A 54,199-nucleotide genomic window follows, 5' to 3' on the forward strand; every position below is an offset into this window, starting at 1 on the left:
CGACGACGAGGAGCTGCTCGAGCTGGTCGAGCTCGAGGTTCGCGAGCTGCTTTCGTCCTACGAGTTCCCGGGCGACGACATCCCGATCGTCAAGGGGTCGGCGCTGGCCGCTCTCGAAGACAGTGACAAGAAGATCGGCGAAGACGCGGTGCGCGAGCTGATGGCGGCGGTCGACGCCTACATCCCGACCCCCGAGCGTCCGATCAACATGCCGTTCCTGATGCCGATCGAGGACGTGTTCTCGATCTCGGGCCGCGGCACGGTCGTCACCGGCCGCGTCGAGCGCGGCGTCGTCAAGGTCGGCGAGGAAGTCGAGATCGTCGGCATCCGCGACACCAAGAAGACCACGGTCACCGGCGTCGAGATGTTCCGCAAGCTGCTCGACCAGGGCCAGGCCGGCGACAACATCGGCGCGCTGATCCGCGGTGTGGATCGCGAGGGCGTCGAGCGTGGACAGGTGCTGTGCAAGCCGGGTTCGGTGAAGCCGCACACCAAGTTCAAGGCCGAGGCCTACATCCTGACCAAGGAAGAGGGTGGCCGTCACACGCCGTTCTTCACCAACTACCGCCCGCAGTTCTACTTCCGCACGACGGACGTGACCGGCGTGTGCACGCTGCCCGAGGGCACCGAGATGGTGATGCCCGGCGACAACGTGACCATGGACGTGACGCTGATCGTCCCGATCGCGATGGAAGAGCGCCTGCGCTTCGCCATCCGTGAAGGCGGCCGCACCGTCGGCGCCGGCATCGTCGCGGCGATCGTCGAGTAGGACTGAAGCGTTCAAGGCCGGCGCGTGGTGGTCCATCCTGACCGCGAAGCGCCGGCCGTTTCGTCCCTTTTCTGAGGGGCGGGCGGGAGTTTCCCGCGCACGATTTGGCTGATGAGAAGAATGACAAGCGCTCGGAAAAGGGCTGGCTTGCCGGTCGCTTCCGACAGAGGACAATAGAACATGAACGGCCAGAATATCCGCATCCGTCTGAAGGCGTTCGACCATCGGGTCCTCGACGCTTCGACGCGCGAGATCGTCTCGACGGCCAAGCGCACGGGCGCGAATGTGCGCGGACCGATCCCGCTGCCGACGCGCATCGAGAAGTTCACCGTCAACCGCTCGCCGCACATCGACAAGAAGTCGCGAGAGCAGTTCGAAATGCGCACCCATAAGCGGCTTCTCGACATCGTCGATCCGACGCCGCAGACGGTCGATGCGCTGATGAAGCTCGACCTCGCCGCCGGCGTCGACGTCGAGATCAAGCTCTGATCAGAGCACGGGAAGGATAACGCCCATGCGTTCAGGTGTGATTGCACAGAAGGTCGGCATGACCCGCGTCTATAACGACGCCGGCGAGCATGTTCCGGTCACCGTCCTGAAGGTCGAGAACCTCCAGGTCGTCGCCCAGCGGACCCGCGACAAGAACGGTTACACCGCCGTTCAGCTCGGCGCCGGTCTCGCCAAGGTGAAGAACACGTCGAAGGCCATGCGGGGCGTATTCGCCCAGGCCTCCGTCGAGCCGAAGCGCAAGCTCGTCGAGTTTCGCGTCTCCGAGGACAACATGATCGACATCGGTGCCGAGATCACCGCCGATCATTTCGTCCCCGGCCAGATCGTGGACGTCACGGGCACCTCCATCGGCAAGGGTTTTGCCGGTGCGATGAAGCGCCACAACTTCGGCGGCCTTCGCGCCACCCACGGCGTGTCCGTGTCGCACCGTTCGCACGGTTCGACCGGTCAGCGCCAGGATCCGGGCAAGGTCTTCAAGAACAAGAAGATGGCCGGTCACATGGGCCAGGTCCGGGTGACCACCCAGAATCTCGAGATCGTGCGTACCGATCCCGAGAAGGGCCTGATCCTGGTCCGCGGCGCGGTGCCGGGTTCGAAGGGTGGCTGGATCGAGGTCCGCGACGCCGTCAAGGCGGCGCTGCCGGAGAACGCGCCGAAGCCGGCCGCGATTCGCCAGGCTGCGAACGACGGCGCCAAGGTCGAAGCGACCGAAGCCGAGGGGGCTGAGTAATGGACATCACGATCAAGAGCCTCGACGGTTCCGACGCCGGCCAGGTGACCCTGGCCGACGAGATCTTCGGCCTCGAGCCGCGCGAGGACATCCTCCAGCGCATGGTTCGCTGGCAGCTGGCCAAGCGCCAGCAGGGCACCCACGAGACCCTCGGTCGCGCCGAGATCGCTCGTACCGGCGCCAAGCTGTATCGCCAGAAGGGCACCGGTCGGGCCCGTCACGGCTCGGCCCGCGCGCCGCAGTTCCGCGGCGGCGGCAAGGCCCATGGCCCGACGACGCGCAGCCATGCCCATGATCTTCCCAAGAAGTTCCGGGCGCTGGCGCTGAAGCACGCGCTGTCGGCCAAGGCGAAGTCGGGCGGCATCATCGTCGTCGACGAGCTGAAGTCGGACGAGGCGAAGACCAAGGCGACGGTGAAGCGTTTCGCCGATCTCGGTCTTTCCAACGCGCTGATCATCGGCGGCGCCGAGCTGGACGAGAACTTCTCCCGTTCGGCCCGCAACATTCCGCACATCGACGTCCTGCCGGTTCAGGGCATCAATGTTTACGACATTCTGCGCCGGCAGACGCTGGTTCTGTCGAAGGCCGCAGTCGAGGCTCTCGAGGAGCGGTTCAAATGATCGATCTGCGCCATTACGACCTGATCACCTCGCCGGTGATCACGGAGAAGTCGACGCTCCTGTCGGAATCGAACCAGGTGGTCTTCAACGTTCCGGGCACCGCGACCAAGCCGCAGATCAAGGCGGCCGTCGAGAGCCTGTTCAACGTCAAGGTTTCCGCCGTCAACACCCTCGTCCGCAAGGGCAAGGTCAAGCGCTTCAAGGGCCGCGTCGGCCGTCAGAGCGACCAGAAGAAAGCCGTCGTGACGTTGGCCGAGGGCCACTCGATCGACGTCTCGACCGGACTCTGAGCGGGACCGGAGGAACAGGCAGATGGCACTGAAGAATTTCAAGCCGAACACGCCGAGCCAGCGCCAGCTGGTCATCGTCGACCGTTCGGGGCTCCACAAGGGCAAGCCGGTCAAGCACTTGACCGAAGGCCTCTCCCAGAAGGGCGGGCGCAACAACACCGGTCGCATCACCGCCCGCTACCAGGGCGGCGGACACAAGCGCACCTACCGCGTGGTCGACTTCAAGCGTCGCAAGCTGGACGTCGTCGGCACGGTGGAGCGGCTCGAATATGATCCGAACCGCACGGCCTTCATCGCGCTGATCCGGTATGCGGATGGCGAGCTCGCCTATATCCTGGCACCGCAGCGGCTCTCCGCCGGCGATCAGGTCGTCTCCGGCATGTCCGGCGTCGACGTGAAGCCCGGCAATGCGATGCCGCTGTCGGCCCTGCCGGTCGGCACCATCATCCACAATGTGGAGATGAAGCCGGAGAAGGGTGGCCAGATCGCCCGCTCGGCCGGGGCCTACGCCCAGCTGGTCGGCCGCGACCAGGGCATGGCGATCCTGCGCCTCAATTCGGGCGAGCAGCGGCTGGTGTCGTCCTCGTGCTTTGCGACGGTCGGTGCCGTGTCGAACCCCGACCACGGCAACATCAACCTCGGCAAGGCGGGTCGTTCGCGCTGGCTGGGCAAGCGTCCGCATGTTCGCGGCGTCGCGATGAACCCGGTCGACCATCCGCATGGCGGCGGCGAAGGCCGCACCTCCGGAGGCCGTCATCCGGTCACCCCGTGGGGCAAGCCGACCAAGGGCAAGCGCACGCGCCAGAACAAGGCGACCGACAAGTTCATCATGCGCTCGCGCCATCAGCGCAAGAAGTAAGGGATACTTTCAATGGCACGTTCTGTCTGGAAGGGCCCGTTCGTCGATGGCTTTCTTCTCAAGAAGGCCGACAAGGCCCGTTCGAGCGGTCGTAACGACGTCATCAAGATCTGGACCCGGCGGTCGACGATCCTGCCGCAGTTCGTTGGTCTGACCTTCGGCGTCTACAACGGCTCCAAGCACATTCCGGTCAATGTCAACGAGGACATGATCGGGCACAAGTTCGGCGAGTTCGCACCGACCCGTACCTATTACGGCCACGGCGCCGACAAAAAGGCGAAGAGGAAGTAACATGGGCAAGGCGAAGGCCGAGCGTCGGCTGGCGGAGAACGAGGCGAGGGCGGTAGCCCGCTCGATCCGCGTCAGCCCGCAGAAACTCAATCTCGTGGCTCAGCTGATCCGCGGCAAGAAGGTCGACCGGGCTCTCGCCGATCTCACCTTCTCGCGCAAGCGGATCGCCGAGACGGTCAAGAAGACGCTGGAAAGCGCCATCGCGAACGCCGAGAACAACCACGATCTCGACGTCGACGCCCTCGTCGTCGCCGAGGCCTATGTCGGCAAGTCGATCACGATGAAGCGCTTCCACGCCCGTGGGCGTGGCCGTGCGAGCCGTGTCGAGAAGCCGTTCGCGCATCTGACGATCGTCGTGCGCGAGGTCGAGGAAATCGAGGAGGCCGCATAAGATGGGTCAGAAAATCAATCCGACCGGTTTTCGGCTCGGCATCAACCGCACCTGGGATTCGCGCTGGTTCGCGAACAAGGGCGAGTACGGCCAGCTCCTCCACGAGGATCTGGAGATCCGTCGCTACCTGATGGAAGAGCTGAAGCAGGCGGCGGTCTCCAAGGTCGTCATCGAGCGTCCGCACAAGAAGTGCCGCATCACGATCCACTCGGCGCGTCCGGGCATCGTCATCGGCAAGAAGGGCGCCGACATCGAGAAGCTTCGCAAGAAGCTCTCCTCGATGACCAAGGCCGAGACGCACATCAACATCGTCGAGGTGCGCAAGCCCGAGATCGATGCGGCGCTGGTCGCCCAGTCGATCGCCCAGCAGCTGGAGCGCCGCGTGGCGTTCCGCCGGGCGATGAAGCGGGCCGTCCAGTCGGCGATGCGCCTCGGCGCGGAAGGCATCCGCATCAACTGCGGCGGCCGTCTCGGCGGTGCCGAGATCGCCCGCACGGAGTGGTACCGCGAAGGCCGCGTGCCGCTGCACACGCTGCGTGCGGACATCGACTACGGGACCGCCGAGGCGAAGACGGCCTATGGCATCTGCGGCGTCAAGGTCTGGATCTTCAAGGGCGAGATCCTCGAGCACGATCCGATGGCCGCCGAGCGTCGTCAGATCGAGGGCGATAGCCAGGGCGGCGGCGGTCGTCGCCGCGAGCACGCCTGAGGGCCATTAAGAATTCGGAGTTGGAAGGATGCTGCAGCCAAAGCGTACGAAGTACCGGAAGGCGTTCAAGGGACGCATTCACGGTACCTCCAAGGGCGGAACGGCTCTCAATTTCGGCGCCTATGGTCTGAAGGCCGTGGAGCCGGAGCGGGTCACCGCCCGCCAGATCGAGGCGGCTCGCCGCGCGATCACCCGTCAGATGAAGCGTCAGGGCCGGGTTTGGATCCGGATCTTCCCGGACCTGCCGGTCACGTCGAAGCCGACGGAAGTCCGCATGGGTAAGGGCAAGGGTTCGGTTGACTACTGGGCGGCCCGGGTGCATCCCGGCCGGATCATGTTCGAGATCGACGGCGTTTCCGAGGATATCGCCCGCGAGGCCCTGCGCCTCGGCGCGGCGAAGCTTCCGGTGCGCACGCGCTTCATCCAGCGCATTGCGGAATAAGGAGAGTTTGACGTGAAAGCTTCCGACGTCAGAAGGATGACCCAGGACGAACTCACCGACGAGCTCGCCAAGCTGAAGAAAGAGCAGTTCAACCTGCGTTTCCAGCGGGCCACGGGTCAACTCGAGAACACCGCGCGCGTGCGCCAGGTCCGTCGCGACATCGCCCGGATCAAGACGATCGCACGCGCCAAGGCGGACACCGCCCAGGCCTAAAGGACCAGACAATGCCGAAACGCATCCTGCAGGGGACGGTGGTCTCCGACAAGAACGACAAGACGGTGGTGGTGCTGGTGGAGCGTCGCTTCGCCCATCCGCTGCTGAAGAAGACCGTGCGCCGTTCGAAGAAGTACAAGGCGCATGACGAGGCCAACGCGGCCAAGGTCGGAGACATCGTCTCGATCGAGGAGTCGCGGCCGATCTCGAAGGACAAGAGCTGGATCGTCGTTTCCAGCGCGTCGTCGACGGCGCAAGCAGCAAGTTGAACGAATTCACCGGCGCGCCGCCTGTCGCGGCGTTTCCGGTGCCAAGCTTTTGAAGGCGGTCTGACATGATTCAGATGCAAACAAACCTCGACGTGGCTGACAATTCCGGCGCCCGTCGTGTCATGTGCATCAAAGTGCTGGGCGGCTCGAAGCGGAAGTACGCCTCGGTCGGCGACGTCATCGTCGTGTCCGTCAAGGAGGCGATCCCGCGCGGCCGCGTCAAGAAGGGCGATGTGATGAAGGCCGTGGTGGTTCGTACCGCCAAGGACATCCGCCGCGCCGACGGTTCGGTGATCCGGTTCGATTCGAACGCCGCCGTCCTGATCGACAACAAGAAAGAGCCGATCGGCACCCGTATCTTCGGACCGGTTCCCCGCGAATTGCGCGGCAAGAACCACATGAAGATCGTGTCGCTCGCCCCCGAAGTTCTTTAAGAGGAGAGCGGACGATGCAGAAGATCCGCAAAGGCGACACGGTCGTCGTGCTCGCCGGCAAGGACAAGGGCCGGTCGGGCGAAGTCATCAAGATGATGCCCAAGGACGACAAGGCGTTGGTCCAGGGCGTGAACATGGTCAAGCGCCACCAGCGCCAGACCGCTTCGCAGGAAGCCGGCATCATTTCCAAGGAAGCGCCGATCCACCTGTCGAACCTCGCGGTCGCCGACCCGAAGGACGGCAAGGCGACGAGGATCGGCTTCAAGACTCTCGAGGACGGCACCAAGGTGCGCGTTGCGAAGCGTTCGGGGGAAGAGATCAATGGCTGAAGCCGCCACCTACGAGCCCCGGCTCAAGCGCGTCTATCGCGAAGACATCCGCAAGGCGCTGCACGAGCAGTTCTCCTACGCCAACGACATGCAGGTTCCGCGGCTCGAGAAGGTCGTGATCAACATGGGCGTCGGTGAGGCCACCGGCGATTCCAAGAAGCCGACGGTCGCCGCCGAGGACCTCGCGCGGATCGCCGGCCAGAAGCCGGTGATCACCCGCGCCGGCAAGTCCATCGCGGGCTTCAAGGTCCGCGAGGGCATGCCGATCGGCTGCAAGGTCACGCTGCGCCGCGAGCGCATGTACGAGTTCGTGGATCGCCTGATCCAGATCGCACTGCCCCGGGTCCGCGACTTCCGCGGCCTCAATCCGAAGAGCTTTGACGGCCGTGGCAACTTCGCCATGGGCCTCAAGGAGCACATCGTGTTCCCCGAGATCAACTACGACAAGGTTGATCAGATGTGGGGCATGGACATCATCGTTTGTACGACGGCCTCGACGGACGAGGAAGCACGCGCCCTCCTGAAGGCGCTGAATTTCCCCTTCCGGACGAACTGACGCCTGTAACGGCAGACGAGCAAAGGACGAGACAATGGCCAAGAAGGGCATGATCGAACAGAACAAGCACCGTCAGCAACTGGTGGCGAAATACGCCGCCAAGCGGGCTGCTCTGAAGGCGATCACCAAGAATGCCGACGCTCCCATGGAAGAGCGTTTCAAGGCGCAGCTGGCACTGGCCGAGCTGCCCCGCAACGGTTCGAAGGTCCGCATCCGCAATCGCTGCGAAGTGACCGGTCGGCCCCGCGCCTATTATCGCAAGCTCAAGATGAGCCGTATCGCGCTCCGGGAACTCGGCAACAACGGCCAGATCCCCGGTATCGTCAAGTCGAGCTGGTAAGGAGGGTTCGTCATGTCTTTGTCTGATCCGCTCGGCGATATGCTGACCCGCATCCGCAATGCGGTCATGCGCAACAAGTCCTCGGTCACGACGCCGGCTTCCAAGCTGCGTGGCCGGGTGCTCGACGTCCTCAAGGACGAGGGCTACATCCGAGGCTATACCCTCACCGATTTCGGCAACGGCAAGTCCGAATACGAGATCGAGCTGAAGTACTACGAGGGCCAGGCCGTGATCCGGGAGATTGCCCGGGTTTCCAAGCCGGGTCGTCGCGTGTATGTCTCGGCGAAGACGATCCCGCAGGTCGCCAACGGCCTCGGCATCTCGGTTCTGTCGACGCCGAAGGGCGTGATGGCGGACCACAGTGCCCGCGAACAGAATGTCGGCGGCGAGATTCTCTGCCGGGTCTTCTGACGCGTTAGAATTTATGCCATAGGGCGGGTGTTGCGTCGGCTTTCGCGCCGCGCACCACCCGTCAGCATTTGAAAACGCACGGTATGTCGCCTCGAAAGGGCAGATGGCAGCCGCGCACGAAACGGACAGGGTTTCGAAATGTCCCGCATTGGTAAGAAGCCGGTCTCCGTGCCCGAGGGCGTCACCGCCTCGGTCGAGGGCCAGACCGTCACGGCCAAGGGCCCGAAGGGCGAGCTCGCCTTCGTCGTCAACGACGAAGTGCTGGTGAAGATGGAAGACGGTGCGGTCAAGGTGGACCCGCGCGATCAGTCCAAGGTGGCTCGTTCGAAGTGGGGCATGTCCCGCACGATGATCGAGAACATCTTCGCTGGCGTGAAGACCGGTTTCGAGAAGAAGCTCGAGATCAACGGCGTCGGCTATCGTGCGGCGCTGCAGGGCAAGAACCTGCAGTTGTCGCTGGGATTTTCCCACGAGGTCGTCTATCAGACGCCCGAGGGCATCTCGATTGCCGTGCCGAAGCCGACCGAGATCGTCGTCACCGGCATCGACAAGCAGCGCGTCGGCCAGGTCGCCGCGGAAATCCGCGAGTATCGCGGTCCCGAGCCTTACAAGGGCAAGGGCGTGAAGTACGCGGGCGAGAAGATCGTCCGTAAGGAAGGCAAGAAGAAGTAAGGTCCCGTCATGGCTACTCCTAAGGAATCGCTGCGGCGCCGTGCTTCGCGTATCCGCCGCTCACTCAAGAAGGTCGCGAACGGCCGCCCGCGTCTGTCGGTGCACCGCTCGTCGAAGAACATCTACGCGCAGGTCATCGACGACGAAGCAGGGCGCACGCTCGCCTCTGCCTCGACGCTCGAGCCGACCCTGCGCGGTGATCTGAAGACCGGTGCCGACGTCGCCGCGGCAACCGCCGTCGGCAAGCTCGTCGCCGAGCGCGCCAAGGAAGCGGGCGTCACCGACGTCGTCTTCGATCGCGGCGCGTTCATCTATCACGGCCGGGTCAAGGCCCTCGCCGATTCGGCCCGCGAGGCCGGCCTGAACTTCTGATCGGGCACATCACCCTTTGCGGCGGCGCTCCGGCGCCGCTGCTTCGCCCGGCCGCCTCTTGGCGGCCGTTCCCTTGGACGCCTCCGGAAAAAAACAAGGACTAGGATATGGCGCCTCGTAACGATCGCAATGATCGCCGTGACGATCACGACGACGGATTCGTCGACAAGCTCGTCCACATCAACCGCGTCGCGAAAGTCGTGAAGGGCGGACGCCGCTTCGGCTTCGCCGCACTCGTCGTCGTCGGCGACCTCAAGGGCCGCGTCGGCTTCGGCCACGGCAAGGCCCGCGAAGTGCCGGAAGCCATCCGCAAGGCCACGGAAGCCGCCAAGCGCGAGCTGATCTTCGTGCCGCTGCGCGATGGCCGCACGCTGCATCATGACGCCGCTGGCCGCCACGGCGCCGGCAAGGTCATCCTGCGCACGGCAGACGCCGGTACCGGCATCATCGCCGGTGGCCCGATGCGCGCCGTGTTCGAGGCCGTCGGCATGCACGACGTCGTCGCCAAGTCGCTCGGCTCGTCGAACCCCTACAACATGGTTCGCGCCACCTTCGACGCCCTGAAGAACGCGACCCATCCGAAGGACGTCGCGGCGCGTCGCGGCATCAAGTATTCGACGCTGCAGGCCCGTCGTCAGCATCATGGCGCGGCTCCCGCCGCCGCCGAAGATGCCGCTGCGGCGGAATGACCTGGCTGGCCTGCGTGCCATCGTTTGAAGGAGCCTGAGCATGGCCAATGACAAGACCGCCGGCAAGACGGTGACCGTCGAGCAGTACGGCAGCCCGATCCGCCGCCCGAAGGACCAGCGCCTGACGCTGGCGGGCCTCGGCCTCAACAAGATGAACCGCCGTCGCACCCTGGAAGACACGCCCGCCGTTCGCGGGATGATCGCCAAGGTCGCGCACATGGTCCGGGTCGTCGACGAGGCCTGATCGCCACGCACCGTCGGTCCGCGCGCAAGTCGTGCGGGCCAACCACCCCTTTTGACCGGGCCACCCGTCTGAGCGCTTGTGCGGCTCGATCGGCGGCCGAGGAGAAGAGACATGAAACTCAACGAGCTTTCCGACATCGAAGGCGCCACGCATTCGCGCAAGCGGGTGGGACGCGGCATCGGTTCGGGCAAGGGCAAGACCGGCGGACGCGGCGTCAAGGGCCAGAAGTCCCGTTCGGGCGTTGCCATCAACGCCTTCGAGGGTGGCCAGATGCCGCTCTACCGGCGTCTGCCGAAGCGCGGCTTCGTCAACATCTTTTCGAAGAACTACAACACCGTCTCGGTCGGCCGCCTGCAGCAGGCGGTGGACGCCGGCAAGCTGGATGCCTCGGCGCCGGTCGACGGTGCCGCGCTGATCGCCGCCGGCGTGATCCGTCGTCCCAAGGACGGCGTGCGGCTTCTGGGCGACGGCGAACTGACGGCCAAGCTGACCCTCACGGTCGCGGGCGCCTCGAAGTCGGCGATCGAGAAGGTCGAGAAGGCCGGCGGTTCGGTGACGGCAACGGTGGTGCGCAAGTCTTCCGATGCTGCCGAGGCTGCCTCGGCCTGAGGCTTCCCCACAGGGATGCCCTGAGGCGTCCTGCGGAGAGGCCATAGGCATCCTCGAGAAGCAATGAACTTCGTCGGCCGGTCCTGCCGGCCGACGTCACGAGCGGGCTGGACGCTCATCGCGCAACGTGCCGTTCCCGACGGGGACATTTGGGCGCTTGCGTGGCAGAGCACACCCGCTTATTTGACGGGTCTCGGCAAAGGATCCGTCTCAAGCCCGAGTCCGGTCGGGCGCCAGAAGCGCTGCTCGGCCGTATAGGGGACAACCCGGGGAGCTCCTCGTTATGGCATCGGCAGCGGAACAACTTGCCGCCAACCTGAATTTCTCGGCCTTTTCGAAGGCTGAGGATCTGAAGAAGCGCATCTGGTTCACCCTCGGCGCTCTCCTCGTCTATCGCCTCGGAACCTACATTCCGATGCCCGGCATCGACCCGGCCGCGCTCGCCCAGGCGTTCCAGCAGCAGTCGACCGGCATTCTCGGCCTGTTCAACATGTTTTCCGGCGGCGCCGTCGGCCGCATGGCGATCTTCGCCCTCGGAATCATGCCCTACATCTCGGCATCGATCATCATCCAGCTGATGACGTCGGTCGTCCCCTCGCTCGAGAACCTCAAGAAGGAGGGCGAGCAGGGCCGCAAGGTGATCAACCAGTACACCCGCTACGGCACCGTGCTGCTCGCGACCTTCCAGGCCTATGGCATCGCCGTCGGCCTCGAGACGCAGGCCGGCCTCGTCGTCGATCCGGGCTGGTTCTTCCGCATCTCGGCGGTGATCACGCTGGTCGGCGGCACGATGTTCCTGATGTGGCTCGGCGAGCAGATCACCTCGCGCGGCATCGGCAACGGCATTTCGCTGATCATCTTCGCCGGCATCGTCGCGCATCTTCCGGCCGCCATCGCCAATCTCCTGGAACTCGGCCGCACCGGCGCGCTGTCGACCGCGGTGATCCTCCTGGTGATCGTTGTCGCCATCGCCTGCATCGCCTTCATCGTGTTCTTCGAGCGGGCCCAGCGCCGGCTGCTGATCCAGTATCCGAAGCGACAGGTCGGCAACCGGATGTTCCAGGGCGACACCTCGCACCTGCCGCTGAAGCTCAACACCGCCGGCGTCATCCCGCCGATCTTCGCCTCGTCGCTGCTGCTTCTGCCGGTCACGGTCGCGAACTTCACCGACACCTCGACGCTGCCCGACTGGGCGACGGCGGTGGTCGCGGCGCTCGGCCACGGCCAGTGGCTCTACATGCTGCTCTATGCCGCGCTGATCGCCTTCTTCGCCTTCTTCTACACGGCGGTGGTCTTCAATCCGAAGGACACGGCGGACAATCTGAAGAAGCATGGCGGGTTCATCCCGGGCATTCGGCCGGGCGAGCGGACGGCCGAGTACATCGACTACGTCCTGACCCGCATCACCGTCGTCGGTGCGATCTACCTTGTGCTCATCTGTCTTTTGCCCGAGTTTCTGATTTCCGCCGCGGGCGTTCCGTTCTATCTCGGTGGAACGTCGCTGCTCATCGTCGTCTCCGTGACGATGGACACCGTGGCGCAGATCCAGGGCCACCTCTTGGCCCATCAGTATGAAGGCCTCGTCAAGAAGGCGAAGCTCAGAGGGGGGAGACGCGGAGCACGATGAAGCTGATTTTGCTTGGGCCGCCGGGAGCGGGGAAGGGTACGCAGGCACAGCGTCTGGTCAATCGTCACAACATCCCGCAGCTTTCCACGGGTGACATGCTGCGGGCCGCCGTCGCCGCCGAAACGGAAGTCGGCAAACAGGCGAAGGCGATCATGGACGCGGGCCATCTGGTGCCGGACGAGGTGGTCAACGCCATCGTCGCGGACCGGATCGCCGAGGATGACTGCACCGAGGGCTTCATCCTCGACGGTTATCCGCGCACGCTGAAGCAGGCGGATGCGCTGGAAGCGCTGCTCGAGCGGCGGGGTCAGCACCTCGACCACGTCATCGAGCTGAAGGTCGACGACGACGTCCTCGTCACCCGCGTCTCCGGTCGCTTCTCCTGCGCCAACTGTGGCACCGTCTATCACGACGTGGATCGCCTGCCGAAGGTCGAGGGGACCTGCGACAACTGCGGCTCGACCGAGTTCAAGCGGCGGCCGGACGACAATGCGGAGACCATGCGGTCGCGGTTGCGGACCTACTACAAGGAAACCTCGCCGCTGGTCGGCTACTACCACTGCAAGGGCACGCTGCGCTCCATCGACGGCATGGCGGCGATGGACGAGGTGACCGAAAGCATCGAAGAGATCGTGAAGGGTTGATTCGCGTATTTCGGTGGCCGGGGTGGCAGACCACTCCGGCCGCGACCCTCATGGCCAGTCTTTCCGGCATCATCGTTCCTCCTCGAAGGAACGTCCTCGGATGAAGGGCGAATTCATCACCGTGACGCCGACAACGACCCTCGATCCCGTGAACACCGCCGCGACCAGCGAGGTCGGCAACCGTGAGGCGCTGGAGCCGTCCAGCCCGGTCGCCGTGTTCGGCATGGACGAGCCGCTGCGGCTGGATGCCGGCATCGATCTCGCGCCCGTCCGCATCGCCTACAACACCTACGGCGAACTCAACGCGGACCGCACCAACGCCATCCTCGTCTGCCACGCCTTGACCGGCGATCACTATGCGGCCAGCCGCTCGCCGGTGACCGGCAAGCCCGGCTGGTGGTCGTCGATCATCGGCCCCGGCAAGCCGATCGACACCGACAAGTACTTCGTCATCTGTTCCAACGTCATCGGCGGCTGCCTCGGCTCGACCGGGCCGGCCTCGATCGACCCGGAGACCGGCGAGCCCTACGGCTTGTCGCTCCCGGTGATCACCATTCGTGACATGGTGCGGGCGCAGGCGATGCTGGTCGAACGGCTCGGAATCGAGACGCTGTTCGCGGTCATCGGCGGATCGATGGGCGGCATGCAGGTGCTGCAATGGACGGTGAGCTACCCCGACAAGGTGTTCGCGGCCCTGCCGATCGCCACCGGCGCACGGCACTCGGCCCAGAACATCGCCTTCCATGAGGTCGGCCGCCAGGCGGTGATGGCCGATCCGGACTGGCAGGGCGGGCGGTATTTCATGCAGGGGAAGCGCCCGGTGAAGGGCCTCGCCGTCGCGCGGATGACGGCCCATGTCACCTACCTGTCCGAGATGGCGCTGCAGCGCAAGTTCGGCCGCAACCTGCAGGACAGGGAGGCGTTCGGCTTCGGCTTCGACGCCGACTTCCAGATCGAGAGCTATCTGCGCCACCAGGGGATGACCTTCGTCGACCGGTTCGACGCCAACTCCTATCTCTACATGACCCGGGCGATGGACTATTTCGACATCGCCGCGGATTATGGCGGGTCGCTGGCCAAGGCGTTCCAGGGCTCGCAGACGCGCTTCTGCCTCGTCTCGTTCTCGTCCGACTGGCTGTTCCCGACCGAGGAGAACCGGGCCGTCGTCCATGCCCTCAATGCGGCTGCGGCGTCGGTGTCCTTCGTCGAGATCGACACCGACCGCGGCCACGACGCGTTCCTTCTGGAGGAGCCGAATTTCTTTGCGGCGATCGAGGGCTTCGTTTCCTCGGCGGCGCGGGCGAGGGGGCTCGACCGGTGACGCTCTCCGCCGACACCCATACCAGCGGCCCGACCGCGACGACCGACACGGTGGCCGCCATGCCGGCCGGGATCCGCCTCGACCTCGAGGTCATCGCCGATCTCGTGGCGGAGCGGGCCCGGGTGCTCGACATTGGCTGCGGCGACGGCGCGCTGCTCGAACTTCTGCAGGAGCGCCGCAAGGTCGACGGTCGCGGCGTCGAGCTCAGCCAGGCTGGCGTCAACGAATGCGTTGCCCGCGGCCTCTCGGTGATCCAGGGCGACGCGGACCGCGACCTCGTCCACTATCCGGACGACGCCTTCGACTACGTGATCCTGTCGCAGACGATCCAGGCGACCCGCAATCCCAAGGTCGTCCTGTCGGAACTCCTCAGGATCGGCCAGCGGGCGATCGTCTCCTTCCCGAATTTCGGCCACTGGACGATCCGCTATTCGGTGGCGCTGCGTGGCCGCATGCCGGTGACCCGCAATCTCTCCCATTCCTGGTACGAGACCCCGAACATCCACTTCTGCACGATCCGCGACTTCGTCGCCCTGGCCGACGAGCTCGGGGCGACGGTCGAGACGGCCATCGCCATCAACGCCACCGGCCAGAAGATGGGCATGAAGATGCCCTGGTGGTTCTGGAACCTGTTCGGCCAGCAGGCGGTGTTCGTCCTCAAGCGGTAGCCGAGCGCCGGGCCCGACCCTGGGATCGAGCCCGCGCTGCGCTTGAGCGGCAACCCCTCGGCGCCGGTCGAAGACCCGCCGACGGGATGGCGCGCCGTCCTGCGTTCAGCGCTTGGCGCCGTCCTCGCCGTCGTCCTGGAGGACGCGCCAGCTGGCGCCGTCGAGGTCCTCGTACTGGCCGCTCTTCAGCGCCCAGAAGAAGGCGAACAGCCCCGCAAGACCGAGCAGGAGGGCGATCGGCACGAGGATCAGGAGGACGGTCATGCGGCCAGCTCCACGTCCAGCCCCTGACGATCGGCGCTTCGATGTGGCGTGGGCGCTGCGGCCCGGGCGGGACGTCCCGCCAGTTTGCTGCCGCGGGACAAACGCAGGCTGTTGGCGACGACGACGATCGAGGATGCCGACATGGCGATCGCGGCGACCAGCGGCGTGACGTGGCCGGCGACGGCCAGCGGTACGGCGATGACGTTGTAGAGAATGGCGAGGGCGAAGTTGCCCCGCACCAGCCCGCGGGCCCGGCGGGCGACGGCGACGACGAAGGGCACCGCTTCGAGGCTGTCGCGGGTGAACACGAAGTCCGCGGCGAGCCGCCCCGCGTCGCAGGCCGAGGCGGGCGCCATCGAGACGTCGCCCGCCGCAAGGCTCGGGGCGTCGTTCAGGCCGTCGCCGACCATCAGCACATGGTGACCGGCCGCCTGAAGCTGCCGGATCCGGGCGATCTTGTCGCCGGGCGTCCGCTCGCTGGAGAAGCGGTCGATGCCGAGCGCCGCCGCCGCCCGCGCGACCGGCGCCCTGCCGTCGCCGGACAGGATCTCGACCGGCAGATGCGCCTCTGCGAGCGTGGCGACCGCGTTGGCGGCGCCCTCCCTCAGCTGCTCGTCCAGCGTGAAGCCTGCGATCTGTCCGCCTTCGAAGGCGAAGGCGACGCTGCCGGACGACGTTGCGCTGCCGGCGCCGGCATCCGGCCTTGCGGCGATCTCGGCGACCCAGGCAGGACGCCCGAGGCGTGCGTTGCGTCCGCCGATCCGCGCCTCGACGCCGAAGCCCGGCACCTCGCGCACGGCCTCGAGCAGAGGCTCGGCGCCCCCTGGCAGCCCGTCGCGGATCGCGAGGGATGCCGGATGCGAGGAGCGGGCGGCCAGCGCCCGCGCGGCATCGCTCTCGGCCCCGTCGCGAAGGTCCGTCGCGGCGAGCCGGGGCGTGCCGGTGGTGAGGGTCCCGGTCTTGTCGAACACCACCGTGTCGATCTCCGCGAGCCGCTCCAGGGCCGAGCCGTCCTTCATCAGGATGCCGGCATCGAACAGCCTGGCGGCGCCGACCACGTGGACGACCGGCACCGCCAGCCCGAGGGCGCAGGGGCAGGTGACGATGAGCACCGCGATCGCGATCGTCAGGGCGTGATACCAGTCGCCGCCGCTGGCGATCAGCCAGCCGAGGAAGGCGGCGGCGGCGACGAGATGGACGACCGGCGCATAGAGCCGCGCCGCCCGGTCGGCGACGCGCACATAGGCGCCGCGCCCCTGTTCCGCCGCCTCCATCATCGCCATGATCTCGGCGAGGAAGCTGTCGCCGGCCGCCGACAGCGCCTCCACCTCGAGCGGACCGGACAGGTTGAGGACGCCGGCCTCGACGCGCATGCCGGCGGCCGCGAGCACCGGCTCGCTCTCGCCGGTGACGAGAGAGCGGTCGAGTTCGCTCGACCCTTCCAGAATGCGTGCGTCGACGGGCATGCGATCGCCCGCTGGCACCCGCAGCCGCATGCCGGGCCGCACCTCGTCGATCGGGACGTAGAACTGCTCGGCGCCCTCCACCCGGATCGCGCCCCTGGCCGCCAGCCTTGCGATGCCGAGGACGGCGCTGCGGGCGCGCTCGCGCATCAGCTGGTCGAGATAGCGGCCGACGAGAAGGAAGAAGGTCAGCGTCACCGCCGCGTCGAAATAGGCCTCGGCGCCGCCGGTCAGGCTCTCGGCGAGGCTCATGACCAGGGACAGGGCGAGGGCGAGGGCGATCGGCACGTCCATGTTGAGCTGCCCGGCCCGCAGGGCGGCGAAGGCCGAGCGGAAGAACACCTGGCCGGCGACGGCGACGGCGGGCACGGCGATCAGCGCGGAGATCAGGTGGAAGAGGTCGCGGGTGGCGGCGTCGGCGCCGGACCAGACCGAGACGGAGAGCAGCATGACGTTGGCGGCGGCAAATCCGGCGATCCCCAGCGCCGTCAGGAGCTTTGCCGACTCCTTCTGGCGCGCAAGGTCGCCGAGGTCGCCGAGGTCGACGGGGGTGCCGGGATAGCCGAGGCGCGCGAGCGTCGCAGCGATCGGCAGCGGCGAGACATCGGCCGAGGCCAGGACGACCGTCAGCCGGCGGAGCGTCAGGTTGACGCGCACCGAGACGACCCCGTCAAGCGGTCGGAGTGCGCCTTCGATCGCGGCGATGCAGGCGCCACAATGAACCGACGGTACCGAGAAGACATAGGTGGCGGTGCCGTCCTCGGCGAGACGGCCCGCATGCCTGAGCGCTTCGCCCCTCACGTCGGTGGTGATGGCGCGGTCGTCGCTTTCGGCAAGTTCCAGGGAGGGACTGCAGCAGCTCATCGCCGGATCCTCACTGCACCGAGAAACGGATGTCGCGATGCCAGGCGCCGAGTTCGCCCGCCTCGACGGCGAGCCGCGCCTCCCAGCGGCCGGGCGTCAGATCGGTCTCGCCCTCGTAGCCGTCGCCCGTCGGCGTCAGGGTCAGCGTGCGGTCGAGCGTGGCGTTGACCGGATGGCCGATGGTGACGCGGACCACCGCGCCGGTGACGGGGCGCCCGGAGGCGTCGGCGAGCGCCAGCCGGAACCGGCCCTCCGCATAGCTGGTCTCGGCCGACCAGCCGCGTGCGGCCTCGTTCCTGCGCCGGGCCGTGTCGGCATCGAAGGTCTGGCTGGCGACATAGCTGTTGGGAACGACGAGACCGCTCCAGGTGGTCTTTGCGAAATAGGCCATGGTGAGGTTCACCGTGATGATCGTGCCGAAGAACAGGCCCATCACCAGGGCCATGTGGCGGCCGGTGAATTCGCGCGGGGGAGAGATCTTGGAGGTCATCGGGCTTTCTCCGGGGCTTCGAAGGCGGCGTCGTAGCCGGCCGATTCGGAACTGTTCATGTCGTCGAGGACGAAGCGGAAATCGGTGGTCCCGGGCTTCACGTCCGGGCCGGGCTGGACGACGAAGAACTTCAGCGTCCGCAGCCGGTCGGGATCGACGTTGACGGCGAAGCTGCGCCCCTCCGGCTGGTGCAGGTCCTCCGAGAACATCACCGCGCCGGGCAGCCCCTCGATCGACAGCCGGAACTGGCGCGGCTCGGGGATCATGTTGAGCAGCTTGACGGTGTAGCCGTTGCGGATCGAGCCGTCCGACAGCTTCACGAAGACCGGATTGCGGTCGCGCTGGACGTTCAGCTCCAGCCGTTCGCGCGCCATCAGCGCGACGAGGAGGCCGATGCCGATCGCCGTCCACAGGCCGGCATAGAGCAGCGTGCGCGGCCGCAGGAAGACGTGCCAGTCGAAATGCCGGACGGCGGAGACGAAGCGGCCGTCGGCACCGCGGATCCGGCCCGGCTCAATCGTGTTGGTGACCGGGTCGGTGGCGAGCGCCATGTTGGCGTCGTAGTCCTTCAGCGTCGCATAGGAGATCAGCCCCCGCTCGCGGCCGAGCTTGTCCATGACGCCGTCACAGGCATCGATGCACAGCGCGCAGGTGATGCAGGCCATCTGCTGGCCGTCGCGGATGTCGATGCCCATCGGGCAGACGGCGACGCAGGCGTTGCAGTCGACGCAGTCGCCGACGGCGAGCCCGGCGGCCTTGGCCTTCTTGGCGCCGTGACTGCGCGGCTCGCCGCGCCAGTCGTTGTAGGTGACGACGAGCGATTCCTCGTCGAGCATCGCTGCCTGGATGCGCGGCCAGGGGCACATGTAGATGCAGACCTGCTCGCGCATCAGGCCGCCGAAGACGTAGGTGGTGGCGGTCAGGATGGCGACGGTCGAATAGGCGACGAAGGGGGCGTCGCCCTCGAGAAAGTTCTGCAGGAGCGTCGGCGCGTCGGCGAAGTAGAAGATCCAGGCGCCGCCGGTGGCGACCGCGATGACGATCCACACGACGTGCTTCATCGCCCGCTTGCGGAGCTTCTCGAGGCTCCAGGGCGCCTTGTCGAGCTTGATCCGGGCGTTGCGATCGCCCTCGAAGAACCGCTCGACGACGAGGAAGAGATCGGTCCAGACGGTCTGCGGGCAGGTGTAGCCGCACCAGGCTCTGCCGACGACGGAGGTGACGAGGAACAGCCCGACGCCGGCCATCACCAGGAGCCCCGCGACGAAGATGAATTCCTGCGGCCAGATCTCGATGAAGAAGAAATAGAACCGGCGATGGGCGAGGTCGATCAGCACCGCCTGGTCCGGCGCGAAGGGCCCGCGGTCCCAGCGCAGCCATGGCGTGACGTAGTAGATCGCCAGCGTCACCGCCATGATGATCCACTTGAGCCGGCGGAAGTTGCCCTCGGCGCGCTTGGGGTGGATCTTCTCGCGCTTGGCGTAGAGCGGCTGGCTCTGCTGGCGCGCCGGCGCGTTGACGGGCGCGACGTCGATGCGGTGGATGTCCGGGCTGTCCGGGAGTTGCAGCATGATCGGGTCTCGGCACTGCGCCCGAGGGATCGGGGCGATGGTCGAGGGATTAGGCCGCCGGCGGGCGCGTGTCCTTGATCGAGGTCAAGTGGATCCGGCGTCCGGCTCGGTCACGGCAGCCCTGCCCGCAGTCGCAGCGCCACCGTGATGACTGCCGTGCTCATGCAGGGGAGAGCTTGCTCGCTCCTTGACAGAATGCGTCAGTCACGCAGTCAGGAGAGCGGATGCCGGTATTCCTCATCACCGTCTTCTCGAAGGGGGAGCGGGCCAATCTCACGGCGAAAGAGCGGAACGCGCTCAAGGCAATGTCCGCATCATTGATCGAGGAATACGGCAAACGCTTCGGCGGGACAGGTCGACTGAAATGAGCAAAAAGGCCTTCGACAAGATCGCGCAGGGTCTCAGTGAGGCGATCGCGATCACCAAGGGCGAGATGAAGCCGGCGAAACTTCACCTTCCCGACGAGATCGACGTCCGAAGCTTGCGCAGGCGCCTCGGCATGACGCAGGACGAGTTCGCCTCGGCGTTCGGTTTCACGATCAACCAGATCCGCGAATGGGAACAGGCCCGGGCGCGTCCTTTGGGCGGCTTGCGGGCCTATCTGCTTCTGATCGACAAAGCGCCGGAGAGTGTGCTCGCGCTGCTTCAGGAGAAGATCCCGCGCGAAGCCGCATGATCACACGATGTGGCTCTCGCACTTTTGCGCCAGAGCCACATCCGCTTCAAACCTGTGGTGCCTACTCCCCACCCCCCAGGCTGTGCACATAGACGGTCAGTTCCTTCACCGTCGTCTCGCCGAGCCGAGTGCCCCAGGCGGGCATGACGCCGTGGCGCGGCGTCGTCACCTGGCGGACGATGTCGTCCTTGGCGCCGCCGAACAGCCAGATCGCGTCGTTCAGCGCCGGCGCGCCGACTTCCCGCATGCCTTCGCCGCCGTCGCCGTGGCAGGCGGCGCAGTTCTCGGCATAGACCACCGCGCCCCGTTCGGCCGCAGCCGGATCGGCGGCCGTCCCGCCGAGCGTCAGGACGTAGTCGGCGACATCGCCGATCTGCGCCCGGTCGAGGATGCCGTCGCGGCCGAAGGCCGGCATTTCGGAGACCCGGGTGTCGGCGTCCGAAGCATAGCGGATGCCATGTTCGAGGGTCGTGTGGATGGCGTCCAGCTGACCGCCCCAGAGCCAGGCGTCGTCGTTGAGGTTCGGATAGCCCGGCCCGCCTTCCGCGCCGGAGCCGTGGCACTGGACGCAATTGACCTTGAAGGCGGCGCGGCCGCCGGCGATGGCGACGGTGCGAAGGTCCGGATCGGCGGCGATCTCCTCGACGGAGAGCGCGGAGATCTTTTCCAGCTGCCCGGCCCGGGCCGCATTGGCGGCAGCCAGCTCCGCGCCCAGATCGCCGCGGCTCGACCAGCCGAGGAGGCCCGTGGTGGCCGAGTTCACCATCGGCCAGGCCGGGTAGAGAACCGTGTAGACGAGCGCGAAGACGATGGTCGCGTAGAAGGTCCAGAGCCACCAGCGCGGCAGGGGATTGTTCAGCTCCTTGATGCCGTCCCAGGAATGGCCCGTGGTCTCGACACCGGTGATCTGGTCGACGTCCTTGTGATCGGCCATGGGTCAGTCCTCCTTCAGGGGGATGGCGGCGGCCTCGTCGGCCGATCGGCGGGCGCCGGGGCGCAGCACGAAGCCGACGACCCCGAGGAAGAAGAGGGCCATGGCGAGCAGGCCCCAGGTGTCTGCGAAGGCGCGCATGGCGTGATAGTCGGGTTCCATGTCAGGCCTCCTCAGCGCTGGTTTTCGATGGGGTCGTAGGCGGAGAAGTCGACGAGCGTGCCGAGCATCTGGAGATAGGCGACGAGCGCGTCCATCTCGGTCAGGCGCTGGGGATTGCCGTCGAAATCGGCCACCACGGCCTTCGGATAGCGGGCGAGGAGACCGGAGGCGTCGCCATCCGGCTTGACCTGCGCCGTCAGATCGGCGGCGGCGTTCGCGACCATCTCGTCGCTGTAGGGCACGCCGACCGAGCGGTTGGCTTCGAGATGGCCGGCCGGGTCCTTCATGTCGAGGTCGGCATTCAGCAGGAAGCCGTAGGAGGGCATGATCGATTCCGGCACGACCGAGCGGGGATCGGTGAGGTGCTGCACCTGCCACTCGTCGGAGTAGCGGCCACCGACGCGGGCAAGGTCCGGCCCGGTGCGCTTCGAGCCCCACTGGAACGGGTGATCGTACATCGACTCCGCCGCGAGCGAGTAGTGGCCGTAGCGCTCGGTCTCGTCGCGGAACGGGCGGATCATCTGCGAGTGGCAGTTGTAGCAGCCCTCGCGCAGATAGATGTTGCGCCCGGCGAGTTCGAGGGGCGAATAGGGCCGCATGCCTTCCGCCTTCTCGATGGTGTTCTGCAGGTAGAAGAGCGGCGCGATCTCGACGATGCCGCCGATCGTCACCACCAGCAGCGACAGGACGAGGAGCAGCGTGGCGTTGCGCTCGATCTTGCCGTGGTGGGCGAGGATGCCCCTGGCGACGGGGTCGGCCTTCAGCTCCGGGCGTGCCCCGTCGAGGGCGGGATTGGCGTTGTTCTTGTCGGTCATCGGGGTGTCCTCACTCCGCCGGCTGCAGGGTCGGGGTGCCCATCGGCACTTCCCGGCGAACGTCGCCGCGGATGGTCTTGTAGACGTTGAAGGCCATGATCAGCGCCCCGGCGAGGAACATCGCCCCGCCCAGCATGCGCAGGACGTAGTAGGGATGCATGGCGGCGACGGTCTCGGCGAAGGAGTAGACGAGGTAGCCGTCGTCTCCGTATTCGCGCCACATCAGGCCCTGCATGATGCCCGAGACCCACATGACCGCGGCGTAGACGACGATGCCGAGGGTGGCGAGCCAGAAGTGCCAGTTGACGAGGCGCAGCGAGTAGAGCCGCTCGCGGCCCCAGAGCTTCGGCGTCAGGTGATAGACCGCGCCGAAGGAGATCATGCCGACCCAGCCGAGCGCGCCGGAATGCACGTGGCCGATGGTCCAGTCGGTGTAGTGCGAGAGCGAGTTCACCGACTTGATCGACATCATCGGGCCCTCGAAGGTCGACATGCCGTAGAAGGCGACGGAGATCACCATCATCCGGAGCACCGGGTCGGTCCGGAGCTTGTCCCAGGCCCCAGACAGCGTCATCAGGCCGTTGATCATGCCGCCCCAGGAGGGCATCCACAGCATGATCGAGAAGACCATGCCCAGCGTCTGCGCCCAGTCGGGCAGGGCGGTGTAGTGCAGGTGATGCGGGCCGGCCCAGATGTAGAGGAAGATCAGCGCCCAGAAGTGGATGATCGACAGGCGATAGGAATAGACCGGCCGGTTCGCCTGCTTGGGGATGAAGTAGTACATCATGCCGAGGAAGCCGGCGGTGAGGAAGAAGCCGACGGCGTTGTGGCCGTACCACCACTGGGTCAGCGCGTCCTGGACGCCGGAAAAGGCCGAGTAGCTCTTGGCGCCGACGAAGGAGACCGGCAGCGACAGGTTGTTGACCACGTGCAGCATCGCGATGGTCACGATGAAGGCGAGGTAGAACCAGTTGGCGACGTAGATGTGCGGTTCCTTGCGCCTCACCAGCGTGCCGAGGAAGACCGCCAGATAGGCGACCCAGACGACCGTCAGCCACAGGTCGACATACCATTCCGGCTCGGCATATTCGCGCCCCTCGGTGATGCCGAGGAGATAGCCGGTGGCGGCCATGACGATGAACAGCTGGTAGCCCCAGAAGACGAACCAGGCGAGGTTGCCGCCCCACAGCCGCGCCCGGCAGGTGCGCTGGACGACGTAGAAGGAGGTGGCGATGAGGGCGTTGCCGCCGAAGGCGAAGACCACCGCCGAGGTGTGCAGTGGCCGCATGCGGCCGAAATTGAACCAGGGCTGGATGTTGAGATCCGGCCAGGCGAGCTGCGAGGCGATGACGACGCCGACGAGGAAGCCGACGATGCCCCAGAACACCGTCGCGATGACGCCGTAGCGCACGACGTCGTCCATGTAGGCGACGCTGGTCGCGCTCCCGGTGCTCCCTGCGGTCTCGCTCCGCGCCACCAGTCCGCCGCCGGGTCTATCGCCGGACGTATCGGCCCGCAGCGGGATCATCTTGTCGCCGGAAAAGTCGATCCGGCGCATCATGACGATCGCCGTGATCGCCAGGACGACGAACAGGACGTAGGCGTGCTCCCTGAAAGGCACGTCGGCCGCAAATCCCGCGCCGAGCAGCGCCAGGAAAGCGGCGAGACCGACGAGCATCGTCTCGGTCGTATATCGCATTGATTTGCCACCCTCTTTCTCAATCCGGGGCGAGGAGCGGCGCGTCGTGCCGCGACCCCCGGGACTGAGGGCTGAAGTGACAGTTTCCCGCGAGCGCCGCCTTGACCTGGATCAAGGGAAAGCGGCCACGAAACCGGCACGCCTTTCCGCCGCCTGCCGTCCCCCTCCTGGGCGATCGCCGGCTCCGCCGGCGCGGCGGCGGAGCCATCGACGCGCTTGCGCCTCCCAAGCCTCGCGACTATGGAACGGGAGCGCTCCAGGCGCAGCGGTCTGGCAGAACAAGCGGTTTGGCGGAGACGAGATGTCGGCGATGGATTTCGAGGCGGCCCGGGTGAAGATGGTCGACAACCAGATCAGGACCACGGACGTCACCAGTCATGAGATCTTGCGCGCCTTTCTGCAGGTGCCGCGCGAGGAGTTCCTGCCGGCCTCGCGCCGCCCGCTGGCCTATCTCGACGACGACATTGCGCTCGGCGACGGGCGCTTCGTGATGGAGCCGTCGCCGCTGGCCAAGCTTTTGCAGCTCGCCGGGGTGGGCAAGGACGACGTCGTCCTCGATGTCGGCTGCAACACCGGCTACTCGTCGGCGATTCTCTCGCATCTCGCCGGTTCGGTCGTGGCGCTCGAGGAGGATCCGACGCTCGCCGCGGCGGCGACCGACAATCTCGCCCGGCTCGACTACGTCACCTGCGCCGTGGTCGAGAACACCCTCGTCGAGGGCTGCCGGGACGAAGCCCCCTATGACGTGATCATCTTCCAGGGCGCCGTCGAGACGCTGCCGGAAACCTTCTTCGATCAGATGAAGGCCGGCGGGCGAATGGTGGTCGTGCTCGGTGTCGGCAACGCCGCCGGCGCGATGCTCTACGTCAAGGACGAGGAGGGGGTCGTCTCGGAGCGCTTCGCCTTCAACTGTTCGGTCAAGCCGCTGCCGAGCTTCCGGCGCAAGGCCGAATTCGTCTTCTGAGCTCGACGCGTTGCAGATTTGCCCCGGTCCGATGAAAACCGGCGGTGTGGCGACAATACTAGACTGCTTCGTTCACTTAATCGGTTATTAGCTTCGGGCAGGCGGTTCGACACCGAGGTTCGCATGATGCGCCCCTCCATCGAGCCGGATCGCGTTGCAGCCCGGAGTATCGATTGGTGCTGAAGAAGATCACTCTCCTTGCCCTTTTGTCGGGGTCCCTGGCCCTCGCAGCCACCCTTCCGGTCCGTTCGGAAACCCTGGCCGGAGCTCTGGCGAAGGCGTATTCCTACAATCAGGATCTCAATGCCTCGCGCGCCCAGCTGCGGGCGACGGACGAGACGGTTCCCCAGGCGAAGGCCGGGCTGCGGCCGAGGGTGAACGGTGTCGGAACGCTGGGCGCCACGGCCAGCAGGACCACTCAGGGCGACGGCCTTCCCTCCTCGCGCAACCGCACCTATTCGTGGAGCGCCGGCATCCAGATCCAGCAGACGCTGTTCGACGGCTTCCAGACCCCCAACAACGTCCGCTCCGCCAAGGCACAGGTCCAGGCGTCGCAGTTCAACCTGTCGAATACCGAGCAGAACACGCTGCTCGACGCCGTGACCGCCTACATGAACGTCATCCGGGACCGGCAGATCGCCGATCTGCGCCGACAGAATCTCGGCTTCCTGAACGAGCAGGTCCGCGCGGCGCGGGCGCGATTCGACGTCGGCGAGGGCACCCGCACCGATGTCGCCCAGGCGGAATCGCAGCAGGCACTGGCCACGGCGCTCCTCAACAGCGCGCTCTCCAGCGTCGCCTCGAGCGAGGCTTCCTATTTCCAGGTGATCGGCGACGCGCCGAACAATCTCTCTCCCGCCAAGGCCCCGATGCGGCTTCTGCCGAACTCCGTCGCGTCGGCCTTCGCGGTGTCCCAGCGTCAGCATCCGGCGATCCTGGCGGCGCTCTCGGCCGTCGATGCGGCCGCCTATCAGGTGAAGTCGGCGGAAGGCGCCCTGCTGCCGCAGGTCACCCTGAACGGCGACGTCACCAACAGCTACGCCGCGAGCGACACCGATCCGAATCCGAGCAGCCTGCCGGGCGTCGACGTCACCACCTCGAACGACGTATCGGGCACGGTCACGGCGCAGATCACCATCCCGATCTACCAGGGCGGTGCGGCGAGTTCGCTGGTGCGCCAGTACAAGGAAACCCTCGGCCAGCGGCGGATCGAGGTCGACGGCCTGCGTGATCAGGTTCGCGCCTCGGTGGCGACCAGCTGGGCCGAGCTGCAGGCCGCCCGGGCCAACATCACCGGCTATCAGGCGCAGGTGCGCTCGGCGCGTCTCGCCCTCGAGGGCGTGGTCGAGGAGCGCAACGTCGGCCAGCGCACGACGCTCGACGTGCTGGATTCCCAGGCCGATCTGATCTCCGCCCAGATCCTGCTCGCGGGCTCCGAGCGCGACGAGGTGGTGGCCGCCTATTCCCTCCTGTCCTCCGTCGGCCTGCTCAGCCAGAAGTCGCTGAAGCTCGCCGCCACCAATTACGACCCGAACGATCACTACATCGCGGTCGAGGACAAGTGGTTCGGCCTGCGCACGCCCGACGGTCGCTGAGGGCGCGCGTCCTCGGTCCCGTCGCGCCACTCTCCCTCGACCCGTCCTTTCCGAAGACCGATCCCGCGCGTCCGCTTCCATGAAGGCGGGCGTGGCCTTGCGGCGTCGAACGATGCATCGAGGGCCGGGAAATAATCTGGTGAAAGAAGTGTTTCCGCGGGTAGCGGGATTCATCTCTCCGACGCTTCGACATAGGCTTCGCGCATGATTCGGGCGTTACGAACAGATCGTCGCCAAACCTGCGGGAGCCATTCATGAGCAACGCGCTGCCGGCCCGAGACCAGTCGATGGACGAAATCCTCGCCTCGATTCGCCGGATCATCGAAACCGGAGACGAACGCCTGGCCCGGAACGCCACGGCGCTCGACGCCGCTGCCAGGTCCACCACCGGGCCGGCCGTGGCGAGAGCGGGCGTTGCCGCGCAGCCGATGCCGGAGATGACCGGCCAGGCCGACGACATCGCCCGGGCGCGGCTGCGGTCCGAACATCTTGAGGCGGGAAGCGAGCCCGTGGCCCCGGAGACGGATGGTCGCTCGGCCGTTTCGGAGGCGTCGCGCGTCTCCGCCAATGCCCCGCGCAGCATTCGCCGCTCCGCCACCGACATCGCCGGCGACCTGCCGGAATGGCCGCAGGCCATCGCCGCCAACGATCGCTATGTCGAGGTCGCCGCCGAAATGTTCGTCGACGAATTCGACGAGGCGGGTTTTGCCGAGGAGCTCCTGAAGGGCGCGATCGTTGGGGAAGAGCCGGCCGCGCCGGTCGCTTCGGAAGCCCCGACGGAGACTTCCCTGGACATGCGGGCGTTCGATGCCGAGCTGGACCGCGCGCGTCTCGCCGGCTTCGATGTTGCCGGCACGGACGCCGCCGAGCCCGCCCTCGACGACGGCATGCGCGTCGCCCACGCCCTGATCTCGCAGGAGTCCGGCGAGCGCGTCGCCGCCTCCTTCTCCGAACTCGCCGCGGCGATCCGCGACGAGCACCTGCGCGACGCCGACCAGGTCGTGCGCGAGGTGATGCGGCCGATGCTGCAGGAGTGGCTCGACGAGAACCTGCCGCGCCTGGTCGAGCAGCTCGTGCGCGAGGAAATCGAGCGAGTCGCCCGCGGCGGCACGCGCTGAACCGACCGATCCATCACCCGGACAATCGACAGAGCGGGGCGGGCGCCGGAGGGCGGCCGCCCCGCTTCGCGTTGACAGGGAGGAGAGCAAGTGGCTAACCGGAGGGCAACGCGAAATCGCTTTCTGGACATTCCATGATCGAAAAGACCTACGACGCCGCCGCCATCGAGCCGCGCATCGCCGCCCGATGGGAGGACGCCGGTGCCTTCAGGGCCGGCGCTGGAGCGAAGGAGGGGGCCGAGCCCTATTCGATCGTCATCCCGCCGCCGAACGTCACCGGCTCGCTCCACATGGGGCACGCGCTCAACAACACGCTGCAGGACATCCTGATCCGCATCCAGCGCATGCGCGGCCGGAACGTCCTCTGGCAGCCGGGCCTCGACCACGCCGGCATCGCGACGCAGATGGTCGTCGAGCGGCAGATGGCGGCCAGCGGCGAGAACGTGACCCGCCGCGAACTCGGCCGCGACGCCTTCATCGAGCGGATCTGGGACTGGAAGGTGGAATCGGGCGGCACGATCCTCGGCCAGCTGCGCCGGCTCGGCGCCTCCTGCGACTGGTCGCGCGAGCGCTTCACCATGGACGAGGGCCTGTCGAAGGCCGTTCGCCACGTCTTCGTCGAACTCTACCGCAAGGGCCTGATCTACAAGGACAAGCGGCTCGTCAACTGGGATCCGAAATTCGAGACCGCGATCTCCGACCTCGAGGTGGAGAACCGCGAGATCGCCGGCCACATGTGGCACTTCAAGTATCCTCTCGCCGGCGGCGAGACCTATGAATACGTGGAAAGGGACGCCGACGGCAACGAGATCCTGCGCGAGACGCGGGACTACATCTCCATCGCCACGACCCGGCCGGAGACGATGCTCGGCGACGGCGCCGTCGCCGTCCACCCGGACGACGAGCGCTACGCCCCGATCGTCGGCAAGCTCTGCGAGATCCCCGTCGGGCCGAAAGAGCACCGCCGGCTGATCCCGATCGTCACCGACGAATATCCCGACATGACCTTCGGCTCCGGCGCGGTGAAGATCACCGGCGCCCACGACTTCAACGACTATTCTGTGGCCAGGCGCAACGGCATTCCCTGCTACCGGCTGATGGACGAGAAGGCGGCGCTGCGCGCCGACGGCGACGCCTATGCCGAGGCGGCCGCCCGTGCCGCCGAGATCGTCGCGTCGGGCGAGACGCCGGATGCCTCCGTCGTCGACGACATCAACCTCGTGCCCGACGCGTATCGCGGCCTCGACCGCTTCGCCGCGCGCGAAAAGGTCGTCGCGGAGATCGACGCCGAAGGCCTGATGATCAAGGTCGAGGACAAGACGATCATGCAGCCCTTCGGGGACCGCTCTGGCGTCGTCATCGAGCCGATGCTCACCGACCAGTGGTTCGCCGATGCCAAGACGCTCGCCGAGCCGGCGATCGCCTCGGTGCGCGAGGGACGCACGAAGTTCGTCCCCGAGAACTGGTCGAAGACCTATTATCAGTGGATGGAGAACATCGAGCCCTGGTGCATCTCGCGCCAGCTCTGGTGGGGCCACCGGATCCCGGCATGGTACGGACCGGACGGCTCGATCTTCGTGGAAAAGAGCGAGGAGGAGGCGGTCGCCGCCGCGCTCTCGCACTACGTCATGAACGAGACGATCACCGACGAGGAAGCCCGCGAGATGGCCGCGGACCCGGAAAAGCGGGACGGTTTCCTGAAGCGCGACGAGGACGTTCTCGACACCTGGTTCTCCTCGGCGCTGTGGCCGTTCTCGACGCTTGGCTGGCCGGACGAGACGAAGGAGCTTTCGACCTACTATCCGACCTCGGCGCTCGTCACCGGCTTCGACATCATCTTCTTCTGGGTCGCCCGGATGATGATGATGGGCCTCGAATTCATGGACAAGGAGCCGTTCGAGACGGTCTATGTCCATGCGCTGGTGCGCGACAAGACCGGCGCCAAGATGTCGAAGTCGAAGGGCAACGTCATCGATCCCCTCGACCTGATCGAGGAATACGGCGCCGACGCCCTGCGTTTCACGCTCGCCATCATGGCGGCGCAGGGCCGCGACGTGAAGCTCGATCCGCAGCGCATCGCCGGCTACCGCAACTTCGGCACCAAGCTGTGGAACGCCACGCGCTTTGCCGAGATGAACGGCGCGGTGCATGGCGCGGCTCTCGGCCCGCAGAACCTGACGCTGCCGCTCAACCGCTGGATCGTCACGGAGCTCTCGCGCACCATCGCCGAGACGAACGAGGCGATCGCCGCCTATCGCTTCAACGATGCGGCCGGCGCCATCTACCGCTTCGTCTGGAACCTCTTCTGCGACTGGTATCTGGAGCTTTCCAAGCCGACGCTCTCGGGCGAGGACAAGGCCGCGGCCGACGAGGTGCGCCACGTCACCGGCTACGTGCTGGACCGGGTCTTCGCGCTGCTGCATCCGTTCATGCCCTTCATCACCGAGGAGCTGTGGCAGGTGACGGCGGGCGAGGGGACGCGGGAGACGCTGCTCTGCCACACCGCCTGGCCGGCGGTCGACTTCTCCGATCCCGAGGCTGCCGGCGACATCAACTGGCTGGTCGCGCTGGTCTCGGAAATCCGCTCCATCAGGGCCGAGATGAACGTGCCGCCGGGAGCGGAAGCCGCCCTCGTCGCCGTCGACCCGGATCCCGAGAGCGCCGCTCGGCTGAAGCGGCACGACCTGCAGCTGCGCCGGCTGGCGCGGCTCGGCGACGTCTCCGTGGCCTCCGCCGCCCCGGCCCAGTCGGCCCAGGTGGTGGTCGCCGGCGCCAGCTTCGCGCTGCCGCTCGCCGGCATGATCGACGTCGCGGCGGAGCGCGCGCGGCTGACCAAGGCGCACAAGAAGGCCGAGGACGAGATCGGCCGGATCGACAAGAAGCTGTCCAACGAGCGCTTCGTCGCCAACGCGCCGGACGAGATCGTCGAGCAGGAGCGCGAAAAGCGCGAGGGCTACCGGCTGGAGGCGGAAAAACTCGGCGCCGCGCTGAAGAGCCTGGGGTGAGGTTAAGGTGAGCCGGGGCAGTCTGCGGCAGGTGTAACAGTCACCCGCCGCTGGCGAAGAGGTTCGTGTGTTCGGGCGATGCACCCCCCTCTGCGCTTCGGGCATCTCCCCCTCAAGGGGGGAGATCGCCTGGCGGGAGCGTCGACGTCGGGCGGCGGTCCGTCGCCGGCGCATCCAAGCGGCGGGGCCTGGAATGGGCGCCGCGATCGATGATTGGCTGATCTCCCCCCTTTGTGGGGGAGATGCCCGCCCTTCGACATACTCAGGAGGGCAGAGGGAGGTGCCTCGGCGCTGCCCTGGGCCAGTAACCGCGATGCCAGCAAGGCTGGACGATCGAAAGAAGGCGCAGAACTTGGTCGCAGATCTTTCCTATCCGACGGCGGTGCTGGGCGGGGCGCTCTCCTTCCTGTCGCCCTGCGTCCTGCCGCTCGTCCCGCCTTATCTCTGCTACATGGCGGGGGTTTCGGCCGACGACCTGAAGTCCGGACCGGCCGTCGCCACGACGGGCTATGCCCGCCTGATCGGCTCCTCGGTGATCTTCGTTCTCGGCTTTTCCACGGTCTTCGTGGCGCTCGGTGCGGGCGCCAGTTCGATCGGGCTGTTCCTGCGTCAGAATCTCGACTGGCTCGGGATGGTGGCCGGCATCGCCATCATCGTCATGGGGCTGAACTTCCTCGGCGTCTTCAAGCTGTCGTTCCTGTCCCGCGAGGCGCGGATGCAGGCACCGGACCGGCCGAGGAGCCTCCTCGGCGCCTATCTGATGGGGCTCGCCTTCGCCTTCGGCTGGACGCCCTGCATCGGTCCCGTCCTCGGCGCCATTCTCGGCCTTGCCGGGGCCAGCGGCACCGTCGGGGAAGGCGCCGTCATGCTGGCCTTCTATTCGGCCGGCCTCGGCATCCCCTTCATCCTCGCCGCGGCCTTTTCCGGCGCCTTCCTGCGCTGGCTGAGCGGCTTTCGCAGGCATCTCGGCACGGTCGAGAAAGCCATGGGCGGGCTCCTCGTCGTCACCGGCGTCCTGTTCCTGACCGGCGGCATGCAGGACATGTCGTTCTGGCTGCTCGAGACCTTCCCGGCGCTCCAGACCATCGGATGAACCATAACGCGCGGGTCTGGTCGCGTTTCGGCCCGATTTCGTGCTAAGCGGCTCGCTCCTGGTTCATCGAAGTGTTCAGAGGCATTCATGGCGAGACGCTGCCTGTCGATCATCCTGGCTGCGGGCGAGGGCACGCGGATGAAGTCCGCCCGCGTCAAGGTCCTGCACGAGGTGGCGGGGCTCGCCATGGTCCGCCACGTCGTCGCGGCGGCGGGCCGGGCGGGCTCTGATCGCGTCGCCGTCGTCTCCGGCCGTGACAGCGACGCCGTCGTCGCGGCCGTCCGAAAGGACCGCGACGATGCCGAGCACTTCGTCCAGGAAGAGCGCCTCGGTACCGCCCATGCGGTCCTTGCGGCGCGCCCGGCGATCGAGGCCGGCGCCGACGACATCCTCGTCCTCTTCGCCGACACGCCGCTGATCCGCGCCGAGACGCTCGCCCGGGCCCGCGCCTCGCTGATCGCCGGCACCGACATCTGCGTCATCGGCTTCCGGCCGGAGAACCCCTCGGGCTACGGCCGGCTTCTGGAACGCGACGGCGAGCTCCTGGCGATCCGCGAGGACAAGGATGCGAGCGAGGCCGAGAAGGCCATCGACTTCTGCAATGCCGGCGTCATGGCGCTGGCCGGCGACAAGGCCCTGGCGCTCCTCGACGCCATCGGCAACGCCAATGCCAAGGGCGAGTACTACCTGACCGACGCCGTCGAGATCGCCCGGCGCGAGGGCCTGAAGGTCCGCGCCATCGAGGCCGAGGCCTTCGAGGTCGCCGGCGTCAACAACCGCGCCGAACTCGCCGCCGTCGAGGCGACGTGGCAGTCCCTGCGGCGGCGCCGGGCGATGATCGAGGAGGGCGTCACGCTGATCGACCCGGCCTCGGTGACCTTTTCCCACGACACGGTGCTGGCACGGGACGTGACGATCGAGCCCAACGTCGTCTTCGGCGAGGGCGTCACGGTGGGCGAGGGCGCGGTGATCCATGCCTTCTCGCATCTGGCGGGGGCGACCGTCGCGCCGGGCGTCTCGGTCGGCCCCTTCGCCCGGCTGCGCGAGGGCTCCAACCTTGCCGCCGGCTCGAAGGTCGGCAATTTCTGCGAGGTGAAGAATGCCACCCTCGGCGAGGGCGCCAAGATCAATCACCTCAGCTATGTCGGCGATGCCGAGATCGGCGCGCGCACCAATATCGGCGCCGGCACCATCACCTGCAACTATGACGGCGCCCTCAAGCATCGCACCGTTATCGGCGCCGACGCCTTCATCGGCTCCGACACCGCCCTGGTCGCGCCGGTCAGCATCGGCGACAACGCCTATGTCGGGACCGGCAGCGTCATCACCGACGACGTGCCGGCGGGCGCCCTCGCCATCGCCCGCGAGCGCCAGGTGAACAAGGAAGGCCGCGGCCTTGCCATCGCCGAACGCAACCGGGCCGCCAAGGCGCGCAAGGGCGGCGCCGGAGCGGCACCGGAGGCGGCCACGGCCGAAGCCGGGCCCGCTGCCGAACCTGCCGCAGAACCGGAAGCCAAGCCGGACGCCAAGCCGGAAGCCAGGTCTGGCGACAACGCCGGGAAACCCGCGGCGGCGGCGAAGAAACGATCGTGACGACGCGTCATCAATCGTTATTCCGCTTCGCCGGCGGCATGAGCTAAGAGCGACCTGTCCGAAGCCGGAGCGGCGACCGGCACGTCTTCATCGCGGCCGCAACCTGCGACCGAGCCAACGGGGGTCCCTTCATGTGCGGAATCATCGGCATCATCAGCCGCGAACCGGTGGCCGAGCGGCTGGTCGATGCCTTGAAGCGGCTGGAATATCGCGGCTATGATTCCGCCGGCGTCGCCACCATCGAAGAGGGGCGGCTGACCCGGCTTCGCGCCGAAGGCAAGCTCGTCAACCTCCACAGGAAGCTGGTCGCCGAGCCCCGCTCCGGCACCACCGGCATCGGCCATACCCGCTGGGCGACCCACGGCGCGCCGACGGAAGCCAACGCCCACCCGCATTTCGCCGGCGGCATCGGCGTCGTCCACAACGGCATCATCGAGAACTTCGCCGAGATCAAGCGCGAGCTCGTCGCCGAAGGCATCGTCTTCCACACTCAGACCGACACCGAGGTTGTCGTCCAGCTGCTCGCCAGGCTGCGCCAGGAGGGTCTCTCCCACCGCCACGCCATGCAGGCGATGCTGGCCCGCGTGGCCGGCGCCTATGCGCTGGCGGTGATCTTCGAGGATCTGCCCGGGACCATCATGGGCGCGCGCAACGGCCCGCCGCTGGCGATCGGGGCGGGCGAGGGCGAGATGTTCCTCGGCTCCGACGCCATCGCGCTGTCGCCTTTCACCGACGAGGTCCGCTATCTCGAGGACGGCGACTGGGTGGTCCTGACCGGCGACGACGCCGAGATCATGGACGCCGAGGGCCGGCTGGTGGAGCGCCCGATCGTCCGCTCGACCGGCAAGGCGCATTACGTCGACAAGGGCAACTACCGCCACTTCATGCAGAAGGAGATCTACGAGCAGCCGGAGGTCCTCTCCCACACGCTCGGCGCCTTCGTCGACATGACGAGCGGTCGGACGCGCCTTCCCGCAGGTCAGGCGCTGGATTTTTCGGCGGTGCGGCGGATCGCTTTGTCGGCTTGCGGCACCGGCTACTATGCGGCGCTGGTTGGCCGCTATTACTTCGAGCGTTACGCCCGGATCCCCTGCGACCTCGATGTCGCATCCGAATTCCGCTACCGCGAGAGCCCGCTCGGCGACGTCGACCTGGCGATCTTCGTCTCCCAGTCCGGCGAGACCGCCGACACCCTCGCGTCCCTCCGCTACGCCAAGAGCCAGGGCCTGACGACCGCCGTCATCGTCAACGTCGAGGGCTCGACCATGGCGCGGGAGGCCGATTTCGTCCTGCCGACCCTGGCCGGGCCGGAGATCGGCGTCGCCTCGACCAAGGCCTTCACCTGCCAGCTGATGGCGCTGGCGGCGCTCGCCATCCGCGCCGGCGTCGATCGCGGTGTGATCGGCGGCGAGGAGGAGCTGGAGCTGACGCGCGTCCTCGCCGAGGCACCGCGGCTGGCCAAGGAGGCGATCCATACAGAGGCGCGCATCGAGGCGCTGGCGCGGGAGATGGCGACCAAGCGCCACGCGCTCTTCCTCGGCCGCGGCTTCTCCTTCCCCCTGGCCATGGAAGGCGCGCTGAAGCTGAAGGAAATCAGCTACATCCACGCCGAAGGCTATGCCGCCGGCGAATTGAAGCACGGACCGATCGCGCTGATCGACGAGACCATGCCCGTCGTCGTCGTCGCGCCGCATGACCGCAGCTTCGAGAAGACCATCTCCAATGTCCAGGAAGTCGCCGCGAGAGGCGGCGAGATCGTGCTCCTGACCGACGCGGATGGCGCCGCCAACGGTCCGGTCGACCCGGCCCGGTGCATCGTCCTGCCGAAGATGGCGGAGATCCTGACGCCGATCGTCTACGCCATCCCGCTGCAGCTGCTCGCCTACCATACGGCCATCCAGATGGGCACCGACGTCGACCAGCCGCGCAATCTGGCGAAATCCGTGACCGTCGAGTGATACCGGTGGCCGGGGACATCGGCTCCCGGGCCACCGGTATCCGGCCCGTGCGGCGCTTGACCGGTGACCCCCTGCCACCGGTCGACGACCGGGACCGAAGGTACAATCGTCATCGACGTCGCGTTATGCTGCATTGCGAATGACGCCTTGCATTCGCCTGTCGGCGGAACGATGCTCGGCTTGACGGATTCCTGCGCGGTGACTTCGCCCCCGTCCGGTTGGCGACGCCGAAAGGTGAGCAAAAAAGCATGATGCGGCTCAGAAACTACTTCCTGACCGGGTTCATCGTCTGCGCACCGCTGGCGATCACGGCCTGGATCACCTGGTCCTTCATGGGCTGGGCGGACAGCTGGGTGAAGCCCTATGTCCCGGCGCGCTACTGGCCGGATGCCTACCTGCCCTTCGCCATTCCCGGCTTCGGCCTGATCGTCGCTCTGATCCTGATCACCCTGATCGGCTTCCTGACGGCGAACATCATCGGCCGCACCATCATCGGCTGGGGCGAGCGGCTCTTGTCGCGCACCCCGCTGGTGCGCACGGTCTACACGGCGCTGAAGCAGATCTTCGAGACGGTCCTCGCCGACCGCTCGGCCTCCTTCAAGACGGCCGCCCTGATGGAATATCCGCGCAAGGGCGTCTGGTGCGTGGTGCTGGTGGCGACCGATGCGCGGGGCGAGATCGCCCGGGTGCTGGCCGACGAGTCCGACGAGATGACCGCGGTGTTCCTGCCACCGACGCCGAACCCGACCTCCGGCTTCCTGCTCTTCGTGCCACGCGCCGAATTGCGCATCCTCGACATGAGCATCGAGAACGCGCTGAAGCTCGTCGTCTCCTCCGGCCTCGTCTCGCCGGACGATCCGTCCGCCAAGGTCTCGATCGACCAGGCCGCGAAGATCATCTCCGCGCGGCAGAGCCGGGAGCGGGAGCGCGAACCGGCGGAATGAAGGCGGGGCAGTCCACGACCGCGCCCGACTTTCCATCCATCACTCCCGGCGCATCCTTCACTCTCGGCCCATCCTTCACTCTCGGCATGACGCCGGGCTGTGTTCGTCTGCGTCGCCGTAGCCTCCCGGCTCAGCTTTCGCCGCCGCCGACCCGCTTGCTCTCGCCCTGCAGCAGGTCGATCAGCTTCGAGGCGTCGGCCTTGTTGAGGCTCTCGTCGAACGGATGGCCGGTCTCCTCGCACAGCGTCTTGAGGTAGGAGGCCTGCGCGCCGGTCATCGGCTCGCCGCCGGTGGTCCAGTCGGACGGGTCCTTCTCGGTGTTCGACCGGGTATCGGTCTTGGCGTCGACCTGGCTCATCATGCATCTCCGAAACGGTTGATCGTTCCCGAAATGTTCCACGAGCCGGATTGGTTCCGCGAAGCAGGCGGCGGGATGGTCCGGGATCATCGCGGTGTCCGGAGCGCGCCTGCGGCCGCCGATCCGGCGTCTCGCCACCCAACCCTGCCGCTGTCCGGCGGTGCGGCACTGCCGCTTCGCCATCCGCGGGGAACGCCCTGGAGAGCCCCACCGGCGACCTCAAGCTCGGCCTCAGCTCTTCATCGCCGCGTCCGGATCGATGCCGCCCATCTCGCAGATCCGGCGGAACTCCGCGTCCTTCACCGGCTGGACCGACAGGCGGGAATTGTTGACCAGCACCATGTCCTTCAGGTCCGCCTCGCCCTTGATCCGGTCGAGCGACACCGGCGTCGTCACGTCCATCACCGCCTTGATGTCGACGCACTCCCACTTGGGATCGTCGGCGGAGGAATCCGGGTGGATCTCCCTCACCACCTCGACGATGCCGACCACCTCCTTGCCCTCGTTGGAGTGGTAGAAGAAGCCGCGGTCGCCGGTCTTCATCTCGCGCATGAAATTGCGCGCCTGATAGTTCCGGACGCCAGTCCACTCCTCGCCGGCCTCGCCCTTCGCCTTCTGCTGGTCCCAGGACCAGGTGGCGGGCTCGGACTTGTACAGCCAGTAGCGCATCTTACGCCGCGTCCGGGTTCTTGACCGACCAGTTCCAGCGCTTGACCTCGACGGTCTCGAACAGGCCCGCCTTGGCATAGGGGTCTTCGGCGGCCAGAGCCTTGGCCGCCTCCAGCGATTCGGCTTCGAGCATCAGCAGGCTGCCATTCGGCTTCTCGTCGCCGCCGAGGAAGGGGCCGGCGAATTTCAGCCTGTCGCCGAGCTGGTTCAGGAAGGCGAGATGCTCCGGACGGGTGTCCATCCGCGTCTGCAGATGATCGGCCTTGTCGGTGCAGATGACGGCGTAGAGCATGGCGCGTTCCTTGAAGGGGCGCCGGCAGCTTCTGGCGGCGCGGGGGCTGGAAGTCGGCGAAGGCCGAGGGATCGGGCAAGGAGCTATCGCGGCCGGCGGCGGCTTTCAACCGACTTCGCGCTTCAGCGGGCGTGCGAGCAGGCGCTGCGCCGCCTCGTCCACCGATAGCTGGGCGTCGAGCACCTGCGCGACGGTCTCGACGATGGGTGCCTCGATGGCCGATTCTCCGGCGAGCCTGGCCGCGATGGCGGCGGTGAAGACGCCCTCGGCGAGCTTCATCCGCGAGACGTCCTCGCCGCGGCCGAGGGCCGCGCCATAGGCGAAGTTGCGCGATTGCGGCGACGAACAGGTCAGCACCAGGTCGCCGAGGCCGGAGAGGCCCATCAGCGTCTCCGGCCTGCCGCCGAGCGCCTCGCCGAGGCGCCTGAGCTCGACGAAGCCGCGGGTGACGATGGCGGCCTGCGCCGAGGCGCCGAGGCCGCGGCCGGCGACGATGCCGGCGGCGAGCGCGAGGACGTTCTTCAGCGCACCGCCCACCTCGACGCCGCGCAGATCGTCGCTGGCGTAGCAGCGGAAGCTCTCGGTGGACAGCTGCCGGGCCAGGAGGTCGGCGGCCTCGCCGTCCCTGGCGGCGACGGTGACCGCCGTCGGCAGGCCGCTGGCGACGTCGCTGGCAAAGCTCGGCCCGGACAGCGCAGCCAGGGGATGACCGGGCAGGGCCTCCGCCGCAAGCTCGGACAGGAACCGGCCGCTGGTGCGCTCGATGCCCTTGGCGCAGAGGACGAGTGTCGCAGTGGCCGCCAGATGCGGCGCGAGGCTCCCGGCGACGCCGGCAAGGCTCTGGGCCGGCACCACCAGGAGGACCAGCTCGGCATCCGCAAGGGCTTCGGCGGCATCGCCCGTCGCCCGCACCGACGCCGGCAGCTGGATGCCGGGGAGATAGCGCGGATTGGCGTGGCCCTCGTTGATCGCCGCGATCGTCGCCTCGTCGCGCCCGAGGAGCGAGACCGTCTCGCCACCGCGGGCGTAGAGGGCGGCGAGCGCCGTGCCCCAGGCACCGGCGCCGACGACGGCAAGGCGGCTCATGCCTTGGCTCCCCGGCGGCCATGGCCGACCAGCGGCGCGGATTTTTCGTCGAGGGGCCAGCGGGAGCGAACGGCGACGTCCAGCCGGTCGGTGCGTCCTGCCTCGAAGCGCTCGAGCCCGGCATAGGCGATCATCGCGCCGTTGTCGCCGCAAAGGACCAGCGGCGGGGCGACGAGACGCGCGCCGGCCGCGGTGCATTCGGCCAGCAGCGCCGCCCGGATGGCCTGGTTGGCGCCGACGCCGCCGGCAACGCCGAGGACGGGAGCGGCAAGGTCCGGAAACGCGTCCCGGAATCGCGCCAGCGAACGGCGCACCCGGTCGGCGACGGTCTCGGCCGCCGCCAGCTGGAAGCCGGCGCAGAGATCGGCGACGTCCTGATCGCTCAAGGGCGCGTAGGCCTCGGCGACGAGGCGGAGCGCCGTCTTCAGGCCGGAGAAGGAGAAGTCGAGCCGCGCCTCGCCCTTCATCGGCCGCGGCAGGGTGAAGCGCCTCGGATCGCCCTTTGCCGCCATCGCCTCGACATTGGGGCCGCCCGGATGGGGCAGCGACAACAGCTTGGCGGTCTTGTCGAAGGCTTCGCCGAGGGCATCGTCGATGGTCGAGCCCCAGCGCTCGTAGTCGCCGAGGCCGCGCACCAGCAGGATCTGGCTGTGGCCGCCGGAGACCAGCAGCAGCAGATACGGATAGGCGATGGCGTCCGACAGCCGCGGGGAGAGGGCGTGGCCCTCCAGATGGTTCACCGCGACGAAGGGCAGGCCGCGGGCGGCGGCGATCGCCTTGCCGGTCATGGCGCCGACCAGGAGGCCGCCGACGAGGCCGGGGCCGACGGTGGCGGCCACCGCGTCGATGTCGTCGAGGGTGACGCCGGCATCGGCAAGCGCGGCACGGATGATCCCGTCCAGCGCCTCCACATGGGCCCGCGCCGCGATCTCGGGCACGACGCCGCCGAAGGCCGCGTGCTCGGCGATCTGCGACAGGATGACGTTGGAGAGGATCTCGGCGCTGCCGCCGGGCGCCCGGCGAACCACGGCGGCGGCGGTCTCGTCGCAGCTCGTCTCGATGCCGAGAACCAGCGTTCCGTGGCCGGGGCTTGCCATGCGAGGCGCAAGGGACGTTTCGGTGCGTGGCAAGGCGGGCTCGTTCGCTGTCTGGGGCATTGGCCGGGACATGGCCTCGGCCGCTGCGTCCCAGATAGGCGATGGTCGCCCGCCATGCCAGCCGAGGTCGACCCTGTGCCGCCACGAGGGCGGCGAAATCGGACCGCCGCTCGGCAAGGTCCGAGGCGGCGCGCACCAAAAAGATGCAGCATGCGGTTTCACGACCCGCCGGTCCGATCTACTTTGATGACCGGGCGGGCAACACAGGGGCGGACAGGCAGGCGATGGCGCAACAGCAACTCATCCGGATCGGCACGCGCGGCAGCCAGCTGGCGCTGGCGCAGGCAAGCGAGGTCCGCGCGCGACTGATGGCGGCCCACGATCTGCCGGAAGAGGCCTTCGCCATCGAGGTGATCTCCACCTCCGGCGACCGCATCCTCGACCGGCCGCTGTCGGAGGTCGGCGGCAAGGGCCTGTTCACCAAGGAGATCGAGCAGGCGCTGATCGAGGCGCGGATCGACATCGCCGTCCATTCGTCCAAGGACATGGCGACGGCGCTGCCCGACGGGCTGGAGATCTCGGCCTATCTGCCGCGCGAGGACGTCCGGGACGTGTTCATCGGCCGCGCCGCCCCGACCATCGCCGAACTCCCTCCGGGAGCGACGATCGGTTCGGCGTCGCTGCGGCGCCAGGCGATGCTGAAGCGCATGCGCCCCGATCTCAACGTCATCATCTTTCGCGGCAACGTCCAGACGCGGCTGCGCAAGCTCGGCGAGGGGCAGGCCGACGGCACGCTTCTGGCCATGGCCGGGCTCGCCCGCATGGCGATGACCGACGTCGCCACCGAGATCCTCGACCCCGAGAGCTTTCCGCCGGCGCCGGGGCAGGGGGCGATCTGCATCGAGAGCCGCATCGGCGACGCCGAGGTCGCCGCGCTGCTCGCGCCGATCAAGGACGCGCCGACCACCATCGCCCTCACCGCCGAGCGCGCCTTCCTGGCCGAACTCGACGGCTCCTGCCGCACGCCGATCGCCGCCCATGCGCGGGTCGGCGGCGACGGCACGCTGTCGCTGCACGGCATGATCCTGAAGCCGGACGGCAGCGAGATGCACGAAACCCGCCGCACCGGCGTCGTCGAGGATGCCGAGATGATCGGCCGTCTGGCCGGCCGGACGGTGCTGGACGCGGCAGGCCCCGGCTTCTTCGACGGCTGGGCGGGCTGACGCGGCTGACGGGGGCGCTGCGATGGCGCGCGTCCTGATCCTGCGCGAGGCGGCCGAGGCGGAACGGACGGCGCGCGACCTTGCGGCCCGCGGCCATCAGCCGCTGATCCTGCCGCTGGAGCGCACCGTCGAGATCCCTGCGCCGCTCGCCGCCTCGATCCCGCAAACCGCCATCGCGGGCTTCGCGGCGACCAGCGCGCGGGCGGTGCCGGCGCTCGGCGCAGCCTTTGCGGGCGATCCGCGGCCGTTGCTGGCGGTCGGCACCGCGACCGGCGACGCCGCCATCGCGGCGGGCTTCCCGTCAGTTCATGTGGCGGAAGGCGCGGCATCGACCATGGGGCGGCTCGCCTTGGCTGTGGGAATCGCGCCGGGAGAGACGCTCCTCTACGCGGCCGGTCGGCGCCGGACCGGGACGCTCGAGACCGCGCTGGCCAGGGCGGGCATCGGCTGCCTGATCCGGGAGGTCTACGACATCGTTCCCGTGGCGCTGCCAGCGGGCATCGTGCGCAGCGTCCTCGTCGGTGGTCCGCCGGACGTCGTTCTCCTCCTGTCGGCCGGGCAGGCGGAGGGCTACGGCCGCCTGGCGGGCATGATGCCGCAACTGTTCACGCCCGAACCGAACTTGCTGGCGCTTTCCGGCCGCGTGGCGGAAGGCCTGCCGCAATCATTGCGCCCGAAGGCGCGGATTTCGGCGGCTTCCAACCTCGCCGCGCTTTTCGAACTCATCGCCTAACCTACATCACGCATCCATGTGAACTCGGTGCTTGCGCCATGCGCGCGAATGAAGGACCAATGGAATCGTGCAGAAATGGAGCGCCGAGGAAACGACCCGGGGCGCCGCCGTGACCGCAAGCATGGAGCTGACGCTATGACCAACCGTCCCCGGCGTTCACGACCGACGAAGACGCGTGGCCAGACGATCGATCTCAAGGCGGAAAAGAAGACCACAGTGAGCGAAGGCGAAAAGACCACGGCGACGCCCGCCGCCAAACCCGATGCCAAGCCCGACGCGAGCGCCGAGGCTGCCACCGATCGGCCGAGCGCGCAGGCGCCGCTGAAGGGCGGCGCCACGGCGGCATCGCCGGCTGCTGCGCCGGCATCGGCTGCAGCCTCCACTTCGGCAGCGGCGAGCTCGGGCGCGTCCACTCCAAGTCCGACGAAGCCGGCCGCGGCGACCGGTGCTGCGTCGGCTTCGGCTGCTTCGCCCGCGACCGCTTCGCCCGCAGCGGTTTCGCCGAGCGCGCCTTCGAAAGCCGGCATGGCGAGCGCCGCGGCCAATCCGGCCAAGGCCGCCTCCGCTGGCGCCCCGAAGGCGGCGACGGCCGGATCGCCCGCCGCGAGCGGCGGGAAGGCCGACGGACCATCGCCGGTCGCCGCTGCGAGCGCGGCGGCGAGCACCGGTTCCGCCAAGGCCGGCTCCGGCGGGACTGCTTCGCCGGGATCGTCGGGCGCCACGCCGGCAAAGGGCACATCAGCGGCGCCGGCCGGGGGGACGTCTTCTTCGGCATCGTCCGGTGCTTCCTCGACGGGGTCGGCCTCGACCGGCGGCACGAAGCCGTCGTCGGCCGGGACTTCCCCGAATTCTCCTTCGACGACCTCCGGCCGGCCATCCGGATCGGCCTCGACCGCGGGCACGCCGCCACCGCCGCCCTCCGGCCGCTCCGGCGGTGTCGGCCTCGGCGGTGTCTTCGGCGCGGCCGTGCTCGGCGCCGTCCTGGCGCTGGGCGGTGCCTGGCTGCTCGCCACCAACGGCATGCTGCCGGGTCTCGGCGGCCCGCAGCAGAACCTCGCCGACGAGTACGTCACCAAGGACGCGCTGAACCAGGAGATCGCGACGTTGCGCGGCGAGGGCGCGGCGGCCGGCTCCTCGGACGGCGCTCCGGCCATCGACCTGTCGCCCCTGGAGCAGCGCATCGCCGCCCTCGAAGCCTCGACGGCCGACATCGCGACGCTCAAGGAGACCGCGGAAACTGCCGGCACCAGTGCCACCAGCGCCGGCGAGGCCGCGGCCTCGGCCCAGCAGTCGGCGGATGCGCTGAGGGAGGCGAGCGATCGCACCGCCCGCCAGGCGGCGGATGCCATGAGCCAGGCGACGGCGGCGAACCAGGCGGCCGCGGCGGCCCAGCAGGCCGCGACCAACGCCCAGCAGACCGCCAACGGCGCCCAGCAGACCGCGCAATCCTCGCTCGAGAAGGCCGATGCCGCATCGAGCGCCTCAACCTCCGCCAACGAGACGGCAGAGGCCGCCAGCGCCAAGATCGACGGTGCTCTCGCCGATCTCGAACAGCGCGTCGCCGGGATCGAGCAGTCCAACCAGCGGGCGGAAGTCGCTCTGGCGGCGGCCAATCTGAAGTCGGCGATCGACGCCGGCGGGCCCTTCGCCGACCAGCTGGAAACCTTCGCCAAGACGGCGGGAGCGGGCGACACGACCGAGAGCCTCAGGACCTTCGCCGCCGAAGGCGTTCCCTCCGAGCGCCAGCTCGCGGCCCAGTGGCCCGAGGTGGAGGCGAGGATCTCGAACGCCCTGTCGCCGCCGAGGCCGAATGCGCCGGTTGGCGACCAGATGCTGGCGGGCCTGCGCTCGCTGGTGCAGGTGCGCCCGACCGGTTCCGCCCCGGCGTCCGACACCAGCGACGACGCGGTGCTGTCGCGGCTGAACGCGGCCGTCCGCTCCGGCGACCTCGACGCCTTCCGCACGCAATGGGAAGACCTTCCCGACGCTGCGAAGGACGTCAGCCGCGACTTCGCCGACAAGGTGAAGGCCCGGCTGACGGCCGAGGAAATCGTCTCCTCGACGCTGAACGGGGCGATCTCGGGCTCGCAACCATCGTCGCCCGACGCCGCCGAACCCGCCAATCAGGGCTAGTCCCGGGAAAGCCACATGCTGCGTATCCTCGCCTTCCTTCTCGTCGTCCTGGCCCTTTCGCTCGGCTTTGGCTGGCTCGCGGACAATCCCGGCTCGGTCACCTTCGACTGGCAGGGACAGACCGTCCAGACCAGCATGATGATCTTCCTGATCGCGCTGGGGATCTTCGTCTTCGCCGCGATCGTCCTGGTCTGGCTGATCTCGGCCTTCTTCCGCACCCCCCACACGATCAGCAACTGGGTCGAGGGGCGTCGGCGCGACAAGGGCTACAGCGCGTTGTCCACCGGCATCATCGCCGCCGGGGCCGGCGACGCGATCCTGGCGCGGCGCATGACCAAGCGCAGCCAGAAGCTGCTCGATCGGCGCCGCGAGCCGCTGATCCGCTTCCTCGACGCGCAGACCGCGATGATCGAGGGCGATCATGCCCATGCCCGTTCGGTGTTCCAGAGCATGGAGAGCGATCCCGAGACGCGGCTCCTGGCGATGCGCGGGCTCTATCTCGAGGCCGAGCGGGTCGGCGACGAGAAGGCCGCGCGCTTCTATGCCGAGCGGGCGGTGCGGCTGGCGCCGCACGTCCCCTGGGCCGGTGGCGCCGTCCTCGACGGCAAGTCGATCGCCGGCGACTGGGACGGCGCGATGAACGTTCTCGAGGCGCAGCAGAACACCCGCCTCATCGACCGCGACGAATCGAAGCGCACCCGCGCCGTCCTCCTCACCGGCAAGGCGATGGACAGGGTCGAGGCCGATCCGAAGACGGCCAAGGCGGCCGCCCTCGAGGCGCACAATCTCGCCCCGGAGCTGGTGCCCGCAGCGCTGGTCGCGGCGCAGGCCTGCTTCCGGCTCGGTGACCTGCGCAAGGGCGTCAAGGTGCTCGAGAAGAGCTGGACCTACGGCCCGCATCCGGAAGTCGGCGAGGCCTATGTCGCGGCCCGGCCGGGCGATTCCGTCGAGGACCGGCTGAAGCGCGCCCGCCACCTGGCGAGCCTGCGTCCCGGCAACGTCGAATCGGCCCTGTGCCTCGCCCGCGCCGCCCTCGACGCCGGCGACCTGCAGCTGGCCCGCAAGTCGGCCCTGGAAGCCGCCGAGATCGAGCCGCGCGAGAGCGTCTACCTGCTTCTCGCCGACATCGAGGAAGAGGATACGGGCGAAGTCGGCCGGGTGCGCGAGTGGATGGCCAAGGCGATCCGCGCGCCGCGCGATCCGGCCTGGACGGCGGACGGTGTCGTGTCCGAGCATTGGGCCCCTGTCTCGCCGGTCAGTGGCCGCCTCGATGCCTTCGAGTGGAAGTCGCCGCCGCAGCGGGCAATCGCCGCACAGGCGCATGTCCTCGACGAAGCCGCCCAGCCGACGATCGATGCCGAGCCCTCCGGCGCGGGCGACGCCGACGGCGGACGCCCGGGGGCTGCAGCGCCCTCCGGCGCAGCCAACGCGGGCCCGACGTCATCCGGCGCCGACAAGGCGGACACGCGGCCTGCCGGCGAGACCGCGCGGCCTGCGGCGACCGCTGCGCCCGCCGCTGGACCGTCGCCGAAATACCTGCCGGATCCGTCCAGACCCGCCGACGCGCCGGGCAACGGATCGGTGAGGCCTGCCGCCGTGAAGCCGCCGGCGCAGCCGGGAGGCACTCCGGCGCAGCCCGAATTCGGCCGCACCAGCGAGGAGCGCAAGGAGGCGCGATTCGGCTGAGGCCGGCCTCTCACGCGACGGCGGTGGCCCGTCGTCGCGGCAGGCGTTCGCGGACGCGATGCGACCGCGTGATCTCCGACCGCGTCCGATCGTCTGCCGGTTGATTCGGAACGGTCGGACGCTTTGCCAGTTCATGCCTTTTGCCGGACGCTTCGTGCCATTACTGGAGACCCATGTTCGATTCGATCAAAGGCTTCTTTCGTTCTCTTGCCGAGGATACCGGACGTCAGGAGAGCGGCGTCGACGAGGTCAGGCTCGCGACCGCCGCGCTGCTGTTCCACATCATCGAGGCCGACGGGATCGTGACCGATGCGGAGCGCCAGCGGCTGGTGGCGGTCCTCGCCGACGAATTCGGCCTGTCGCTCCAAGAGGCTGAGCGCCTCGCCAGCGAGGGCAAGCGCGCCGACCAGCAGTCCATCGACCTCTATCACTTCACTTCGGTCTTGAAGCGCGAGCTCGGCGAGGAGCATCGCATCCGCTTCGTCGAGCTCCTCTGGGAGGTCACCTATGCCGATGGCGAGGTGCACGAGCTGGAGGACAATCTGATCTGGCGCATTTCCGAGCTGCTCGGCGTCTCGACCCGCGACCGGATGCTGATGAAGCGCGAGGCGGCCGGGCGTCAGGACGAGCATTAGGCGGCGCCGGGTGACGGTCAGTCACCGGCGCAAGCGTCCGGCACGCATCTTGCTAGCCTTGCACCGGCGGGCTGGCGGCGTTAGGTCAAAGGCTCGCAGAGCCTCCGATTTGAACCGCAGCGACCGGGTTGCAGCATCAGGCCATGGCATATCACGAGCATTCGGCGATGAATGAGACGGCATCTCCCCACGGCCTGGGAGCGCCGGAATACGTCCTCGACGCGGCCGACGAGCGGCCGGTCCTGGTCGTCCTCCATCAGGAGACCTCGACGCCCGGTCGGGTCGGGCAGGTTCTCGAGAGGCACGGGGTCCGGCTCGACATCCGCCGCCCCGTTCTCGGCCAGGCGCTGCCGGAGACCCTCGACGATCATCGCGGTGCCATCGTCTTCGGCGGGCCGCCCAGCGCCAACGATCCACACGACTACATCCGGACCGAGCTCGACTGGATGAAGGTGCCGCTCGCGGAAGAGCGCCCGTTCCTCGGCATCTGCCTCGGCGCCCAGATGCTGGCCAAGCATCTCGGCGCGGACGTCAGGTCGCATCCCGAGGGCCTCGCCGAGATCGGCTACTATCCGCTGCGCTCGACGCCGGAGGGACGCCAGATCGTCCGCAACTGGCCGCAGATGATCTATCAGTGGCATCGCGAGGGCTTCGAGCTGCCGCGCGGGGCGCGGCTTCTGGCCGAGGGCGACTGGTACCCGAACCAGGCGTTCCAATATGGTCCGGCCGCCTTCGGCGTGCAGTTCCATGCCGAGCTGACGCTGGCGATGATGTATCGCTGGACGACCAAGGGCCACGAGCGCCTGACGCTGCCAGGGGCACAGGCGCGGCGGACGCATTTCAGCGACCGCGGCGTCTACGACGCGCCGGTGCTGCGCTGGCTGGAGGCGTTCCTGGCGCGAACCTTCGGCAGGCGTGTCGACGACGCCGGCAATTCCTGAACCAGCAAGATCGCGGGCCGATCGCCTCGCAGCCATGCCGAGGCTGCGTCGCGGTCGCGAGTTTCAGGCCGTCTTCGCAGCAGCGACGAGTTCGACAGCCCGGGTGAGGGCGAAGTCGTAGCCCCGCGTGCCGAAGCCGGCGATCACGCCCTCTGCCCGTCCCGAGACGAAGGAATGATGGCGGAAAGCTTCCCGCTTGTGGATGTTCGAGATGTGGACCTCGAAGACGACGCCGTCATAGGCGTTGAGCGCGTCGAGGATCGCCACCGAGGTGTGCGTGAAGGCGCCGGGATTGATGACGATGGCGGCCGCGGCCTCGCGCGCCTCGTGGATCCAGTCGATGATCTCGTATTCGCGGTTCGACTGACGGCAGCGAAGCTCGACCCCCAGCTCGCCGGCCAGCGTCGCAAGGCGTGCCTCGACGTCGGCCAGCGTCTCGAAGCCGTAGACTTCGGGCTGTCGCTTGCCGAGGAGGTTGAGGTTCGGTCCGTTGATGCAGAAGATCGTCGTCATGGGCCGAGTTAGACGCGGCCGCCCCGGATTGGCAAGGGCCGCCGGCAGGCATTCACGATGCGCCCTGGTCGCCCCTCAGCGGCGCGACAGGTTGTCGCCCACCCACTCGCGGGCGATGCGCAGGAAGTTGCGCGAGCGCTTGGCCCGGGCGATCCCCTTCACGGCGGCCTCGACGGCCTTTCCCCGGTCGGCCTTCAGGCCGATGACGAAGGTCGCGACCGGCAGCCGCTCCGGCCAGAACCGGTTCATCACGAAATGATCCGGCATCGCGCAGGAATCGGCCGACTTGATCGCGGGATCGGCGATCAGCGCGCGGGTGGTCTCGGCCATCAGCTGCTGGCCGGGCGAGGCCTGGGCGAAGCTCTCGTCATAGGCGGTCTTCCAGGCGAAGGCCTGTCCCGCCTGGATGAGCGCCACGAGGCTGGCGATCGGGCGATCGCCCACGAGCAGCGTGTAGACCCGGGCTCTGCCGTCCTCGGCAAGCGCGTTAACGGCCTCGCGGGCGAAGGCGGCGCGGTAGCGGTCGAGCACCATCGCGCTGCGCGCCTTGCCCTTCCAGCCGCTGGCCTCGACGGTCAGGAAATCCTCCAGCGCCAGGCGCACGCTTTCAGCCTCGCGGGCGACGCGGAAGCTGACCGGGCCGTGGGCCTGGAGCAGACGACGCTGGCGGTTGAATTCGCGGCGACGGCGCGACGACGTCGGCGGCATTGCCAGGTAATCGGCGGTGTCCGTCTTGATCAGGCCGGCGCGATCGAAGGCGTCGACGGTCGCCATCGGCAGCCCGGCCGCCTCGGTCACGCTGCGAAGCGCGGCGGCGAAGGGGCCGTCGGTCCGGGTTTCGGGCAGGACGAGAACGTCCGGCAGCGCGGCGGCCGGTGCCGCCAGCATCTCGAAGAAGCTCCTCAGGGTTTCCTCGGGGTCGTCGCCGTCGAGGGGCAGGGTTCCCAATCGGCCGAAGGGATGCACCCAGGCGCGGATCGTCGGAACACCCCGCACCGGCGACGTGCGCTCGATGGTGTAGGGCATCAGCAGGCGCAGGCGGCTGCGCGCCTCGCCCTCGTCCCGCAACACCATCAGGCGAACGCTGCGGTCGTCGAGGCGCGGCATGGCCGGCACGAAGAAGCGCGGGTCGAAGAACACGTTCGGCTCGATCGAGCGGCGGGAGAGATGCTGCAGCTCGCCGATCAGGGCGAAGGCCGACTCCGGTCTGTAGACGGTGAAGCGCCGGGTTCCGCCGCTGCGGCTGACGGCCATGTCGAGAACGGCGGGCACGCGGGGGCCGGCAGAGGTCGAGCTGGCCTCGAGGGATCCTGCCGCAGAATCGTGAGCGTCGACCCGCATGACTTGGGAGGGGTCGTGATGAGGGCTGTCAGCCATCCCGGGGCTTGCGGTGGACATGCTCGACATACTCGTTGAAACGCTCGATCAAGGCACTGCCGCAAGAACGTGCCGCGCCCGACACGGCAAATCGCGACCGCCTCGTCCCGCAGCCTGCGAAGCGATCGGTCGCTGCCGAGGTCATCGGAAGTCTCGACAGGGCATCCTCAGACGATTGTCCGACGAAGGCTTTAACATTTCGTCGCATCCCCACAAACACATTCGGCACTTTCCACCGCCGGCCGGCAACGGCCGAGGCGGCCGGCAGATCACGCGCCAGTCGCGTTCCAAGGGCCGGCCGGCACAAACGACCGTTCAGCCGGCAAATCCATCCGCATCCAGATACGCCTGTTCCTCCTGGGAGGTTTCACGGCCGAGGACCGGATTGCGGTGGGGGAAGCGGCCGAAGCGCGCGATGATGTCGCGATGCTCCTCGGCGAAGGAGACGTTGGTCGCGTCGCCCAGACGGCGCATCCAGTCGACGCATTCCTCCTGGTCGGCGTGTTCTTCCGAATGCATCAGCGGCATGGCCAGGAACTGGTTCACGTCCTCGGCCACGGTCTCGTGATCGCCGCGCGCCAGCGCCAGCCGGGCGATCGCGATCGCCTTGTCGTCGGTGGCGAAGGCCAGGGGCGTGCCGCGGAACATGTTGCGCGGGAACTGGTCGAGCAGGATGATCAGCGCCAGGGCGCCGTTCGCGTCCTCGGCCCAGTCGTCCAGCTCGCCGCGGGCGGCCATCTCGTGCAGATCGCCGAAGCGCTGGCGGATGGTCTCGTCGAAGGCGTCGTCCTTCTCGAACCATTTGCCCGGGCCCGCCTCGCGCCAGAAGTCGACGATGGTCTGGGGATCGGGGCGGTAGGAATGAGACATGGCGGCGGCTCGTTGGAAGGGTGCGGCAGTTCGTGGCGCTTGCAGAACTTACGGCCAGAACATAGGCACGGGGCTTGCGGCATCACAGTGGCCAGCAGTTGAAGGCGCCGAGGAAAAATGACCGAGCTCGATCTGCGCGGCCTGCGCTGTCCCTTGCCGGCGCTGCGTACCGCCCGGCAGCTGGCGGAGATGGCGACGGGCGAGACGCTGACCGTTCTGGCCGACGATCCGCTGGCGGCGATCGACATCGCCCATCTGTGCCGGACCGAGGGCCACGATCTCGTCGAGCAGCGTCAGGACGGCGAGGGCGGTCGCTTCGTCATCGTCGCCGGCGGCGCCTGACGACGGGTATCCGCCCGGCCTGCTTCCATCCCGTCGTCGTCAGCCGCCGAAGCGCATGCCGGGGACGGCCAGCGGATTGGCCTCGATCGCCGCGCGATCGGCGGTATCGGCCGCGACGCCGCCGGTGAAGGCCGAGAACAGGTCGCGCGCATAGCGCTCGTCGAGCCCCTGTCCGATGAGGACGATGCGGGTTCCAGGCTTCGTCGAGCCCGGCCAGGCGGCGAGCTGGGCCGGCGGATGCAGGAAGCCCTGGACCCCGTGCAGCACCAGCGGCCGCAGCGGGTTCTCGGCGATCAGCACCACCCCTTTCATCCGGAGGATCGCCTTGCCGGCCGTCTCGGTCAGGATCTGCAGGAAGCTCGCGAGCGCATCGAAGGGCACCGGCCGGTCGGTTTCGAGCGAGAACGAGCGGATGCCGTCATGGCGGTGCCCATGGTCATGGTCATGGTCATGGCCGTGATGCCGATCGTGTCCGTGGTCGTGCGGGTGATGGCAGGCGGCACCGTCGTCCGCGTCGCCTGCGCCGACCGGGCGTCCCGCGCCTGCCTGGTCATCGCCCTGCGTCTCGCCGAGCCAGACGCCGACCCCTTCGCCGCGCGACAAAGCATCGGCAAGGCCGCAGCCGACCAGGATTCCCTCGGCGCTCGTGATCGTGGCGGCATCGATGATCGGGGCCTGCGGATTGAGTCGGCGCACGGCCCGGCGGGTCGCAGCGACGACGTCCGGCGATGCCAGATCGGCCTTGCTGACGACGATCCGGTCGGCGACCGCCACCTGCCGGCGGCTGTCGACATGCTCGGCCAGCGTCGTGCGGCCATGCGCTCCGTCGACCACCGTCACGACGCCGTCGAGCACGTAGCGGTCGGCCAGCACCGGGTGGGACATGATCGCGGCCAGGATCGGGCCCGGATCGGCAAGACCGGTCGTCTCCACCACGACACGCCCTGGGGCGGCGCGGTCGGGGGACCCGATGTCGGCGGTGTCGCCGGTGCCGAGGGCGAGGTCCACGAGGGTGTCGACCAGTTCGCCGCGCACGGTGCAGCAGAGGCAGCCATTGGACAGCGAGATGACGCCGTCGCTCGAGACGGCCTCGATCAGCAGCGGGTCGATCGCCGCCTCGCCGAACTCGTTGACCACGACGGCGGCGTTCGCCAGCGCCGGATCGCCGATCAGCCGGTTGAGGAGGCTGGTCTTGCCGGCGCCGAGGAAGCCGGTCAGGAGCGTCAGCCGGATCGGCGGCTGCCGGGTGCTGTGTTCATCGGTCTGCGCCATGCCGTCAGTTCACGCTGTTCGTCGGCGCTGCTGGGCGCTGGCGGCCGAAGCCGGCCGGCCGCATGTTGGGGTCCATCCGGCTATCGAGGCGCGGGCCCCGCTTGGCCATCGGGCTGCGCACGCCGAGCGGAAATTCGAGGCGGGCGCCGCCCTCGGTATGGGTTTTGCCGCCCGTGGTCCCACCCGGTGAGGTCACGGCAGCCGCGGCGCCGCCGGTGACAGCCCCACCCGTATAGGCATTGGCCGCGGAGGGCTTGTCCCGCGGTTGTTCGGCCGCCGGTGCGGCCGGCTCGGCTGCAGAGGCGGGGGCAGAGGTGGGGGCGGCCTCCGCAGCCGGAGCGCCGGCCATCGTCTCGGCCGGCACGGTGTCGGCACCGTCTTCCGCAGCGTCGGCGACATCAGGGGCGGGCGGTTCCGGCCGGGGCGTCGGGATCGGGATGCCGTAATTGGCGATGATCGAGACGCCGGCCTCGACGAGTTCGTTGCCGGCCGCGCCGCCGAGCCCGACCTTCACCGTCACCGGCGGACGCTTCAGTTCCGTCAGATAGGGCGAGCCGAACATCGCCTCCCGGTCGTTCTCCTCGACCCGCTCGTTGGCGCGGGCGGTGCGGCCGGCCTGGCCGCAGATGTAGTCGGAGATGTCGACCACCTCGCCCGGCGTCGGCGGCAGGTCTTCGACCCGCTCGCTCTTCGTCGCCGGGTCGGTCTCGAAGCCCGCCTGCAGGATCGCCGCCGACAGGCGCTCGCGCTCGATCGTGCCATTGGCGCCGAGGACGACGGCGACGATGGTGCGGCCGTTCCGGGTGGCCGCCGAGACCAGATTGAAGCCCGAGGCGCAGATATAGCCGGTCTTCATGCCGTCGGCGCCCTCGAAGCGGCCGAGCAGCTTGTTGCCGTTCTTCATGATGGCCTTGCCGTTGGTGATGGCCTCGATGTCGAAATAGCCGGAGAAGGCCGGAAACTCCCGACGGATCGCCAAAGCGAGGAGCGCGAGGTCCCGCGCGGTGGAATACTGCCCCTCGCCGGGCAGGCCGTTGGGGTTGACGAAGTGCGTGTCGCGCATGCCGAGCCGGGCCGCCTCGGCATTCATCAGCGTCACGAAGTCCTCCTCGGATTCATGGGCCAGGCTCTCCCCGACCGCCATGGCGATGTCGTTGGCCGACTTCACCAGCATCATCTTCAGCGCATTGTCGAGACGGATGACGGAGCCGGCGGGATAGCCCATCTTCGCCGGCGCCTGGGCGGCGGCGAGGCGAGTGACGATGACCGGCGAATCGAGCGAGCGCCGGCCTTCGCGCAGCGCCTTCAGCGCCAGATAGGCGGTCATCAGCTTGGTGGTCGACGCCGGGAAGCGGCGTTCGGTCGCGTCCTGCTCCGACAGCACCTTGCCGGTGGCGACGTCGACGACGATGCTCGACATCGTATAGGGCGGCGGCGTCTCTGCCGGCGGCTCCGGCTCGGCGGCGGGGGTCGCTGCGCTCTCTGCCGGGGCCGGGGCGGAGGCCGGGGCCGGGGCCGGGGCTGCGGCGGCGGCCGGACGGGCCGGATCGGCCGGGGCCTTCGAGGCGGTCTCGCCGGCTGCCGGGGCCGCACCGGGGCTCGGCTTCGGGGTCGGCACCACGACGCCATCCGCCGCCGCCTGGGCGGCGGCCGGCAGCGGTGCCGCAAGGCCGGCGATCGCCAGAGCGACGACCGCGCCGCGGCACAGACGCTCGAAAAGGGGGATTTGCACCACGCGTTTCTCCCGGAACTCATCTTTGTCGCCGGCTGGCCTGTCGCCGGCTGGCCTCTCGACAGCCGCCCGGTCGGCGGCCATGCAGTCGAGGGCCTTAATGTCGGTGGCCGTCCTGTCGGGGGCCTTCCTGTGGGGGGGCCCCCTGTCGATGGCAACGCCCGCTGGTGCGGCCCGTTGACAGGCCGGCCCCGCCATGTCGCATTGCACAAGCCGGTCCGCGCTTCCCGCAGGGCCGGCGCGGCGGCGATGGCCGGACAGGCCGGCCCCGCGACGCCACTTCATTTCCGGCCCCAGCGCCGGACCATGCCTCGAACGGAAACGGACCATGCCCGTCAGTAACCGAATCGCCGCTCTAAGGCCAGAGATCGAAGCCTGGCGCCGGGCGCTGCATGCCGAGCCGGAACTCCTCTACGACGTCACCGACACCGCCGCCTTCGTATCCGCCCGGCTCACCGAATTCGGCTGTGACGCGGTCGTCACCGGTATCGGGCGCACCGGCGTCGTCGGCCTGATCCACGGCCGGGACGGCGCCGGCGGGCCGATGATCGGCCTTCGCGCCGACATGGACGCCCTGCCGATCGTCGAGGAGACCGGGCTGGAGCACGCCTCGCGGCGGCCGGGCGCGATGCATGCCTGCGGCCATGACGGCCACATGGCGATGCTGCTCGGCGCTGCCAAGGGGCTCGCCGAGACCAGAGGCTTTTCCGGAACCGTGGCGCTGATCTTCCAGCCGGCCGAAGAGGGGGGCGCCGGCGGCAAGGCGATGATCGAGGACGGCCTCTTCGAGCGCTTCCCGGTGACCCATGTCTACGGCATGCACAACCTGCCGGGCCTGCCGGTCGGCAAGTTCGGCATGCGCCACGGGGCGATCATGGCCTCGACCGACGAATTCGTGATCACCCTGAAGGGGCGCGGCAGCCACGCCGCCATGCCGCACCGTTCCGCCGACCCGATCCTCGCCGGCGCGGCCCTCGTCCAGGCGCTTCAGGCGATCGTCTCGCGCAACACCGATCCGCTCAAGTC

Annotated in this window: 62 protein-coding genes (1 of these 62 cut by a window edge); 43 read left to right on the forward strand and 19 right to left on the reverse strand. The window is 68.1% G+C overall.

Annotation, left to right across the window (positions count from 1 at the left end; genetic code table 11):
- The 26 genes from ATO4_RS22565 to metW form a co-directional block, all read left to right on the forward strand.
- On the forward strand, positions 1 to 769 hold a 769-nt coding region (locus ATO4_RS22565), incomplete at its 5' end, for an elongation factor Tu (RefSeq protein WP_083592702.1).
- A 180-nt stretch (positions 770 to 949) separates the two neighbouring features.
- Positions 950 to 1,258, forward strand: a complete 309-nt coding sequence (gene rpsJ, locus ATO4_RS22570; RefSeq protein ID WP_007066362.1) for a 30S ribosomal protein S10 — start codon at positions 950 to 952, stop codon at positions 1,256 to 1,258.
- Between the two features lie 25 nt (positions 1,259 to 1,283).
- Entirely contained in the window at positions 1,284 to 2,009 is a 726-nt protein-coding gene (gene rplC / locus ATO4_RS22575) for a 50S ribosomal protein L3 (RefSeq protein WP_083594031.1), read from the forward strand.
- Positions 2,009 to 2,629, forward strand: a complete 621-nt coding sequence (gene rplD, locus ATO4_RS22580) for a 50S ribosomal protein L4 (protein WP_083594032.1) — start codon at positions 2,009 to 2,011, stop codon at positions 2,627 to 2,629. The genes rplC and rplD overlap by 1 nt, the downstream gene beginning before the upstream one ends.
- On the forward strand, positions 2,626 to 2,919 hold the full coding sequence (locus ATO4_RS22585; protein WP_083594033.1) for a 50S ribosomal protein L23: 294 nt from the start codon (positions 2,626 to 2,628) through the stop codon (positions 2,917 to 2,919). Before rplD ends, ATO4_RS22585 begins: the two co-directional genes overlap by 4 nt.
- A 22-nt stretch (positions 2,920 to 2,941) precedes the next feature.
- Positions 2,942 to 3,778: a 50S ribosomal protein L2 gene (gene rplB, locus ATO4_RS22590; protein WP_083594034.1), complete on the forward strand. Its 837-nt coding sequence runs from the start codon at positions 2,942 to 2,944 to the stop codon at positions 3,776 to 3,778.
- Positions 3,779 to 3,790: 12 nt separating this feature from the next.
- Positions 3,791 to 4,069 carry a 30S ribosomal protein S19 gene (gene rpsS / locus ATO4_RS22595; RefSeq protein ID WP_083594035.1) on the forward strand — a complete coding sequence of 93 codons (279 nt, stop codon included), beginning with the start codon at positions 3,791 to 3,793 and terminating at the stop codon, positions 4,067 to 4,069.
- Position 4,070: 1 nt separating this feature from the next.
- Positions 4,071 to 4,460, forward strand: a complete 390-nt coding sequence (gene rplV / locus ATO4_RS22600; RefSeq protein ID WP_083594036.1) for a 50S ribosomal protein L22 — start codon at positions 4,071 to 4,073, stop codon at positions 4,458 to 4,460.
- A gap of 1 nt (position 4,461) precedes the next feature.
- Positions 4,462 to 5,169 carry a 30S ribosomal protein S3 gene (rpsC, locus tag ATO4_RS22605; RefSeq protein ID WP_083594037.1) on the forward strand — a complete coding sequence of 236 codons (708 nt, stop codon included), beginning with the start codon at positions 4,462 to 4,464 and terminating at the stop codon, positions 5,167 to 5,169.
- A 28-nt stretch (positions 5,170 to 5,197) separates the two neighbouring features.
- Complete coding sequence (gene rplP, locus ATO4_RS22610; protein ID WP_083594038.1) at positions 5,198 to 5,611, forward strand: 50S ribosomal protein L16; 414 nt, start codon at positions 5,198 to 5,200, stop codon at positions 5,609 to 5,611.
- A 12-nt stretch (positions 5,612 to 5,623) separates the two neighbouring features.
- Positions 5,624 to 5,824 (forward strand): 50S ribosomal protein L29, encoded by a 201-nt coding sequence (rpmC, locus tag ATO4_RS22615; protein WP_083594039.1) that lies wholly within the window; start codon positions 5,624 to 5,626, stop codon positions 5,822 to 5,824.
- Positions 5,825 to 5,835: 11 nt separating this feature from the next.
- On the forward strand, positions 5,836 to 6,093 hold the full coding sequence (gene rpsQ / locus ATO4_RS22620; protein WP_083594040.1) for a 30S ribosomal protein S17: 258 nt from the start codon (positions 5,836 to 5,838) through the stop codon (positions 6,091 to 6,093).
- Between the two features lie 65 nt (positions 6,094 to 6,158).
- Positions 6,159 to 6,527 (forward strand): 50S ribosomal protein L14, encoded by a 369-nt coding sequence (rplN, locus tag ATO4_RS22625; protein ID WP_083594041.1) that lies wholly within the window; start codon positions 6,159 to 6,161, stop codon positions 6,525 to 6,527.
- A 14-nt stretch (positions 6,528 to 6,541) separates the two neighbouring features.
- The gene (rplX, locus tag ATO4_RS22630) at positions 6,542 to 6,856 is read left to right on the forward strand and encodes a 50S ribosomal protein L24 (protein WP_083594042.1); all 315 of its coding nucleotides are present in this window, start codon (positions 6,542 to 6,544) and stop codon (positions 6,854 to 6,856) included.
- Positions 6,849 to 7,412, forward strand: coding sequence for a 50S ribosomal protein L5 (rplE, locus tag ATO4_RS22635; RefSeq protein WP_083594043.1), 564 nt, complete (start codon positions 6,849 to 6,851; stop codon positions 7,410 to 7,412). Before rplX ends, rplE begins: the two co-directional genes overlap by 8 nt.
- Before the next feature lie 34 nt (positions 7,413 to 7,446).
- The gene (gene rpsN, locus ATO4_RS22640) at positions 7,447 to 7,752 is read left to right on the forward strand and encodes a 30S ribosomal protein S14 (protein ID WP_083594044.1); all 306 of its coding nucleotides are present in this window, start codon (positions 7,447 to 7,449) and stop codon (positions 7,750 to 7,752) included.
- A 12-nt stretch (positions 7,753 to 7,764) separates the two neighbouring features.
- Positions 7,765 to 8,163 carry a 30S ribosomal protein S8 gene (gene rpsH / locus ATO4_RS22645; protein ID WP_083594045.1) on the forward strand — a complete coding sequence of 133 codons (399 nt, stop codon included), beginning with the start codon at positions 7,765 to 7,767 and terminating at the stop codon, positions 8,161 to 8,163.
- Positions 8,164 to 8,301: 138 nt separating this feature from the next.
- On the forward strand, positions 8,302 to 8,835 hold the full coding sequence (gene rplF, locus ATO4_RS22650) for a 50S ribosomal protein L6 (RefSeq protein ID WP_083594046.1): 534 nt from the start codon (positions 8,302 to 8,304) through the stop codon (positions 8,833 to 8,835).
- Positions 8,836 to 8,844: 9 nt separating this feature from the next.
- Complete coding sequence (gene rplR / locus ATO4_RS22655) at positions 8,845 to 9,207, forward strand: 50S ribosomal protein L18 (RefSeq protein WP_083594047.1); 363 nt, start codon at positions 8,845 to 8,847, stop codon at positions 9,205 to 9,207.
- A gap of 107 nt (positions 9,208 to 9,314) precedes the next feature.
- Positions 9,315 to 9,896, forward strand: coding sequence for a 30S ribosomal protein S5 (gene rpsE, locus ATO4_RS22660; protein ID WP_083594048.1), 582 nt, complete (start codon positions 9,315 to 9,317; stop codon positions 9,894 to 9,896).
- 40 nt (positions 9,897 to 9,936) lie between these two features.
- Positions 9,937 to 10,140 carry a 50S ribosomal protein L30 gene (rpmD, locus tag ATO4_RS22665; RefSeq protein WP_083594049.1) on the forward strand — a complete coding sequence of 68 codons (204 nt, stop codon included), beginning with the start codon at positions 9,937 to 9,939 and terminating at the stop codon, positions 10,138 to 10,140.
- A 111-nt stretch (positions 10,141 to 10,251) separates the two neighbouring features.
- Complete coding sequence (rplO, locus tag ATO4_RS22670) at positions 10,252 to 10,749, forward strand: 50S ribosomal protein L15 (protein ID WP_083594050.1); 498 nt, start codon at positions 10,252 to 10,254, stop codon at positions 10,747 to 10,749.
- A 283-nt stretch (positions 10,750 to 11,032) separates the two neighbouring features.
- Positions 11,033 to 12,376 (forward strand): preprotein translocase subunit SecY, encoded by a 1,344-nt coding sequence (secY, locus tag ATO4_RS22675; RefSeq protein WP_083594051.1) that lies wholly within the window; start codon positions 11,033 to 11,035, stop codon positions 12,374 to 12,376.
- Positions 12,373 to 13,020: an adenylate kinase gene (locus ATO4_RS22680; protein ID WP_083594052.1), complete on the forward strand. Its 648-nt coding sequence runs from the start codon at positions 12,373 to 12,375 to the stop codon at positions 13,018 to 13,020. Before secY ends, ATO4_RS22680 begins: the two co-directional genes overlap by 4 nt.
- A 100-nt stretch (positions 13,021 to 13,120) precedes the next feature.
- A complete protein-coding gene (locus ATO4_RS22685) occupies positions 13,121 to 14,341 on the forward strand; it encodes a homoserine O-acetyltransferase (RefSeq protein ID WP_083594053.1) in 1,221 nt (406 codons plus the stop codon).
- A gap of 59 nt (positions 14,342 to 14,400) precedes the next feature.
- Entirely contained in the window at positions 14,401 to 15,009 is a 609-nt protein-coding gene (metW, locus tag ATO4_RS22690; RefSeq protein WP_083594087.1) for a methionine biosynthesis protein MetW, read from the forward strand.
- A 105-nt stretch (positions 15,010 to 15,114) separates the two neighbouring features.
- Here metW and ccoS read toward each other — a convergent pair whose 3' ends face one another.
- From ccoS to ccoG, 4 genes are read right to left on the reverse strand one after another with little or no spacing between them, the layout of a single operon-like run.
- Positions 15,115 to 15,273 (reverse strand): cbb3-type cytochrome oxidase assembly protein CcoS, encoded by a 159-nt coding sequence (gene ccoS, locus ATO4_RS22695; protein ID WP_083594054.1) that lies wholly within the window; start codon positions 15,271 to 15,273, stop codon positions 15,115 to 15,117.
- The gene (locus tag ATO4_RS22700; RefSeq protein ID WP_083594055.1) at positions 15,270 to 17,600 is read right to left on the reverse strand and encodes a heavy metal translocating P-type ATPase; all 2,331 of its coding nucleotides are present in this window, start codon (positions 17,598 to 17,600) and stop codon (positions 15,270 to 15,272) included. Before ATO4_RS22700 ends, ccoS begins: the two co-directional genes overlap by 4 nt.
- A gap of 10 nt (positions 17,601 to 17,610) precedes the next feature.
- The gene (locus ATO4_RS22705; RefSeq protein WP_083594056.1) at positions 17,611 to 18,090 is read right to left on the reverse strand and encodes a FixH family protein; all 480 of its coding nucleotides are present in this window, start codon (positions 18,088 to 18,090) and stop codon (positions 17,611 to 17,613) included.
- Positions 18,087 to 19,661, reverse strand: coding sequence for a cytochrome c oxidase accessory protein CcoG (gene ccoG, locus ATO4_RS22710; protein WP_083594057.1), 1,575 nt, complete (start codon positions 19,659 to 19,661; stop codon positions 18,087 to 18,089). Before ccoG ends, ATO4_RS22705 begins: the two co-directional genes overlap by 4 nt.
- Before the next feature lie 187 nt (positions 19,662 to 19,848).
- Between ccoG and ATO4_RS28545 the strand changes: the two genes are divergently transcribed.
- Complete coding sequence (locus ATO4_RS28545) at positions 19,849 to 20,337, forward strand: helix-turn-helix domain-containing protein (protein ID WP_245308897.1); 489 nt, start codon at positions 19,849 to 19,851, stop codon at positions 20,335 to 20,337.
- 61 nt (positions 20,338 to 20,398) lie between these two features.
- Here ATO4_RS28545 and ccoP read toward each other — a convergent pair whose 3' ends face one another.
- Genes ccoP through ccoN form a run of 4 tightly spaced genes read right to left on the reverse strand, consistent with a single transcriptional unit; the run spans position 20,399 to position 23,944 of the window.
- Positions 20,399 to 21,271 carry a cytochrome-c oxidase, cbb3-type subunit III gene (ccoP, locus tag ATO4_RS22720; RefSeq protein WP_083594059.1) on the reverse strand — a complete coding sequence of 291 codons (873 nt, stop codon included), beginning with the start codon at positions 21,269 to 21,271 and terminating at the stop codon, positions 20,399 to 20,401.
- Between the two features lie 3 nt (positions 21,272 to 21,274).
- The gene (locus ATO4_RS22725) at positions 21,275 to 21,430 is read right to left on the reverse strand and encodes a cbb3-type cytochrome c oxidase subunit 3 (protein WP_083594060.1); all 156 of its coding nucleotides are present in this window, start codon (positions 21,428 to 21,430) and stop codon (positions 21,275 to 21,277) included.
- Positions 21,431 to 21,441: 11 nt separating this feature from the next.
- Complete coding sequence (ccoO, locus tag ATO4_RS22730) at positions 21,442 to 22,245, reverse strand: cytochrome-c oxidase, cbb3-type subunit II (protein WP_083594061.1); 804 nt, start codon at positions 22,243 to 22,245, stop codon at positions 21,442 to 21,444.
- A 10-nt stretch (positions 22,246 to 22,255) separates the two neighbouring features.
- Entirely contained in the window at positions 22,256 to 23,944 is a 1,689-nt protein-coding gene (gene ccoN, locus ATO4_RS22735) for a cytochrome-c oxidase, cbb3-type subunit I (RefSeq protein ID WP_083594062.1), read from the reverse strand.
- Positions 23,945 to 24,254: 310 nt separating this feature from the next.
- Between ccoN and ATO4_RS22740 the strand changes: the two genes are divergently transcribed.
- From ATO4_RS22740 to ATO4_RS22775, 8 genes are all read left to right on the forward strand, one after another.
- A complete protein-coding gene (locus tag ATO4_RS22740) occupies positions 24,255 to 24,908 on the forward strand; it encodes a protein-L-isoaspartate O-methyltransferase (RefSeq protein WP_083594088.1) in 654 nt (217 codons plus the stop codon).
- 176 nt (positions 24,909 to 25,084) lie between these two features.
- Positions 25,085 to 26,503, forward strand: coding sequence for a TolC family outer membrane protein (locus ATO4_RS22745; RefSeq protein ID WP_245308898.1), 1,419 nt, complete (start codon positions 25,085 to 25,087; stop codon positions 26,501 to 26,503).
- A gap of 254 nt (positions 26,504 to 26,757) precedes the next feature.
- A complete protein-coding gene (locus ATO4_RS22750) occupies positions 26,758 to 27,621 on the forward strand; it encodes a DUF2497 domain-containing protein (RefSeq protein ID WP_083594064.1) in 864 nt (287 codons plus the stop codon).
- Positions 27,622 to 27,755: 134 nt separating this feature from the next.
- Positions 27,756 to 30,626 carry a valine--tRNA ligase gene (locus tag ATO4_RS22755; RefSeq protein ID WP_083594065.1) on the forward strand — a complete coding sequence of 957 codons (2,871 nt, stop codon included), beginning with the start codon at positions 27,756 to 27,758 and terminating at the stop codon, positions 30,624 to 30,626.
- 313 nt (positions 30,627 to 30,939) lie between these two features.
- On the forward strand, positions 30,940 to 31,719 hold the full coding sequence (locus tag ATO4_RS22760; RefSeq protein WP_083594066.1) for a cytochrome c biogenesis CcdA family protein: 780 nt from the start codon (positions 30,940 to 30,942) through the stop codon (positions 31,717 to 31,719).
- 87 nt (positions 31,720 to 31,806) lie between these two features.
- The gene (gene glmU, locus ATO4_RS22765; RefSeq protein ID WP_083594067.1) at positions 31,807 to 33,312 is read left to right on the forward strand and encodes a bifunctional UDP-N-acetylglucosamine diphosphorylase/glucosamine-1-phosphate N-acetyltransferase GlmU; all 1,506 of its coding nucleotides are present in this window, start codon (positions 31,807 to 31,809) and stop codon (positions 33,310 to 33,312) included.
- Positions 33,313 to 33,443: 131 nt separating this feature from the next.
- Complete coding sequence (gene glmS, locus ATO4_RS22770) at positions 33,444 to 35,270, forward strand: glutamine--fructose-6-phosphate transaminase (isomerizing) (protein WP_083594068.1); 1,827 nt, start codon at positions 33,444 to 33,446, stop codon at positions 35,268 to 35,270.
- 248 nt (positions 35,271 to 35,518) lie between these two features.
- Positions 35,519 to 36,214 carry a DUF502 domain-containing protein gene (locus tag ATO4_RS22775; protein WP_083594069.1) on the forward strand — a complete coding sequence of 232 codons (696 nt, stop codon included), beginning with the start codon at positions 35,519 to 35,521 and terminating at the stop codon, positions 36,212 to 36,214.
- Between the two features lie 130 nt (positions 36,215 to 36,344).
- Here ATO4_RS22775 and ATO4_RS22780 read toward each other — a convergent pair whose 3' ends face one another.
- The 5 genes from ATO4_RS22780 to tsaD form a co-directional block, all read right to left on the reverse strand.
- The gene (locus ATO4_RS22780) at positions 36,345 to 36,572 is read right to left on the reverse strand and encodes a DUF3072 domain-containing protein (protein ID WP_083594089.1); all 228 of its coding nucleotides are present in this window, start codon (positions 36,570 to 36,572) and stop codon (positions 36,345 to 36,347) included.
- A 231-nt stretch (positions 36,573 to 36,803) separates the two neighbouring features.
- Positions 36,804 to 37,241, reverse strand: a complete 438-nt coding sequence (locus ATO4_RS22785) for an EVE domain-containing protein (protein WP_083594070.1) — start codon at positions 37,239 to 37,241, stop codon at positions 36,804 to 36,806.
- A 1-nt stretch (position 37,242) separates the two neighbouring features.
- On the reverse strand, positions 37,243 to 37,533 hold the full coding sequence (locus tag ATO4_RS22790; RefSeq protein ID WP_083594071.1) for a YciI-like protein: 291 nt from the start codon (positions 37,531 to 37,533) through the stop codon (positions 37,243 to 37,245).
- Positions 37,534 to 37,638: 105 nt separating this feature from the next.
- Positions 37,639 to 38,619, reverse strand: coding sequence for an NAD(P)H-dependent glycerol-3-phosphate dehydrogenase (locus ATO4_RS22795; RefSeq protein ID WP_083594072.1), 981 nt, complete (start codon positions 38,617 to 38,619; stop codon positions 37,639 to 37,641).
- A complete protein-coding gene (gene tsaD, locus ATO4_RS22800) occupies positions 38,616 to 39,716 on the reverse strand; it encodes a tRNA (adenosine(37)-N6)-threonylcarbamoyltransferase complex transferase subunit TsaD (RefSeq protein WP_139802640.1) in 1,101 nt (366 codons plus the stop codon). The genes ATO4_RS22795 and tsaD overlap by 4 nt, the downstream gene beginning before the upstream one ends.
- Positions 39,717 to 40,000: 284 nt before the next feature.
- Between tsaD and hemC the strand changes: the two genes are divergently transcribed.
- Together hemC and ATO4_RS22810 are read left to right on the forward strand one after the other, a co-directional pair.
- On the forward strand, positions 40,001 to 40,939 hold the full coding sequence (gene hemC, locus ATO4_RS22805) for a hydroxymethylbilane synthase (protein ID WP_083594074.1): 939 nt from the start codon (positions 40,001 to 40,003) through the stop codon (positions 40,937 to 40,939).
- 22 nt (positions 40,940 to 40,961) lie between these two features.
- Positions 40,962 to 41,672 (forward strand): uroporphyrinogen-III synthase, encoded by a 711-nt coding sequence (locus tag ATO4_RS22810; protein ID WP_083594075.1) that lies wholly within the window; start codon positions 40,962 to 40,964, stop codon positions 41,670 to 41,672.
- On the opposite strand, the gene ATO4_RS22815 is transcribed toward ATO4_RS22810, so the two are convergent.
- Entirely contained in the window at positions 41,669 to 42,574 is a 906-nt protein-coding gene (locus ATO4_RS22815) for a hypothetical protein (RefSeq protein ID WP_139802637.1), read from the reverse strand. The two genes, ATO4_RS22810 and ATO4_RS22815, sit on opposite strands and share 4 nt — an antisense overlap.
- Before the next feature lie 64 nt (positions 42,575 to 42,638).
- Here ATO4_RS22815 and ATO4_RS22820 point away from each other — a divergent pair, with 64 nt between their 5' ends.
- The 4 genes from ATO4_RS22820 (at position 42,639) to ATO4_RS22835 (ending at position 47,067) form a co-directional block, all read left to right on the forward strand.
- Positions 42,639 to 43,805: a hypothetical protein gene (locus ATO4_RS22820; RefSeq protein ID WP_083594077.1), complete on the forward strand. Its 1,167-nt coding sequence runs from the start codon at positions 42,639 to 42,641 to the stop codon at positions 43,803 to 43,805.
- Positions 43,806 to 43,820: 15 nt separating this feature from the next.
- Positions 43,821 to 45,491 carry a heme biosynthesis HemY N-terminal domain-containing protein gene (locus ATO4_RS22825; protein WP_083594078.1) on the forward strand — a complete coding sequence of 557 codons (1,671 nt, stop codon included), beginning with the start codon at positions 43,821 to 43,823 and terminating at the stop codon, positions 45,489 to 45,491.
- A gap of 173 nt (positions 45,492 to 45,664) precedes the next feature.
- The gene (locus ATO4_RS22830) at positions 45,665 to 46,126 is read left to right on the forward strand and encodes a TerB family tellurite resistance protein (RefSeq protein WP_083594079.1); all 462 of its coding nucleotides are present in this window, start codon (positions 45,665 to 45,667) and stop codon (positions 46,124 to 46,126) included.
- Between the two features lie 167 nt (positions 46,127 to 46,293).
- Positions 46,294 to 47,067, forward strand: a complete 774-nt coding sequence (locus ATO4_RS22835; protein WP_083594090.1) for a glutamine amidotransferase — start codon at positions 46,294 to 46,296, stop codon at positions 47,065 to 47,067.
- A gap of 63 nt (positions 47,068 to 47,130) precedes the next feature.
- On the opposite strand, the gene aroQ is transcribed toward ATO4_RS22835, so the two are convergent.
- From aroQ to ATO4_RS22850, 3 genes are all read right to left on the reverse strand, one after another.
- Complete coding sequence (gene aroQ, locus ATO4_RS22840; RefSeq protein ID WP_083594080.1) at positions 47,131 to 47,580, reverse strand: type II 3-dehydroquinate dehydratase; 450 nt, start codon at positions 47,578 to 47,580, stop codon at positions 47,131 to 47,133.
- 75 nt (positions 47,581 to 47,655) lie between these two features.
- Positions 47,656 to 48,852: a GNAT family N-acetyltransferase gene (locus ATO4_RS22845; RefSeq protein WP_176223129.1), complete on the reverse strand. Its 1,197-nt coding sequence runs from the start codon at positions 48,850 to 48,852 to the stop codon at positions 47,656 to 47,658.
- A 420-nt stretch (positions 48,853 to 49,272) separates the two neighbouring features.
- Positions 49,273 to 49,827: a DUF924 family protein gene (locus ATO4_RS22850; protein ID WP_083594082.1), complete on the reverse strand. Its 555-nt coding sequence runs from the start codon at positions 49,825 to 49,827 to the stop codon at positions 49,273 to 49,275.
- Positions 49,828 to 49,944: 117 nt separating this feature from the next.
- Between ATO4_RS22850 and ATO4_RS22855 the strand changes: the two genes are divergently transcribed.
- Entirely contained in the window at positions 49,945 to 50,169 is a 225-nt protein-coding gene (locus ATO4_RS22855) for a sulfurtransferase TusA family protein (protein WP_083594083.1), read from the forward strand.
- A gap of 39 nt (positions 50,170 to 50,208) precedes the next feature.
- On the opposite strand, the gene ATO4_RS22860 is transcribed toward ATO4_RS22855, so the two are convergent.
- A complete protein-coding gene (locus ATO4_RS22860; protein WP_083594084.1) occupies positions 50,209 to 51,441 on the reverse strand; it encodes a GTP-binding protein in 1,233 nt (410 codons plus the stop codon).
- Positions 51,442 to 51,445: 4 nt separating this feature from the next.
- A complete protein-coding gene (locus ATO4_RS22865) occupies positions 51,446 to 53,173 on the reverse strand; it encodes a D-alanyl-D-alanine carboxypeptidase family protein (RefSeq protein ID WP_245308899.1) in 1,728 nt (575 codons plus the stop codon).
- A 328-nt stretch (positions 53,174 to 53,501) separates the two neighbouring features.
- Between ATO4_RS22865 and ATO4_RS22870 the strand changes: the two genes are divergently transcribed.
- Positions 53,502 to 54,199, forward strand: the 5' portion of a protein-coding gene (locus tag ATO4_RS22870) for a M20 aminoacylase family protein (protein WP_083594085.1). The gene runs 472 nt beyond the window's last position; the window shows 698 of its 1,170 coding nt (coding positions 1-698); its start codon is at positions 53,502 to 53,504; the stop codon falls past the right edge of the window.

It is taken from the genome of Aurantimonas sp. 22II-16-19i (assembly GCF_002088275.1).
Taxonomy (GTDB): domain Bacteria; phylum Pseudomonadota; class Alphaproteobacteria; order Rhizobiales; family Rhizobiaceae; genus Jiella.

Coding starts and splice junctions, on each gene's coding strand:
- rplV (WP_083594036.1), top strand. CDS start 4,071: ATGGGCAAGGCGAAGGCCGAGCGTCGGCTGGCGGAGAACGAGGCGAGG.
- rplB (WP_083594034.1), top strand. CDS start 2,942: ATGGCACTGAAGAATTTCAAGCCGAACACGCCGAGCCAGCGCCAGCTG.
- ATO4_RS22795 (WP_083594072.1), bottom strand. CDS start 38,619: ATGAGCCGCCTTGCCGTCGTCGGCGCCGGTGCCTGGGGCACGGCGCTC.
- metW (WP_083594087.1), top strand. CDS start 14,401: ATGCCGGCCGGGATCCGCCTCGACCTCGAGGTCATCGCCGATCTCGTG.
- rpmD (WP_083594049.1), top strand. CDS start 9,937: ATGGCCAATGACAAGACCGCCGGCAAGACGGTGACCGTCGAGCAGTAC.
- rpsH (WP_083594045.1), top strand. CDS start 7,765: ATGTCTTTGTCTGATCCGCTCGGCGATATGCTGACCCGCATCCGCAAT.
- ATO4_RS22750 (WP_083594064.1), top strand. CDS start 26,758: ATGAGCAACGCGCTGCCGGCCCGAGACCAGTCGATGGACGAAATCCTC.
- rplF (WP_083594046.1), top strand. CDS start 8,302: ATGTCCCGCATTGGTAAGAAGCCGGTCTCCGTGCCCGAGGGCGTCACC.
- ccoO (WP_083594061.1), bottom strand. CDS start 22,245: ATGACCGACAAGAACAACGCCAATCCCGCCCTCGACGGGGCACGCCCG.
- hemC (WP_083594074.1), top strand. CDS start 40,001: ATGGCGCAACAGCAACTCATCCGGATCGGCACGCGCGGCAGCCAGCTG.
- ATO4_RS22755 (WP_083594065.1), top strand. CDS start 27,756: ATGATCGAAAAGACCTACGACGCCGCCGCCATCGAGCCGCGCATCGCC.
- rplC (WP_083594031.1), top strand. CDS start 1,284: ATGCGTTCAGGTGTGATTGCACAGAAGGTCGGCATGACCCGCGTCTAT.
- rplN (WP_083594041.1), top strand. CDS start 6,159: ATGATTCAGATGCAAACAAACCTCGACGTGGCTGACAATTCCGGCGCC.
- ATO4_RS22785 (WP_083594070.1), bottom strand. CDS start 37,241: ATGCGCTACTGGCTGTACAAGTCCGAGCCCGCCACCTGGTCCTGGGAC.
- rpsQ (WP_083594040.1), top strand. CDS start 5,836: ATGCCGAAACGCATCCTGCAGGGGACGGTGGTCTCCGACAAGAACGAC.
- glmS (WP_083594068.1), top strand. CDS start 33,444: ATGTGCGGAATCATCGGCATCATCAGCCGCGAACCGGTGGCCGAGCGG.
- ccoN (WP_083594062.1), bottom strand. CDS start 23,944: ATGCGATATACGACCGAGACGATGCTCGTCGGTCTCGCCGCTTTCCTG.
- ATO4_RS22705 (WP_083594056.1), bottom strand. CDS start 18,090: ATGACCTCCAAGATCTCTCCCCCGCGCGAATTCACCGGCCGCCACATG.
- rplX (WP_083594042.1), top strand. CDS start 6,542: ATGCAGAAGATCCGCAAAGGCGACACGGTCGTCGTGCTCGCCGGCAAG.
- ATO4_RS22790 (WP_083594071.1), bottom strand. CDS start 37,533: ATGCTCTACGCCGTCATCTGCACCGACAAGGCCGATCATCTGCAGACG.
- secY (WP_083594051.1), top strand. CDS start 11,033: ATGGCATCGGCAGCGGAACAACTTGCCGCCAACCTGAATTTCTCGGCC.
- ATO4_RS22780 (WP_083594089.1), bottom strand. CDS start 36,572: ATGAGCCAGGTCGACGCCAAGACCGATACCCGGTCGAACACCGAGAAG.
- ccoP (WP_083594059.1), bottom strand. CDS start 21,271: ATGGCCGATCACAAGGACGTCGACCAGATCACCGGTGTCGAGACCACG.
- ATO4_RS22855 (WP_083594083.1), top strand. CDS start 49,945: ATGACCGAGCTCGATCTGCGCGGCCTGCGCTGTCCCTTGCCGGCGCTG.
- rpsC (WP_083594037.1), top strand. CDS start 4,462: ATGGGTCAGAAAATCAATCCGACCGGTTTTCGGCTCGGCATCAACCGC.
- ATO4_RS22760 (WP_083594066.1), top strand. CDS start 30,940: ATGCCAGCAAGGCTGGACGATCGAAAGAAGGCGCAGAACTTGGTCGCA.
- ATO4_RS22830 (WP_083594079.1), top strand. CDS start 45,665: ATGTTCGATTCGATCAAAGGCTTCTTTCGTTCTCTTGCCGAGGATACC.
- ATO4_RS22585 (WP_083594033.1), top strand. CDS start 2,626: ATGATCGATCTGCGCCATTACGACCTGATCACCTCGCCGGTGATCACG.
- ccoG (WP_083594057.1), bottom strand. CDS start 19,661: ATGCTGCAACTCCCGGACAGCCCGGACATCCACCGCATCGACGTCGCG.
- ATO4_RS22835 (WP_083594090.1), top strand. CDS start 46,294: ATGAATGAGACGGCATCTCCCCACGGCCTGGGAGCGCCGGAATACGTC.
- ATO4_RS22700 (WP_083594055.1), bottom strand. CDS start 17,600: ATGAGCTGCTGCAGTCCCTCCCTGGAACTTGCCGAAAGCGACGACCGC.
- ccoS (WP_083594054.1), bottom strand. CDS start 15,273: ATGACCGTCCTCCTGATCCTCGTGCCGATCGCCCTCCTGCTCGGTCTT.
- rpsJ (WP_007066362.1), top strand. CDS start 950: ATGAACGGCCAGAATATCCGCATCCGTCTGAAGGCGTTCGACCATCGG.
- rplP (WP_083594038.1), top strand. CDS start 5,198: ATGCTGCAGCCAAAGCGTACGAAGTACCGGAAGGCGTTCAAGGGACGC.
- rplD (WP_083594032.1), top strand. CDS start 2,009: ATGGACATCACGATCAAGAGCCTCGACGGTTCCGACGCCGGCCAGGTG.
- ATO4_RS22685 (WP_083594053.1), top strand. CDS start 13,121: ATGAAGGGCGAATTCATCACCGTGACGCCGACAACGACCCTCGATCCC.
- rplE (WP_083594043.1), top strand. CDS start 6,849: ATGGCTGAAGCCGCCACCTACGAGCCCCGGCTCAAGCGCGTCTATCGC.
- rpsN (WP_083594044.1), top strand. CDS start 7,447: ATGGCCAAGAAGGGCATGATCGAACAGAACAAGCACCGTCAGCAACTG.
- rplO (WP_083594050.1), top strand. CDS start 10,252: ATGAAACTCAACGAGCTTTCCGACATCGAAGGCGCCACGCATTCGCGC.
- ATO4_RS22680 (WP_083594052.1), top strand. CDS start 12,373: ATGAAGCTGATTTTGCTTGGGCCGCCGGGAGCGGGGAAGGGTACGCAG.
- ATO4_RS22850 (WP_083594082.1), bottom strand. CDS start 49,827: ATGTCTCATTCCTACCGCCCCGATCCCCAGACCATCGTCGACTTCTGG.
- rplR (WP_083594047.1), top strand. CDS start 8,845: ATGGCTACTCCTAAGGAATCGCTGCGGCGCCGTGCTTCGCGTATCCGC.
- aroQ (WP_083594080.1), bottom strand. CDS start 47,580: ATGACGACGATCTTCTGCATCAACGGACCGAACCTCAACCTCCTCGGC.
- tsaD (WP_139802640.1), bottom strand. CDS start 39,716: ATGGCAAGCCCCGGCCACGGAACGCTGGTTCTCGGCATCGAGACGAGC.
- rpsE (WP_083594048.1), top strand. CDS start 9,315: ATGGCGCCTCGTAACGATCGCAATGATCGCCGTGACGATCACGACGAC.
- ATO4_RS22860 (WP_083594084.1), bottom strand. CDS start 51,441: ATGGCGCAGACCGATGAACACAGCACCCGGCAGCCGCCGATCCGGCTG.
- ATO4_RS22740 (WP_083594088.1), top strand. CDS start 24,255: ATGGATTTCGAGGCGGCCCGGGTGAAGATGGTCGACAACCAGATCAGG.
- ATO4_RS22825 (WP_083594078.1), top strand. CDS start 43,821: ATGCTGCGTATCCTCGCCTTCCTTCTCGTCGTCCTGGCCCTTTCGCTC.
- ATO4_RS22775 (WP_083594069.1), top strand. CDS start 35,519: ATGATGCGGCTCAGAAACTACTTCCTGACCGGGTTCATCGTCTGCGCA.
- ATO4_RS22810 (WP_083594075.1), top strand. CDS start 40,962: ATGGCGCGCGTCCTGATCCTGCGCGAGGCGGCCGAGGCGGAACGGACG.
- ATO4_RS22725 (WP_083594060.1), bottom strand. CDS start 21,430: ATGGAACCCGACTATCACGCCATGCGCGCCTTCGCAGACACCTGGGGC.
- glmU (WP_083594067.1), top strand. CDS start 31,807: ATGGCGAGACGCTGCCTGTCGATCATCCTGGCTGCGGGCGAGGGCACG.
- rpsS (WP_083594035.1), top strand. CDS start 3,791: ATGGCACGTTCTGTCTGGAAGGGCCCGTTCGTCGATGGCTTTCTTCTC.